This is a genomic window from Bradyrhizobium sp. CCBAU 21365 (assembly GCF_015291305.1).
GTDB lineage: Bacteria > Pseudomonadota > Alphaproteobacteria > Rhizobiales > Xanthobacteraceae > Bradyrhizobium > Bradyrhizobium elkanii.
The window spans coordinates 9411896-9468732 of record NZ_CP030036.1 but is presented as its reverse complement, the minus strand read 5'-3'; the positions used below and the strand labels follow the sequence as shown (position 1 = coordinate 9468732).

General features: G+C 64.4%; 49 protein-coding genes, 1 tRNA gene and 2 pseudogenes. 38 read left to right on the top strand and 14 right to left on the bottom strand.

What is annotated here, in order from left to right; translation table 11 throughout:
• Positions 1–168: 168 nt before the first annotated feature.
• Positions 169–588: a VOC family protein gene (locus XI02_RS44730; protein WP_016843620.1), complete on the bottom strand. Its 420-nt coding sequence runs from the start codon at positions 586–588 to the stop codon at positions 169–171.
• A gap of 204 nt (positions 589–792) precedes the next feature.
• On the opposite strand from XI02_RS44730, the gene XI02_RS44725 reads away from it, so the two are divergent.
• The 13 genes and pseudogenes from XI02_RS44725 to XI02_RS44665 all read left to right on the top strand — a co-directional run bounded on the left by XI02_RS44725 (position 793) and on the right by XI02_RS44665 (position 10459).
• Entirely contained in the window at positions 793–1764 is a 972-nt protein-coding gene (locus tag XI02_RS44725; protein ID WP_016843619.1) for a tripartite tricarboxylate transporter substrate binding protein, read from the top strand.
• 154 nt (positions 1765–1918) lie between these two features.
• The gene (locus XI02_RS44720; protein WP_026192015.1) at positions 1919–2206 is read left to right on the top strand and encodes a DUF3551 domain-containing protein; all 288 of its coding nucleotides are present in this window, start codon (positions 1919–1921) and stop codon (positions 2204–2206) included.
• 129 nt (positions 2207–2335) lie between these two features.
• The gene (locus XI02_RS44715; RefSeq protein WP_075969198.1) at positions 2336–2791 is read left to right on the top strand and encodes a helix-turn-helix transcriptional regulator; all 456 of its coding nucleotides are present in this window, start codon (positions 2336–2338) and stop codon (positions 2789–2791) included.
• Between the two features lie 11 nt (positions 2792–2802).
• Positions 2803–3138: pseudogene (locus XI02_RS44710) on the top strand (SRPBCC domain-containing protein); the annotation flags it as partial.
• An 18-nt stretch (positions 3139–3156) separates the two neighbouring features.
• A complete protein-coding gene (locus tag XI02_RS44705; protein ID WP_172646298.1) occupies positions 3157–3894 on the top strand; it encodes a thioredoxin family protein in 738 nt (245 codons plus the stop codon).
• Positions 3895–4036: 142 nt separating this feature from the next.
• Entirely contained in the window at positions 4037–4393 is a 357-nt protein-coding gene (locus tag XI02_RS44700; protein ID WP_028341411.1) for a DUF1428 domain-containing protein, read from the top strand.
• A gap of 128 nt (positions 4394–4521) precedes the next feature.
• Positions 4522–5139 carry a hypothetical protein gene (locus XI02_RS44695; RefSeq protein ID WP_016843613.1) on the top strand — a complete coding sequence of 206 codons (618 nt, stop codon included), beginning with the start codon at positions 4522–4524 and terminating at the stop codon, positions 5137–5139.
• Entirely contained in the window at positions 5126–5548 is a 423-nt protein-coding gene (locus XI02_RS44690) for a transcriptional regulator (protein ID WP_172648994.1), read from the top strand. The genes XI02_RS44695 and XI02_RS44690 overlap by 14 nt, the downstream gene beginning before the upstream one ends.
• 30 nt (positions 5549–5578) lie before the next feature.
• Positions 5579–6319: a di-trans,poly-cis-decaprenylcistransferase gene (locus tag XI02_RS44685; RefSeq protein WP_018269238.1), complete on the top strand. Its 741-nt coding sequence runs from the start codon at positions 5579–5581 to the stop codon at positions 6317–6319.
• A gap of 212 nt (positions 6320–6531) precedes the next feature.
• A complete protein-coding gene (gene bchE, locus XI02_RS44680) occupies positions 6532–8058 on the top strand; it encodes a magnesium-protoporphyrin IX monomethyl ester anaerobic oxidative cyclase (protein ID WP_172646299.1) in 1527 nt (508 codons plus the stop codon).
• Between the two features lie 124 nt (positions 8059–8182).
• Entirely contained in the window at positions 8183–8593 is a 411-nt protein-coding gene (locus XI02_RS44675; protein WP_244980883.1) for an aminoacyl-tRNA deacylase, read from the top strand.
• A 54-nt stretch (positions 8594–8647) separates the two neighbouring features.
• Positions 8648–8803 carry a response regulator gene (locus XI02_RS44670; RefSeq protein ID WP_370143875.1) on the top strand — a complete coding sequence of 52 codons (156 nt, stop codon included), beginning with the start codon at positions 8648–8650 and terminating at the stop codon, positions 8801–8803.
• Positions 8804–9235: 432 nt separating this feature from the next.
• On the top strand, positions 9236–10459 hold the full coding sequence (locus tag XI02_RS44665; RefSeq protein WP_069278956.1) for a threonine ammonia-lyase: 1224 nt from the start codon (positions 9236–9238) through the stop codon (positions 10457–10459).
• A 145-nt stretch (positions 10460–10604) separates the two neighbouring features.
• Here XI02_RS44665 and XI02_RS44660 read toward each other — a convergent pair whose 3' ends face one another.
• The 3 genes from XI02_RS44660 to XI02_RS44650 all read right to left on the bottom strand — a co-directional run bounded on the left by XI02_RS44660 (position 10605) and on the right by XI02_RS44650 (position 12703).
• A complete protein-coding gene (locus XI02_RS44660; RefSeq protein WP_172646300.1) occupies positions 10605–11126 on the bottom strand; it encodes a DUF1697 domain-containing protein in 522 nt (173 codons plus the stop codon).
• 3 nt (positions 11127–11129) lie between these two features.
• Positions 11130–11435 carry a hypothetical protein gene (locus tag XI02_RS44655; protein WP_069278954.1) on the bottom strand — a complete coding sequence of 102 codons (306 nt, stop codon included), beginning with the start codon at positions 11433–11435 and terminating at the stop codon, positions 11130–11132.
• A gap of 155 nt (positions 11436–11590) precedes the next feature.
• Positions 11591–12703 carry a helix-turn-helix transcriptional regulator gene (locus XI02_RS44650; RefSeq protein WP_172646301.1) on the bottom strand — a complete coding sequence of 371 codons (1113 nt, stop codon included), beginning with the start codon at positions 12701–12703 and terminating at the stop codon, positions 11591–11593.
• Positions 12704–13341: 638 nt separating this feature from the next.
• On the opposite strand from XI02_RS44650, the gene XI02_RS44645 reads away from it, so the two are divergent.
• From XI02_RS44645 to greA, 4 genes are all read left to right on the top strand, one after another.
• Positions 13342–14478 carry a hypothetical protein gene (locus XI02_RS44645; RefSeq protein WP_172646302.1) on the top strand — a complete coding sequence of 379 codons (1137 nt, stop codon included), beginning with the start codon at positions 13342–13344 and terminating at the stop codon, positions 14476–14478.
• Positions 14479–14945: 467 nt separating this feature from the next.
• The gene (locus XI02_RS44640) at positions 14946–16064 is read left to right on the top strand and encodes an efflux RND transporter periplasmic adaptor subunit (RefSeq protein ID WP_172646303.1); all 1119 of its coding nucleotides are present in this window, start codon (positions 14946–14948) and stop codon (positions 16062–16064) included.
• Positions 16061–19207: an efflux RND transporter permease subunit gene (locus XI02_RS44635; RefSeq protein WP_172646304.1), complete on the top strand. Its 3147-nt coding sequence runs from the start codon at positions 16061–16063 to the stop codon at positions 19205–19207. Before XI02_RS44640 ends, XI02_RS44635 begins: the two co-directional genes overlap by 4 nt.
• Positions 19208–19281: 74 nt before the next feature.
• The gene (gene greA, locus XI02_RS44630) at positions 19282–19764 is read left to right on the top strand and encodes a transcription elongation factor GreA (protein ID WP_016843599.1); all 483 of its coding nucleotides are present in this window, start codon (positions 19282–19284) and stop codon (positions 19762–19764) included.
• A gap of 226 nt (positions 19765–19990) precedes the next feature.
• On the opposite strand, the gene XI02_RS44625 is transcribed toward greA, so the two are convergent.
• Entirely contained in the window at positions 19991–20629 is a 639-nt protein-coding gene (locus XI02_RS44625) for a GntR family transcriptional regulator (protein WP_172646305.1), read from the bottom strand.
• A gap of 124 nt (positions 20630–20753) precedes the next feature.
• On the opposite strand from XI02_RS44625, the gene bioB reads away from it, so the two are divergent.
• The 4 genes from bioB (at position 20754) to XI02_RS44605 (ending at position 24855) form a co-directional block, all read left to right on the top strand.
• Positions 20754–21749: a biotin synthase BioB gene (gene bioB / locus XI02_RS44620; RefSeq protein ID WP_172646306.1), complete on the top strand. Its 996-nt coding sequence runs from the start codon at positions 20754–20756 to the stop codon at positions 21747–21749.
• A gap of 66 nt (positions 21750–21815) precedes the next feature.
• Positions 21816–22970 (top strand): 8-amino-7-oxononanoate synthase, encoded by a 1155-nt coding sequence (locus XI02_RS44615; protein WP_172646307.1) that lies wholly within the window; start codon positions 21816–21818, stop codon positions 22968–22970.
• Entirely contained in the window at positions 22967–23596 is a 630-nt protein-coding gene (gene bioD, locus XI02_RS44610) for a dethiobiotin synthase (RefSeq protein WP_172646308.1), read from the top strand. The genes XI02_RS44615 and bioD overlap by 4 nt, the downstream gene beginning before the upstream one ends.
• Complete coding sequence (locus tag XI02_RS44605; RefSeq protein WP_172646309.1) at positions 23593–24855, top strand: adenosylmethionine--8-amino-7-oxononanoate transaminase; 1263 nt, start codon at positions 23593–23595, stop codon at positions 24853–24855. The genes bioD and XI02_RS44605 overlap by 4 nt, the downstream gene beginning before the upstream one ends.
• Positions 24856–24970: 115 nt before the next feature.
• Here XI02_RS44605 and XI02_RS44600 read toward each other — a convergent pair whose 3' ends face one another.
• Positions 24971–26260 (bottom strand): hypothetical protein, encoded by a 1290-nt coding sequence (locus XI02_RS44600; protein WP_244981105.1) that lies wholly within the window; start codon positions 26258–26260, stop codon positions 24971–24973.
• Positions 26261–26553: 293 nt separating this feature from the next.
• Between XI02_RS44600 and XI02_RS44595 the strand changes: the two genes are divergently transcribed.
• Positions 26554–27963 carry an MFS transporter gene (locus XI02_RS44595; protein WP_172646311.1) on the top strand — a complete coding sequence of 470 codons (1410 nt, stop codon included), beginning with the start codon at positions 26554–26556 and terminating at the stop codon, positions 27961–27963.
• Here XI02_RS44595 and XI02_RS44590 read toward each other — a convergent pair.
• Complete coding sequence (locus tag XI02_RS44590; RefSeq protein WP_172646312.1) at positions 27960–28862, bottom strand: LysR family transcriptional regulator; 903 nt, start codon at positions 28860–28862, stop codon at positions 27960–27962. The genes XI02_RS44595 and XI02_RS44590 overlap by 4 nt on opposite strands.
• 94 nt (positions 28863–28956) lie before the next feature.
• Here XI02_RS44590 and XI02_RS44585 point away from each other — a divergent pair, with 94 nt between their 5' ends.
• Positions 28957–29658, top strand: a complete 702-nt coding sequence (locus tag XI02_RS44585) for a haloacid dehalogenase type II (RefSeq protein WP_016843589.1) — start codon at positions 28957–28959, stop codon at positions 29656–29658.
• On the top strand, positions 29645–30883 hold the full coding sequence (locus XI02_RS44580; protein WP_172646313.1) for a CaiB/BaiF CoA-transferase family protein: 1239 nt from the start codon (positions 29645–29647) through the stop codon (positions 30881–30883). Before XI02_RS44585 ends, XI02_RS44580 begins: the two co-directional genes overlap by 14 nt.
• A gap of 301 nt (positions 30884–31184) precedes the next feature.
• Here the strand turns inward: XI02_RS44580 and XI02_RS44575 are convergent, their stop codons facing one another.
• On the bottom strand, positions 31185–32537 hold the full coding sequence (locus XI02_RS44575) for an ISNCY family transposase (protein WP_085967264.1): 1353 nt from the start codon (positions 32535–32537) through the stop codon (positions 31185–31187).
• 222 nt (positions 32538–32759) lie between these two features.
• On the opposite strand from XI02_RS44575, the gene XI02_RS44570 reads away from it, so the two are divergent.
• The 3 genes from XI02_RS44570 to XI02_RS44560 all read left to right on the top strand — a co-directional run bounded on the left by XI02_RS44570 (position 32760) and on the right by XI02_RS44560 (position 34834).
• Positions 32760–33572 (top strand): pentapeptide repeat-containing protein, encoded by an 813-nt coding sequence (locus XI02_RS44570; RefSeq protein ID WP_172646315.1) that lies wholly within the window; start codon positions 32760–32762, stop codon positions 33570–33572.
• Positions 33573–33692: 120 nt separating this feature from the next.
• A complete protein-coding gene (locus XI02_RS44565) occupies positions 33693–34163 on the top strand; it encodes an aminoacyl-tRNA deacylase (RefSeq protein WP_026192014.1) in 471 nt (156 codons plus the stop codon).
• Positions 34164–34414: 251 nt separating this feature from the next.
• Complete coding sequence (locus tag XI02_RS44560) at positions 34415–34834, top strand: CBS domain-containing protein (RefSeq protein ID WP_026192013.1); 420 nt, start codon at positions 34415–34417, stop codon at positions 34832–34834.
• Between the two features lie 96 nt (positions 34835–34930).
• Here XI02_RS44560 and XI02_RS44555 read toward each other — a convergent pair whose 3' ends face one another.
• Complete coding sequence (locus XI02_RS44555) at positions 34931–36739, bottom strand: NAD(P)/FAD-dependent oxidoreductase (RefSeq protein WP_172646316.1); 1809 nt, start codon at positions 36737–36739, stop codon at positions 34931–34933.
• Positions 36740–37023: 284 nt separating this feature from the next.
• On the opposite strand from XI02_RS44555, the gene XI02_RS44550 reads away from it, so the two are divergent.
• The 3 genes from XI02_RS44550 (at position 37024) to XI02_RS44540 (ending at position 44557) form a co-directional block, all read left to right on the top strand.
• Complete coding sequence (locus tag XI02_RS44550) at positions 37024–38967, top strand: sigma-54-dependent Fis family transcriptional regulator (RefSeq protein ID WP_172646317.1); 1944 nt, start codon at positions 37024–37026, stop codon at positions 38965–38967.
• Positions 38968–39341: 374 nt separating this feature from the next.
• Positions 39342–44165 carry an NAD-glutamate dehydrogenase gene (locus XI02_RS44545; RefSeq protein WP_194483347.1) on the top strand — a complete coding sequence of 1608 codons (4824 nt, stop codon included), beginning with the start codon at positions 39342–39344 and terminating at the stop codon, positions 44163–44165.
• 71 nt (positions 44166–44236) lie between these two features.
• Entirely contained in the window at positions 44237–44557 is a 321-nt protein-coding gene (locus XI02_RS44540) for a hypothetical protein (RefSeq protein ID WP_172646319.1), read from the top strand.
• Between the two features lie 97 nt (positions 44558–44654).
• Here XI02_RS44540 and XI02_RS45925 read toward each other — a convergent pair.
• Positions 44655–44864 (bottom strand): annotated as a pseudogene (locus XI02_RS45925) (ArsR/SmtB family transcription factor); the annotation flags it as partial.
• A gap of 116 nt (positions 44865–44980) precedes the next feature.
• On the opposite strand from XI02_RS45925, the gene XI02_RS44535 reads away from it, so the two are divergent.
• The 4 genes from XI02_RS44535 to XI02_RS44520 are packed head-to-tail and all read left to right on the top strand — an operon-like array spanning position 44981 to position 49091.
• Positions 44981–45298 (top strand): helix-turn-helix transcriptional regulator, encoded by a 318-nt coding sequence (locus XI02_RS44535; RefSeq protein WP_016843578.1) that lies wholly within the window; start codon positions 44981–44983, stop codon positions 45296–45298.
• 50 nt (positions 45299–45348) lie between these two features.
• Positions 45349–46710 carry an NAD(P)-binding domain-containing protein gene (locus tag XI02_RS44530; RefSeq protein ID WP_172648997.1) on the top strand — a complete coding sequence of 454 codons (1362 nt, stop codon included), beginning with the start codon at positions 45349–45351 and terminating at the stop codon, positions 46708–46710.
• A 51-nt stretch (positions 46711–46761) separates the two neighbouring features.
• Positions 46762–47931 carry an MFS transporter gene (locus XI02_RS44525; RefSeq protein ID WP_026192011.1) on the top strand — a complete coding sequence of 390 codons (1170 nt, stop codon included), beginning with the start codon at positions 46762–46764 and terminating at the stop codon, positions 47929–47931.
• The gene (locus XI02_RS44520) at positions 47928–49091 is read left to right on the top strand and encodes an MFS transporter (RefSeq protein WP_172646320.1); all 1164 of its coding nucleotides are present in this window, start codon (positions 47928–47930) and stop codon (positions 49089–49091) included. The genes XI02_RS44525 and XI02_RS44520 overlap by 4 nt, the downstream gene beginning before the upstream one ends.
• A gap of 164 nt (positions 49092–49255) precedes the next feature.
• Here XI02_RS44520 and XI02_RS44515 read toward each other — a convergent pair.
• Positions 49256–49332: transfer RNA gene (locus XI02_RS44515), tRNA-Arg, on the bottom strand.
• 130 nt (positions 49333–49462) lie between these two features.
• Between XI02_RS44515 and XI02_RS44510 the strand changes: the two genes are divergently transcribed.
• From XI02_RS44510 to XI02_RS44500, 3 genes are all read left to right on the top strand, one after another.
• On the top strand, positions 49463–50542 hold the full coding sequence (locus XI02_RS44510; protein WP_069278934.1) for an LLM class flavin-dependent oxidoreductase: 1080 nt from the start codon (positions 49463–49465) through the stop codon (positions 50540–50542).
• 94 nt (positions 50543–50636) lie between these two features.
• Complete coding sequence (locus tag XI02_RS44505) at positions 50637–51677, top strand: alpha/beta fold hydrolase (RefSeq protein WP_172646321.1); 1041 nt, start codon at positions 50637–50639, stop codon at positions 51675–51677.
• A 110-nt stretch (positions 51678–51787) separates the two neighbouring features.
• Positions 51788–52045 (top strand): GCG_CRPN prefix-to-repeats domain-containing protein, encoded by a 258-nt coding sequence (locus XI02_RS44500; protein WP_240536778.1) that lies wholly within the window; start codon positions 51788–51790, stop codon positions 52043–52045.
• 21 nt (positions 52046–52066) lie between these two features.
• Here XI02_RS44500 and XI02_RS44495 read toward each other — a convergent pair whose 3' ends face one another.
• From XI02_RS44495 to XI02_RS44485, 3 genes are all read right to left on the bottom strand, one after another.
• Positions 52067–52471: a YccF domain-containing protein gene (locus XI02_RS44495; RefSeq protein ID WP_016843571.1), complete on the bottom strand. Its 405-nt coding sequence runs from the start codon at positions 52469–52471 to the stop codon at positions 52067–52069.
• Between the two features lie 315 nt (positions 52472–52786).
• On the bottom strand, positions 52787–54517 hold the full coding sequence (locus XI02_RS44490) for a bifunctional diguanylate cyclase/phosphodiesterase (RefSeq protein ID WP_018269226.1): 1731 nt from the start codon (positions 54515–54517) through the stop codon (positions 52787–52789).
• Positions 54518–54763: 246 nt separating this feature from the next.
• Positions 54764–55726: a sensor histidine kinase gene (locus XI02_RS44485; protein WP_172646322.1), complete on the bottom strand. Its 963-nt coding sequence runs from the start codon at positions 55724–55726 to the stop codon at positions 54764–54766.
• A gap of 178 nt (positions 55727–55904) precedes the next feature.
• On the opposite strand from XI02_RS44485, the gene XI02_RS44480 reads away from it, so the two are divergent.
• Positions 55905–56747 (top strand): SDR family NAD(P)-dependent oxidoreductase, encoded by an 843-nt coding sequence (locus XI02_RS44480; protein ID WP_038387664.1) that lies wholly within the window; start codon positions 55905–55907, stop codon positions 56745–56747.
• Positions 56748–56837 lie beyond the last annotated feature (90 nt).

Sequence of the window (56837 nt, the reverse complement as noted above, 5' to 3'; positions counted from 1 at the left end):
TTGGGAGCAGTTCTGCCATCGGTGTGCGCCGAGAGCAAATCGCGATTTGCAAAGCGGTTTTGCGCCGAAGCAATCTGTTCCGCCGCGCGGAAGAGATCGACTTGTTCGCGGCATCCGTCATCGGGCGCGCATTCGCACGCCACGCCGGCTCGCAATGACGATCGAAAGCTAGGTCGCGTCCTTCTCGTACGACGAGATCTCGATCAGGCTGCCGTCGGGGTCGCGGCAATAGACCGAGCGCAGCGTGCCGCGCGCGCCTTGCTTGGCCACCGGGCCTTCCTCGATCCTGACACCATTGGCCTTCAGATGCGCGACCACTTCCTCGGGCGTGCTCGAGGTGAGGAAGCAGAGATCGTCGCTGCCGGCCGCCTCGTGATCGGCGGTGAACCAGTCCACCTTGTCGGCATCGCGCGGCCGCACATTGATCTTCTGGTTGCCGAACACCAGCGAGGTGCGCGGCGTCTTGCCCTTGCCGGCGTCGAACACCTTCACCTCCATGCCGAGGATCCTGCTGTACCAGGCAACCGAGCGCACGACATCGGTGACGTTGATCACGAGATGGTCGAGCCCATTCACCTTGACGGACATGATCGATCCTTTTCGGTCCAGAGTGCTTTCGAGCGATGTGGTCGCCGGTTCTGGTGCGATCAGAGCCGCAGCTTAGTCTTTCGTCGCGGTCAGCGGCGCTCGTGTCGCACTGGCCGCTTCAGGCATTGTTTGTTAAAACCGCGCCGCACGCAACGCAACAGAAACGGGCAGGGCGCCAAACCCTGCTGGATTGGGAGAAACTTCATGATTTCACGCCGTACCGCGCTGGGCCTGATCGGGTCGGGGATTTCGACATTCGCGATCGGCCGCGCTTCCGCTGCCGACTATCCGGCGCGGCCGGTGCGCTGGATCGTGGGTTATCCGCCGGGCGGCGCCACCGACATCATCGCGCGCCTGGTCGGGCAGCGGCTGTCGGAGAGGCTCGGGCAGCAATTCGTGATCGAGAACAAGCCGGGCGCCGGCAACAATATCGGCACCGAGGCGGCGATCAACGCCGAGCCGGACGGCTACACCGTGCTGCTGGTCAATCCGGCCAATTACATCAACGCTTCGCTCTACGCCAACCTGAAGTTCAACTTCGTGCGCGACGTCGCGCCGGTTGCTTCCTTCAATCGCGTGCCGAACGTGATGACCGTCAACAAGGACGTGCCGGCCAAGACCGTCGCCGAGTTCATCGAATATGTGAAGGCCAATCCCGGCAAGGTGAACATGGCCTCTTCCGGTAACGGCACCTCGGTGCATCTCTCCGGCGAGATGTTCATGGCGATGACCGGCTGCAAGATGCAGCACGTGCCGTATCGCGGCGCCGCGCCCGCGATCACCGACATGCTCGGCGGCCAGGTGCAAGTGATCTTCGACAACATGCCCTCGATCATCCAGCACATCCGCTCCGGCGCGCTGCGCGCGCTGGCGGTGACGTCAACCGAGCGATCCTCGCAACTGCCGGACGTTCCGTCGGTCGCCGAGACCGTGAAGGGCTACGAAGCGAGTGCGCTGTTTGGCATGGGCGCGCCGAAGAACATGCCGAAGGAAGTTATCGCCAAGCTCAACACCGAGATCAACGCCGTGCTCGCCGAACCCGACATGAAGAAGCGTCTGGTCGAGCTCGGCGGCGATCCGCTGATCCAGACGCCGGAAGCCTTCGGCAACGATATCAAGGCCGAAACCGACAAGTGGAAGAAGGTCGTCGAGTTCGCCGGCCTCAAGGTCGAGTAGACGTCGCAAGAGGCGCGATGCTGGATCGCGCGGGACAAATGTGGCCCGCGTGGTGCAGCCAAGTTCGTCGGCCTTGACGCGGAATAAATTGACGTTCAGGAACCTTATCAAAGATGCCGCACCTGACTGACTGCGGCATCCGAGGAGCCGGATCATGCGCGCATCGGGATTGGCAATGCTTGTTCTGGGAACGATGACGCTCGCCGGCGCGGCGAGTATCACGCCCGCTTCCGCCGATCCGTATGACTACCCATGGTGTGCGCAGGGCCCGAGCCTGGGCTACCCCGGCGAATGCGCCTACCGAACCTACGAGCAGTGTCTCGCGAGCGTGTCGGGCCGCTATCTCTATTGCGGCGAAAATCCGCGCTTCCTGTTCAGCGAACCGCCGCCGCCACCACCGCGCCGCTATCAGCGCCGGCACCGGACCGTTTATCCCGACTAGTGTTGCCGCATCACCGCAAGGCAGTCTTTCCCCACCATTCCTGACCTTCGTCCCCGCGCCGGGTCCATTCTGACGCGATCGTGAAGCTGCGCGCTTGACGTCGCGCCGTTTGCGCCTATACTAAACCACATGGTTAAGTATCAAGACGAGACGCTGGACCGCACCTTTGCGGCGCTTTCCGATCCCACCCGCCGCGCCCTGCTGGCGCGGCTCGGCGAGCAGGACAGCCTGTCGGTGAGCGAGCTGGCGCAGCCGTTCGCGATATCGTTGCCGGCGATCATGAAGCATCTCGACGTGCTCACCGATGCGGGTCTCGTCGCGCGCGAAAAGACCGGCCGCACGGTGGCGTGCCGGCTCACCGCGCGGCCGATGGAGCAGGCGATGAACTGGCTCAATCGCTATGCGCAATTCTGGTCCGACAACCTCGACCGCCTTGCCGCTTTTGTGGAGGAAGACCCATGGCAAACAAATCCGCAGTCGCCGCCGATGCCGGCCTCGCCGCGCGCCCAAGCCTCACCCTCACGCGGCGGCTCCGCGCGCGGCCGGAAAAAGTCTACGCCGCGTGGACCGAGCCGGAAAATCTAGCGCAGTGGTTCGGACCGGGTGGAGTCAAGCCGGCCACGACGCGCGCGGAGCTCGATGTCCGCGTCGGCGGACGCTATCGTATCGGATTCATCGGCACGAACGGCGAATATCACGAGGTCGGCGGCGTCTATCGTGAGGTGGTACCGAACGAGAAGCTGGTGTTCAGCTGGGCCTGGCATTCGACGCCCGAACGCGAATCCGAGGTGATGATATCGATCAAGCCCGATGCCGGCGGCACGCTGCTCACCTTCCATCACGCGCAGTTCGTCGATGAGACCGCCCGCGACAACCACCAGCGCGGCTGGACCGCATTCCTCGGCAATCTGGAAAGCTTCGTCGACGCCTGATCTGCAAAGGAGCATCCCATGCAACAGCACAAGATCGTCTCGCGCGAAGAATGGATCACAGCCCGCAAGGCGCTGATGATCGGCGAGAAGGAGTTGACCCAGGCCCGCGAAGCGCTGAGCCGGCAGCGCCGCGAACTGCCCTGGGTCAAGGTCGACAAGGACTATGTGTTCGACGGGCCGGGCGGCAAAATGACGCTCGGCGATCTCTTCAAGGGCAGACCGCAACTCGTGGTGCAGCATGTGATGTTCGCGCCGGAATGGGACGCAGCGTGCAAGAGTTGCTCGTTCTGGGCCGACGGTTTCGAGCGCATGGTTCCGCATCTGGCTGCGCGCGACACCACGATGATCGCGGTCTCGCGGGCGCCGCTCGCCAAGCTCGACGCATTCAAGGCGCGGATGGGCTGGACCTTCGACTGGGTCTCCTCGGGAGAGAGCGACTTCAACTACGATTACGGCGTCTCGTTCACGCAAGCGCAGATCGATGCGGGGACCGCGAAGTACAATTATGGAACGACCCCGCTCTACGGTCCCGAACTGCCCGGCATCAGCGTGTTCTGTCGCGACGAGCAGGGAAGCGTGTTCCACACTTACTCGACCTTCGCGCGCGGCCTCGACATGATGAATGCCGCCTATCACTATCTCGACCTGACGCCGCTCGGCCGCCACGAGGACGGATTGCCCTATCCGATGGACTGGGTGCGGCTACGTGACCAGTACCAACCGGCGCCGGTTCAGGCATCCTGCTGTCACTCCTGATCGTCATTGCGAGGGGTTCGCGACAAGATTGCAGAGCAATTTTGCGCGGAAGCGACGAAGCAATCCATTCCTCGGCGTTTGGAGAGATGGATTGCTTTGCTGACGCGCGCAATGACGGGGAATCAGACAACAGGAATCGCCCATGCCCTACGTCGATGGATTCATCGTGGCCGTGCCGAAGAAGAAACTCAAAGCCTATGCGCAGCTCTCGAAGAAGGCCGGCAAGGTCTGGCGCGAATATGGCGCGCTGGATTACCGCGAATGGGTCGCCGACGACGTCAAGCCGGGCAAGCTGACCTCATTTCCGCAGAGCGTGAAACTGAAGGCCGGCGAAACCGTCGTGTTCGCCTGGATCACCTACAAGTCGCGCGCCCAGCGCGACAGGATCAATGCCAAGGTGATGGCCGATCCGCGCCTGGCGTCGATGGGCACGGGCGATGTGCCGTTCGACGCCAAGCGGATGATCTATGGCGGCTTTGCCAGCCTCGTGAAGGTTTGACGCGGCACGGTTTCGCCGCAATCTGCGCAGTAACCGGCTGTTAAACATCACGCTTGGCAGGCGGCGCGATGCCGCTTGCGTTTGCTTGGTGATCCCGTATACTTTGCAATACAAAGTTCGGGCGAATCATGCGTGACCTCGACAAGGCGTTGGCCGATATCCTCGCGATCCGCAGCCAGATTGCGGCCGGAACGGCGTTTCGCGGCTACGGTCCGGCGACCGTCGCCGCCACCAGTGGCATCGCGCTCGTCACGGCGCTTGCGCAATATCTCTGGCTTGCCGATCCCACCGCTCATCCGATCGCATTCCTCGCAGGCTGGGCGGCGGCCGCGTTGGTCTCCGCCGTGCTGATCTGGATCGAGATGCAGGCGCGCTCGCGGCGGCATCATTCCGGCCTTGCGGACGCGATGGTCCAGCAGGCGATCGAGCAGTTCGTTCCGGCTGTTATCGCCGGCGTGCTGCTCGCTGTCCTGCAATGGAAGTTCGCGCCCGAGACGCTGTGGATGTTGCCGGGCCTGTGGCAGGTGCTGGTCAGTCTCGGCGTGTTCGCCTCGGTCCGCCTGCTGCCGCGCACGATCGCGCTCGGCGGCGCCTGGTATTTCCTGTCGGGATTCACGGTGCTGCTGATCGCAAGCCAGAGCCACGCGCTGTCGCCCTGGACCATGGGATTGCCATTCGCGATCGGCCAGTTGCTGCTCGCAGCGCTGCTCTATTTCGCTTCCGGAGGCCATGATGCCGAAGACTGACCTGACCACCGCGCCGTTCGCCTATGACGGCCTCGACCGCGTCATCCACGAGAAGGCGCGGCTCGGCCTGTTGACCTCGCTGATGGCGCATCCGAAGGGGCTCGCCTTTGCCGATCTCAAGCAGCTCTGCGGCCTGACCGACGGCAATCTCAGCCGGCACCTGCAGGTGCTGCAGGAGGCCGGTCTCGTCGACGTCATCAAGGGCTATGAAGGAAATCGTCCGCACACCACCTGCCGCCTGACCAGGAGCGGCCGCCGCCGCTTCCTCGACTATCTCGCCGTGCTCGAGCAACTGGTGCGTGACGCGGCCAGGGCTGCCGGCACGGCCGAGAGGGCTGCCGGCACAGCAGAAAAAGCCGCCGGCAAGGACGACGGCGCAACTGGCCGCCTCGGTATCCAGCCGGTTTGAACCATTCCATTTTTGTCCGGAGACTTTGTGATGCAAAGTAACGTCGCGCTCAAGCCGGAAGCCGCCATCAGGCTCCATGTCGGCATCATCATGGACGGCAACGGCCGCTGGGCGACGCGACGCGGCCTGTCGCGCCTGCGCGGACACGAGGCCGGCGTCGAGGCGATCCGCCGCATCGTCGAGGCCGCACCCGACCAGGGCGTCGGCACGCTGACGCTCTACGCCTTCTCGAGCGACAATTGGCGCCGTCCGAAGGCCGAGGTCGCGGCACTGATGGGGCTGCTGCGGTTCTATCTCGCCAACGAGATCGCCGCGCTGGTGCGCAACGGCGTTCGCCTCACCGTGATCGGCCGCCGCGACCGGCTGCCCGACGGCATCGCAGCCGCGATCACGCGCGCGGAGGCCGAGACCGCCGGCGGCACCACGCTGCATCTGCGCATCGCGATCGATTACTCGGCGCGCGACGCCATCCTGAACGCGGCCGCGCGCGCGGCCGGCGCCGGCGAGCTGAGCCGCGAGACTTTCGCCGATCTCATCACCGGCGAGGCCGGGCTGCGCGACGTCGATCTGATCATCCGCACCTCGGGCGAGAAGCGGCTGTCGGACTTCCTGCTCTGGGAGGGCGCCTATGCCGAGCTGCACTTCACCGAGCGGATGTGGCCCGAATTCGATGCCGATGATCTCGCCGACGCACTCGGCTCCTTCCATCGCCGCGAGCGCCGCTTCGGCGGACTGACCGCGATCGCGCCGGCGGAGGTACCGAACCTCTAAAGCATGATCCGGAAAAGTGCGAAGCGGTTTTCCGAAAAGATCATGCTCAAACAAGGAGCTAAAGCGCGATGGTGATTCAACCTAAGCTCATCGCGCTTTAGCGCGGCAGGCCGCGCCAACTGCTCTCTTCCTAAAGCCCGGCCGGGGGGTTGGGCTCTCTCTCAAGATGCGGGGACGAACGATCACGCCAACCAAAGCGGGAGCGATCATCCATGCGCATTCTTCTCATCAACGTGCCGCATCCGGCGATCGGCAGCCGGATCCCCGACGAGCATCTGCCGCCACTCGGCCTGTTGTCGATCGGCGGGCCGCTGATCGATGACGGCCACGACGTCGGTCTCATCGATGCCGAGTTCGGGCCGATGCCGGTCGAAGCCATCGTGGCGGAGGCATCGAGATTTGCACCGGATGCGGTGCTGTTCGGTCATTCCGGCTCGACGTCGGGCCATCCGGTCATCGCGGAGGCGGCGCAGGCCATCGTCAAGGCCGTGCCCGGTGTGCGGATCGTCTATGGCGGCGTGTTTCCGACCTATCACTGGCGCGACATCCTGCGTGAGGAGCGCTACGTCACCGCGATCGTGCGCGGCGAGGGCGAAGAGACCGCACGGCGTCTGATGCGGGCGCTGGAGGCCGGCGAGGATCTCAGCATCATCAACGGCATCGCATTTCGCGACGATTATGGGCCGCGCGTCACGCCGCCTGCGCCTGTCATCCGTGACCTCGATGCCTATCGCGTCGGCTGGGAATTGATCGATCACGCGCGCTACAGCTATTGGGGCGGGCTGCGCGCCGTCGTCGTGCAGTTCTCGCGCGGCTGTCCGCATCTGTGCAATTACTGCGGCCAGCGCGGCTTCTGGACGCGATGGCGGCACCGCGATCCCGTGCGCTTCGCGAAGGAGCTGGCGCGGCTCCATCGCGAGCACGGCGTCAAAGTGATCAATTTCGCCGACGAGAATCCGACCGCCTCGAAGAAGGCGTGGCGGACCTTTCTCGAGGCCTTGATCGCGGAGGATGTCGATCTGATCCTGGTCGGCTCGACCCGCGCCGACGACATCGTGCGCGACGCCGACATCCTGCATCTCTACAAGAAAGCGGGCTGGCAGCGCTTCCTGCTCGGCATGGAGAATACCGACGAGAAGACGCTGGAGCTGATCCGGAAGGGTGCGACCACCACGATCGATCGCGAGGCCATCCGCTTGATGCGCCGGCACGGCATCCTGTCGATGGCGACCTGGGTGGTCGGCTTCGAGGAGGAGACCGATCGCGATCATTGGCGCGGCCTCAGGCAGCTGTTGTCCTATGATCCCGACCAGATCCAGATGCTGTACGTCACGCCGCATCGCTGGACGCCGTATTTCCGTCTCGCGGCGGAGCGACGCGTCATCCAGACCGATCGCAGGCTCTGGGACTACAAGCATCAGGTGCTGGCGACCCGGCACATGCCGCCATGGCGCGTGCTGCTCTGGTTCAAGTTCACCGAGATGGTGCTGCAATGCCGCCCGAAGGCGCTGCTCCGCGTGCTGCTTCACCGCGACGCCGGACTTCGTCACGCGATGCGCTGGTACACGCAGATGGGCCGCCGGGTCTGGCCGCATGAAATTCTCGGCTTCCTGCGCGACAAAAGACTGACGCACGGGCCGACCGTGCAGGAATTTTGGGGCGCGCCGCAGGATATGGAGGAGGAATCGATGTCGTCGCACCGGCCCGAGCGCCGCGTCGGCACATCACGCGCAGCGTAAGTCGATACCGTCTTGCCGGGTTCTGGATAACTGGCGCTGATGACTGGACGCCTGAGTCATCAGCGCGATAATTTCCAGGTCGGCTGCGCAGATCAAAAAGAACCGTGGCGGTCGAGGCGTCGAGTTGAGCATACAGGTTGCGATCTTAAAAATATTGGTCAGTCACGTCGGCGGCAAAGCCACACTCGATTCACTCAAGCACGATCTCGCAATCCTCTCATCGAGCGGCGACGATTGGCATGCGCGGATCAAACGTCTGGCGTCGCGGGTCCCCGAACTCGACATCTTTAGCAATCGCTATGTGGTGCGTGACGTCGAAGGCTGGGAGGTCACATCGGCCGGTCGCGAGTTCCTGCGTGCACTGGAAGCGGTCACGCAGGACAATCTGCGGTCCGCGCCAGCGGCCGAGACCGCGATCCGCGCCGAGGGCAAGCTGATCGTGGTCGGTCACCGCTTCAAAAGCCGGGTGCGGCCACAGCGTGATCCCGAACAGAGCACATTGGCGCGCCGCCGGCCGATCCGCGAGCCGCATTGAACCTCACTGCGCGGCACGCGACCTACCTTCGGGACGTGGCTCCGGAGGTCGCAGATGACTGCTTTGGCTCAATCGATCGCACGCGCGTTTCCGGCCAATTCGCTTCGGAGCAGCATCGCCCGGCATGTCCTGCTGTTCGCCTTGGCGGTCCTGCTTGTCGCGGCGCTCAGGGCAAGCTACGGCCTCGATCTCAGCGCCGGCTTCTTCTGAGGCATGCTCAAAAGGTCGCGTCACACTTCTTTCCCCGCTTCAAGCATATTGGGTTAACCGGACCGAGGTAGCTAGGCGCACGCTTTCCTTGCATCTCGAACCCGGGCCGGTTTTCCATGGACAAGCCGATGCGCTGCCAGTGCGGCCGGACGCGAACCATTGTGCTCGACAAGCATTTCCGCACCGCGCTGATATGCCCGAAATGCGATGAGGGTCAGCTGGCCGGGCCGGCGAGGCCGGAGGAACGGGTGTTGACCGTACGCTGAAGCGCGATGAGATCAGGTTGAATCGTCATCGCGCTCTAGCTCGTTGTTTAGGCATGATCTTTCCGGAAAACCGCTTCGCACTGTTCCGGATCATGCTCTGCGCGGTCGTTTTCGGCGTCGAAACCCGCTAGGTTCCGTCTGACGAAACGGACCAAAGCGAAACCCGATGCCGCAGCCTTCCGACACCGCCGCCATCACCCTTGCCGACATACGCCGTGCCGCGGATGTGATCCGGGATGCGGTCATGGTCACGGCCTGCAACGAGAGCCGCACGCTGGGCGAGATCTGCGGCTGCCGCCTGTTCCTCAAATTCGAGAACCTGCAATTCACCGCGACCTTCAAGGAGCGCGGCGCGCTGAATCGCCTGCAGGCGCTGTCGCCCGCGGAACGCAAGCGCGGCGTGATCGCGATGTCGGCCGGCAATCACGCCCAGGGCGTGGCCTATCACGCCAAGCGGCTCGGCATCCCCGCCACCATCGTGATGCCGATCGGCACGCCGATGGTGAAGATCGAGAACACCAGGCGGCACGGCGCCGAGGTCATCATCACTGGGCAGACGCTGGAAGAATGCTTCGCGTTCGTCGGCTCGCATGCCGCGCAGAAGGGCCTGATCCTGATCCATCCCTATGACGATCCGCTGATCATCGCCGGCCAGGGTACGATCGGACTTGAAATGCTCGCGGCGGTGCCGGAGCTCGATATCCTGGTGGTGCCGATCGGCGGCGGCGGGCTGATCTCGGGCATTGCCACCGCCGCGAAGGCGCTGAAGCCGTCGATCCAGGTCGTCGGCGTGCAGGCCCAGCTCTATCCGTCAATGTACAATGCGGTCAAAGGCGAGCAGCTGCCGATGCGCGGCGACACGCTCGCCGAGGGCATTGCGGTCAAGGCGCCCGGGCAGATCACCACGAAAATCGTCCGCCAGCTCGTCGACGACATCATCCTGGTCAGCGAGGACCAGATCGAGCGCGCGGTCGCGACCCTGATCTCGATCGAGAAGACGGTGGTCGAAGGCGCCGGCGCCGCCGGCCTCGCCGCCGTGCTGGCGGCACCGGCGCGTTTTGCCGGCCACAATGTCGGCCTAGTGCTGACCGGCGGCAATATCGACACCAGGCTGATCGCCTCGGTCCTGACCCGCGAGCTCGCGCGCGAGGGGCGGCTGACGCAACTGGCGCTCGACATCGTCGACCGGCCCGGACAGCTCGCGGCGGTGTCGATCCTGCTTGCCGATGCCGGCGCCAATATCATCGAGGTCTCGCATCAGCGCACCTTCTCCGATCTTCCGGCAAAGGCGACGCTGCTCGAGCTCGTGATCGAAACCCGCGACCGCGCGCATCTGGAAGAGGTGCTGGCAAGACTCGGCGCTGAAGGATTCGCGGTGCGGGAAACTTAGCAGCGTGATCCGCACCTGGTCCGTCATCTTGAGGAGGCCGCAACGCGGCCGTCTCGAAGGATGAATCGGCCACCAGCCGGGCCGTCGATCCTTCGAGACGCGCGCAGGGGCGCGCTCCTCAGGATGACGGATTTCAACGGGCGAACTAACCTTCGTCATCGCCCGCCGCCAGCTCGGTGAGCTTCGCGATGGTGTTGATGTTGCGCGCGGTGCCCGTGGCGGCGGCGGGGATCTTCAGCTTCGAGCGGCCCATGCCGCTGCCATAGGCGACATAGATCTCGCGCTTGCCGAGCCGCACCTGTTCGTCCTGCTGGCCCTTGATGTCCTTCAAGGCGTCCTTCGGCGGCGGCTCGTCGAGGAAGATCGCGACAGTATAGTTCGGCGGCGCCTTCGGAAACGGATTGGCCTTCAGCACTGCGGCGATCTCGTCCGCGCTGCGGACGACGACGCCGACCGGCTTGCCGGCATAGGCCTGCAGCCGCCGCTCCAGCGCGGCCTTGACCTTGGCCGCGCCGAGCTTCGAGGAGAACACGACATTGCCGCTGGCGATATAGGTCTGCGCGTCGGCAAATCCCTCGTCGATGCACATCGCCTTCAACTCGGTCATCGGCAGCTTGCCGGTACCGCCGACATTGACCGCGCGCAGCAGGGCGACGTAACGCGGCATCGACTAGCCGTCGGCTTTCTTCTTCGCGGGCTTCCTGGCCGGCGGCGGCTCTTCCATCGCCTTCTTCATGGCGCGGGCATAGGCGTCGGCGGCGTTCTCGGCCGAATTCTGCAACCGCTTGGCGGTCGCGGTTGCGTTCAGCATCGTGCTCTTGGCCAGGAAGCGGAAGCGCGCCTTGGCCTCCTTGTCCTTGGCCTTGCCCGCGCGCGCGACCCAGACGGCCTGACGTTTCCTGGCAGCCGCCATCACGGCCTTGGTCTGCGCTTTTGCGGTTTGCCGGATGACGGCGTCGAGGTCGGCTTCGGCCATTCAGATGCACTCATTGGACTGGGACGTGCGCCGGGGTGGGCGCACCGAGGGAGGGGAGCTACCCCTAGCGTAACCGGTGCCGTTTGAACATGCGATCCTTTTACGATGTCCCTGAGGATCGGATCGACCCTGTATCGAGGATCGCGCCGCGTGCGCTAGTCTCCTGACGACCCCGGCGGCACCTTCGCGCCGGCGAGCAGTCCGGCCAGCTCCACTTGCCGGCCGAGTCCGGTCTTGGCCAGCACCGCCTTGAGCTGGTTGCGCACCGTTTCGCGGGAGATGCCGAATGCGCCGGCGATTGCCTCGACGGTGCGTCCTTCGCCAATGCCGCGCGCAACGCGCGCCTCCGCCGGCGTCAGGTCGAACAGACCCTGCAGCACTTCCGCGGTCGGCACCTCGGCCGGCACCACCGGCGTCACGATCACGATCGCCGCCGCGCGGTCGAACAGGTCACGCGCCGCGCCGTGGATCGGGACGAGATGCACGATGAGCGGTGGGCGATCCTCCTGCGCCGCGATCGGCACCGAGCGCACCTCCACGCCGACCAGTCCCTGATCAAGCGCGGCCAGCGCCTGGGCGAACAGCGCGTCGGCGGTGGTCGCCGCCAACGTCAGGCGCTCGCCGCGATCCTGCATCACGTCGGGCACGAGGCGGTCGAACAGCGTGTTGGCCGCCATCAGACGGCCGCCGCGCCGCAGCACTGCCGCGGGCAGGCCGAGCATCGCCAGCGATTCGGTTGCCGCCCTGGCGCGCTCCATCCCGAGCCGCGCCGACAGCAGAGCGGCACGCGCCAGATGCGGCCGCAGCGCGTCGAGCTGCTCGATTGCTTCCCGCTCGATCGGTCCGTGCTGGTATTCGCGCTCGACGCTGTAGATCAGCACGTCGCCGCTCGGCACCGGGATCGCAGTACCGGCGCCCCATCCGAGCCCGCGCGGGCGGAAGAATTCGCGGATCTGGAAATCCTGCTGCACCTCCTCGGGCGTATCGAACACGTCGATGTCGCGCAGGAAGCCGGCATGGTTGGCCGCGAGCAGGCGCGGCAATCGCCCGTTGCGCTCGTGCCAGCCGCCTTCGACATAGGCCACCGTGTCGTCATGCATGTCGGGGGACGCGACCCAGCGGACGTCGTGCGGGGCCGCCGTCAGCAGCACGATACCGCGCGCACGCGCGATGGCACCGACCTGATGCAGGACATTCGGCCACAATTCGGGGACGACCGCGGCCTCATAGGCCAGTTCAATCAGATGCTCGTGCAGGTCGTTCGCCATCGGTCATCCCAAAAACCGTTGTTGCCCAATAGATAAACCCGGCGACCCCGGAAATATTGCGTAAAGCAATTCAGCCCGAGCCACGAGTCCGGGTTATTCCGGTGCGCGTTCACGCGCATCAGGGGGAATTACGACGTTTTCGCCGCTCTTCTTCGCGATTTTCGTGCGGGCGCGTGGGGCCTCGCTCGGTCGGCTGCGACCCGGCGCGCGGCCGCCGGCGCCCGGACGACGAATTCGAAGGCCGATGCCAGGTCAGCGGGTCAAGCCCAAGGCTTGATAGAGACGCGATAATCAGGGCCCGACGATCATCGCCGCGTGTGGCGAAATCGAAGCTCCGTGACAGGCGGAAATATTCCGAAGCATCCCGAAACCTGAGAGGCGCTGCGCCAGACCAGCCGGCGTCACCCATTTGCAACGCTGCACGCGATCGTTCGCGCATGAACATCCTTTAATTTGTATCCGCGCAATCCGTAGCGCCAGCTAGGGCATGATCCGGAGAAGTGCGAAGCGGTTTTCCGAAGAAGATCATGCCGAAGGGGCGGTCCAAAGCGCGATGACGATTCAAACCTGATCTCATCGCGCCTTGAGCAGCCACCTCTGACATTCATGCGAGCCTATCGTCGGCTCGGGGAGAGCTGATGATCAGCCGCAGGGCTCTTTCCGGATTGTTGATGACGCTGGTCGGCCCCTCGTCGCGGGCCGGCAACGACCGGCTGGCGCTGGACCATTGCCAGGGATCATGCGCGAATGTCGACTTGCCGACCCTCGGCTACGATCAGTTCTGCCGGTCGTTGTTCGATATCGCGGCAAGCGGCAGACTGCATGCGGTCGCAACCGGTTCGGAGATTCGCGGAGAGATGCGATCTTTGTTCCGGGCGCGGCGGCTTTATCGGCCGTCGCACGACGAGATCCGGGTTCACTGGCGCGCGCCTGCGGATGGATTCTCGATCGTGAAGGTCGAGTTCGATCTGGAATGCGGCGTGCCGGTGCGCGGATGTCTCGGAATTCCCGACGGAGAATTCAAGGGATTGATCCTGCTCGGCCACGGCATGGCGAGCACGCCGGAGCGCTGCTTCGACGATGCCGACAAGGACTACATGAACGCGCTCGGCCAACGGCTATGTCGGGACGGTTATGTCGTCTGGTGTCCTTACATCGTCCAGATCGGAAATCAGGAGAGCCAGAACAACATCGCCGCGATGCTGGCATCCCAAGGGGTCTCCGCGCACAACGTGTCGTGCGCATCGCTCGACGCCGGCGAAATCGTCTGCCGCAAGCTCACCGGCGCGTCAGGGCTGAACGTCGGCGTGTACGGCGTGTCGTGGGGCGCCTTTCTCGCGCTCCATCTGGAAGCCGCGACGGGGCGGATGCGGCCGACCGTCGTCTCCGGATATATGCGCGACGAGAAGAGGTTTCTGACCTCGCCCGTCATCAGCAAGAATCTCGGCATCGAACTTGCGGCCTACATTCATTTCAGCAGCGGCCGCGCCAAGTACACCGGCGCGGCGCTGACGTACCTGCTCTGCCCGTGCCCGCTGTTCGTCGAGATCGGGAGCCGTGACGGTGCAAACGCCGTGGAACTTGGGCGCGACGAGAAGTTTTCGCAAATGCAGTCGATCTACGCATCGTCAGGCCATTCACATTTGATCGACATGGACATCTTCGACGGTGTGCAGGAGGTCAGCGGCAAGCGCGCGCGACCATGGCTATCCGAACATCTGGCGTCGCCAGCCTATCAAGACACCGCTCGCCTGAAGAACGCCGTCGCGCTGTGAGCGCATGGTCCGCGGCCGCGTCCGATCCGTCGTCGACCTCGCGCAGAGCTGACCTCGACCATACCGAGGTAGCGCTCACCTGCATCACATTGCTGGGAGTTTTCGGTGTCCGCGTCATGCCCCGCGCTGGACGGCGGTCGCAATCGCGGTGCGATTGCAGCGCCGCGACGTTTCTTAAAACTGTCTTCAGCCGAGATCGCTGGAACAAGGTCGATCAGGTTACAGGATTGTCGGATTGGCCGCGTTATGATCTGCTGCAATGCACCTGCCCATCCTGACCTTCGGGTCTGAGGGAACTCGACGTCATATCCGTCTCGTAGCGTCTGTTGGTAGCCGAAGGGTTGGACTGCATGAGTGGTACGGAACGCGTGCGCGGTGGCTTGGCAGGGGTTCTCGTATCGGCGGGGTTGGCGGCGGCAGGAGTATCGGCAGCTCATGCCCAGGCGGGGCCGCCTGGGCCTCCTGCCGTGGGCGTGTTCGAGGCGGTGAAGCGGCCGGTCACTGAAACCAATGAATTTCTTGGGCGCATCGAGGCCCCCAACCGCGTCAACGTGGTGGCGCGCGTCACGGCCTTCCTGGATAAGCGGAACTTCGTCGAGGGTGCCGAGGTCAAGGCCGGCGATCTCCTGTATCAACTCGAGCGCGGCCCGTTCGAGGCTGACCTTGCATCGAAGAAGGCGCAGGTCGCCCAGTTGCAGGCGACGCTGGTCAACGCCAAGCTGACCACCGATCGCGCCAAGGCCCTGATGGGCGGCCCAGCCGGCCAGCAATCCAACGTTGATGCGGCGGTTGCCAACCAGCAGAGCCTCGAGGCGCAGGTGCAGGCCGCGCAGGCGCAGGTCGACCTGTCCCAGATCAATCTCGACTACACCATGATCCACTCGCCGATTGACGGCAGGATCGGACGCACCGCGGTTACCGAGGGCAACGTCGTGACGCCGAGCTCGGGAATCCTGACGACCATCGTCAGCCAGGACCCGATGTACGTCACCTTTCCCGTGCCGGTGCGCGAGGCGCTCGATCTGCGCGACCGTTATGCGACGCGCGGCGGCTTCAAGGCCGTCGTCATCCGCCTGCGGTTGCCGGACGGCCGGCTCTTCGACAAGACCGGCGAGCTGAATTTCGTCAACAACACGATCGCGCAGAACACCGATACCATCTCGCTGCGCGGCACCATCCCCAATCCGCCGACATATACCTCCGTCGCGGCCGGCGGCTCGCTCCGCGAACTCACCGACAATGAGTTCGTGACCGTGCTGCTGGAAGGCGTGCAGCCGGTCGAGGTGCTGGCGATCCCGCGTTCGGCGGTGCTGTCGGACCAGCAGGGCGAATATGTCTATGTCGTCGGCGTGGAGAACAAGGCCGAGCAAAGGCGGATCCAGCTTGGGCAATCGACCGCAACGATCGCGGCGGTGACTAGCGGCATCTCGCTCGGCGACAAGGTGGTCGTCGAGGGATTGCAGAAGGTCAAGCCGGGCGAGGTGGTGGCGCCGGGGCCTGTTAGCGCGCTGATCCAGTCGAGCATGAAGGTTTCGGCGGACGGCGGCGCCAGCAGCACGCCGAAATCGACGGGCAATAACCCATGATTTCCGCTGTCTTCGTCGATCGTCCGCGGCTTGCGATCGTCATCGCATTCGTGATCACGATCGCGGGCGCGCTGGCGCTGATGCAGATTCCGGTCGCCCAGTTTCCGGACATCGTGCCGCCGCAGGTCACGGTCTCCGCCGTATTCCCCGGCGCATCGGCTGAAGTGGTGGAATCGAGCGTCGCCCAGCCGCTGGAAGCGCAGGTCGTGGGCGTCGACAAGATGCTCTACATGAAGTCGACCAGCGGCAATGACGGCAGCTACACGCTGACGGTCTCCTTCGCGCTCGGCACCGACCCTGATATCAACACCGTCAACGTCAACAACCGCGTACAGAGCGCGCTCGCGCAATTGCCGACCGAGGTGCAGGCGCAGGGCCTGACCGTGCAGAAGAAATCCTCGGCGGTGCTGCAATTCATCGTGCTGTACAGCAAGAGCGGCGAGCAGGACCCGCTGTTCATCACCAACTACGCCATCATCAACGTGCTGGATGCGATCTCGCGCACGCCGGGCGTCGGACAGGCCTCGCTGTTCGCGAAGCTGAACTACTCGATGCGGATCTGGTTCGACACCCAGCGCCTGACCAGCCTCAACCTGGCGCCGTCGGACGTGATCGCCGCGATCCGGGCGCAAAGCGTGCAGGCGCCGGTCGGCCGCATCGGCGCCCGTCCGATCAGCAATGACCAGCAGTTCCAGTTCAACGTGCAGACCCAGGGCCGCCTGACGACATCCAAGCAGTTCGGCGACATCGTGCTGCGGGCCAATCCGGATGGCTCGGTGCTGCGGATCAGGGACGTCGCCCGCGTCGAGATCGGCGCACAGAACATGGATTCGGAGTCGCGGATCGACGGCAATCCCGGCGTGCCGATGGGCATTTATCTTGCGCCCGGCGCCAATGCCGTGACCACGGCCAAGGCGGTGCAGGCCACGCTTGCGCGGCTGTCGGAGCGGTTTCCGCCGGGGCTGACCTACCTCGTGCAGTACGACTCCACCACCTTCGTGTCCGACACGATCAAGGAAGTGATGAAGACGCTCGGCGAGGCCTTCGTGCTCGTCGTGATCGTGGTGTTCCTGTTCCTCGGCAATCTGCGCGCCACGGTGATCCCGGCGGTCGCGGTTCCGGTCAGTCTGATCGGCGCCTTCGCGGTGCTGCTGGCGCTCGGCTATTCCGCCAATACGGTCTCGCTGTTGGCGATGGTGCTTGCGATCGGCATCGTGGTCGACGACGCCATCGTCGTGGTCGAGAACGTCGAGCGCGTCATGGAGGAGGAGCCGGAGCTGTCGCCAGCCGACGCCACCAAGAAGGCGATGGCGCAGATCACGGCGCCGATCATCGCGATCTCGCTGGTGCTGCTCTCGGTGTTCGTGCCGATCGCGTTCATCCCGGGCATTTCCGGCACGCTGTTCCGCCAGTTCGCGGTGACGATCAGCGCCGCGATGGTGATCTCGGCGCTGAATGCGCTGACCCTGTCGCCGGCACTGTGCGCCGTGTTCCTGCGCCATGGCGGGCCGCGCCGCGGCATCATGGGACGGGTGCTCGGCAGCATCGACTGGGTCCGCGACCGCTACGCCGGCGTGGTGCAACGGCTGGTTCGCGTGGCGGTGCTGTCGCTGGTCGCGGTGCTGGTGTTTGCCGGCGCGGTGTTCGGCGTGTCGAAGATCACGCCGACCGGCTTCCTGCCCGAGGAGGATCAGGGCGCCTTTTTCATCGCGGTGCAATTGCCCGACGGCGCGTCGGTGGCACGCACCAGCGAGGTCACCAATCAGGTCGAGGCGCTCTTGAAGAAGAATCCGGCGATCGACCATGTGCTGTCGATCATCGGTTTCTCGCTGCTCGACGGTGCCAGCGAGCCGAATTCGGCATTCATGGTGGCGCGCATGAAGGCGTTCGCCGACCGCAAGGCCGTCACCGACTCGGTGCAGGCGGCGATCGGGCAGACCTTCGTCGGGGGATCGCAGATCCGTCAGGCCTCGGTGCTGCCGTTCAACCTGCCGCCGATCATCGGGCTTTCGACCTCCGGCGGCTTCGAATATCAGCTCGAGGCGCTGGAAGGGCAGGATCCGGCTTCGCTCAGCAGCGTGATGGGCGGGCTGATCGGTGCGGCGAACCGCAATCCGAATCTGGCCCGCGTGTTCTCGACCTTCACCGCGACCAACCCGTCGGTCTATCTCGATATCGATCGCGCCAAGGCGCAGGCGCTCGGCCTCAATATGGCCGACGTCTTCACCGCGCTGCAGGCCACGCTCGGCGGCATCTACGTCAACAACTTCAACCTGTTTGGTCGCACCTGGCAGGTCAATGTCCAGGGCGACGCGGCCGACCGGCGCGACATTCCCGACATCTGGCAGATCTATGTGCGCAACAGCGGCGGCGAGATGGTGCCGATCCGCTCGATCGCGTCCTTGCGGATCGTGACCGGACCGCAGGTGATCACGCGCTACAACAATTATCGTTCGGTCACCGTGAACGGCAGCCCGGCCGCAGGCGTGTCCTCGGGCACCGCGATCGCGACGATGGCCGACCTCTCCAAGTCGACGCTGCCTTCGGGCTATTCCTACGAATGGACCGGCACCGCCTATCAGGAGCAGGCCGCCTCCGGCCAGACCGGCATCATCCTCGGGCTCGCGGTGCTGTTCGCCTATCTGTTCCTGGTTGCGCTGTATGAGAGCTGGACAATCCCGATTCCCGTGCTGCTGTCGGTCACGGTCGGCGTGTTCGGTTCCTATCTTGCGATCAAGCTCGCGGGTCTGAACCTCGATCTCTACGGCCAGATCGGCCTCGTGGTGCTGATCGCGCTCGCCGCCAAGAACGGCATCCTGATCGTGGAATTCGCCAAGGAGCAGCGCGAGGCCGGCAGGCCGATCGCCGAAGCCGCGACGATGGGCGCGCAAATGCGCTTCCGCGCGGTCATGATGACCTCGATCGCCTTCATCCTCGGCCTGGTGCCGCTGGTGGTCGCGACCGGCGCTGCGGAAATCAGCCGCCGCGCGGTCGGCACCGCAGTGTTCGGCGGCATGCTCGCCGCAAGCTCGGTCGGCATCTTCCTGGTGCCGATGCTCTTTGTCACCTTCCAGGGCTGGCGCGAGGCTGCCAAGAACCGGTTCGGTCGTCGGGGCAAGGCGGAACAGCCGGCGTCGCATTGAGCTTAATCCCATCGCGCATTAGCGGGGCGCGTGAGGCGGGGCTATACTGCCTGCCTGATCGATGGAGTTCTGGATTGAGCGTTGCGTTCACCAAGGAAGAAAGTGCCGAGACCGCGTCTGAAACGCTGTTGCCGGATCGTCCCATTTCGCCGCATCCCAACCTGGTGACCGAAGCAGGACGCAAGGCGCTGGAGCATGAGTTCCAGGCGGCGCGCGAGGCCTTTGAGGCCGCGCAACAGCTGGACGACGTCAACGAACGGCGGCGGCAGTCGGCGGTTCCGTTGCGCGACGTGCGCTATCTCACGGAGCGGCTCCGCACCGCGCAGGTCGTGCCTGACCCTGCTTCCACCGAAACCGTTGCCTTCGGCAGCACGGTGACGTTCAGTCGCGCCGATGGGCGGGTGCAGACCTATCGCATTGTCGGCGAGGACGAAGCCGATCCAAAGGCAGGCTCGATTTCCTTTGTCTCGCCGGTGGCGAGGTCGCTGATGGGCAAGGCCGTGGGCGACCTCGCAGGCGCCGGCGATCAGGAACTGGAGATCGTCGCGATCGCTTAGAGAGTGATGGGATTAGATTGAATGGCGGTCGCAAGGGCGGTGCGCCCCCTCGCCCCGTACTTACGGGGAGAGGGTTGGGGTGAGGGGCTGCCTCCGCACACACGGAGACAGATACTCTCGCGGAGACGCCCCCTCGCCCGGAACGCATCTGCCGATGCGTTCCGACCTCTCCCCGCACGCGGGGCGAGGTGAACCGGAGTCCGCCGCTCGATTCGGAGCAAAGTGATCACGCCGCCGGCAGGGCGAGCCGCTCGATGGTTTGAATATGCCGCGCCAGCAGGCTGCAGGCCTGTTCGATGTTGCGTGCGCGCAGCGCCTGCAGGATCACGCGGTGATCCTGGCTCGGCCGCGGCCGCCAGCCGGCGTTGCGCGCCATCGCGAACACCAGTCGCGAATTCGCAAGCTGCAGGCCGTCGAGGCTGGCAAGCAGTCGCGGCATCGCGCACGGCGCCACCAGCGCGTGATGAAAGGCGCGATTGGCCATCTCGAAATCCTGCACCGTCTCGGCATTGTCGCCTTCGATCATGGCGAGTTCGATCCGTGCCAGATGCGCCGATGTGAGCCTGGGGGCGGCATTGCGCAACGCGACCACTTCGAGCGCGGCGCGCATCTCGGCGATCTCCTTCACCGACCTGGTGTCGAGCGGCGCGACCCGCACCCCGCGACGGGGCACCGCAACGACGAGGTGCTGCGCCTCCAATTGCCTGAAGGCCTCGCGCACCGGGACGTGGCTCGAATGGAATTCACGCGCGACATGGTCCTGCCGCAGCGGCGCGTCCGGCAGCAATTCGCCGCTGATGATGCGCTCGCCGATCGCCTCGGCGATGCGCCCCGCGGTGGTCGTGTTCTCACCTTCGGTCATCATAGATTATCTATCATAAAAACGGGTGCGCGTTCGTTCGGGCTCGGCTAGCATCGTTCTAAGCCCAAGTATTATAGATAATATACAAGATTATCTATGATCCATAGCAAACGAGAAGGCAAGCCCTATGGTTGATGTTGTGGAGATCGAACGGACCGACAGCCGCACCAGCGCAGCGCCCCGCAAGACCTGGGAGCGTGCCGAGGCTGAAGCACTCTATAACCTGCCGTTCGCGGACCTGATGTTTCAGGCGCAAGGCGTTCATCGCGCCAACTTCAATCCGAACCACGTCGAAACCGCGAGCCTGCTCAGCATCAAGACCGGCGGCTGCCCGGAAGACTGCGGCTACTGCTCGCAAAGCGCGCATTACGACACCGGCCTGAAGGCCACCCGCCTGATGCCGCGGGACGAAGTGGTCGTGGTCGCGCAGCGCGCCAAGGACGCCGGCGCCACCCGCTTCTGCATGGCCGCGGCCTGGCGCAGCCCGAAGGACCGCGATCTCGATCAGGTCTGCGACATGGTCAGCGCGGTGAAGGGCCTCGGCATGGAAACCTGCGTCACGCTCGGCATGCTGACGCCAAAGCAGGCCGAGCGTCTCTCCGACGCCGGGCTCGACTTCTACAACCACAACGTCGACACCTCGCCCGAGTTCTACGACAAGATCATCACCACCCGCACCCTGCAGGATCGCATCGATACGCTCGCGCACGTGCGCGACGCTGGCATCAAGGTCTGCTGCGGCGGCATTATCGGCATGGGTGAACAGGTCGATGACCGGCTCGGCATGCTGATGCTGCTTGCCAATCTCCCCAGCCATCCGGAGAGCGTGCCGATCAATCTGTGGAACGAGGTCAAGGGCGTGCCGGTCAACGACAGCGCGGAACGGCCCGATCCGATCGCGCTGGTGCGTCTGGTCGCCACCGCGCGGATCATGATGCCGAAGAGCGTGGTGCGGCTGTCGGCCGGACGGCAATACATGACCGACGAGCTGCAGGCGATGTGCTTCCTCGCCGGCGCGAATTCGATCTTCATCGGCGATGTGCTGCTGACCACCAGGAACCCGCAGCGCGATCGCGACGCCGATCTGCTGGACCGGCTCGGCATCAACTCCGCCCTCGCCTGAGCGCGCCTCCGGTACGCGCGCGGCGGGTTTCGCCGCGCGACCAACGGCAAAATCTGAGAGAGTAGCATGAGCGCAATCCATGCGGCCAAGGTCGCTGATTACGCCGCGGCCTTGCACGCCCTGAGCGAGGACGATCGGCTGCGCGGCCTCAAGCCGCGCGCGGGCATCGATTTCGTCTCGAACGACTATCTGGCGCTCGCGAGCGCGCCGCGTATCAAGAATGCGGTCGCGGCCGCGCTCGAGGCCGGCACGCCGATCGGCGCCGGCGGCTCGCGGCTGTTGCGCGGCAATTGCGAGGAGCACGAACAGCTGGAGGCCGAAGCCGCCGCGTTCTTCAATGCCGAGACGGCGCTGTTCTTCGGCGGCGGCTACGTCGCCAATTTCGCCGTACTGACGACGTTGCCGCAGCGCGGCGACCTCCTGGTGCTCGATGCTCTCGTGCACGCCAGCATCCATGAAGGCGCGCGGGCCGGCCGGGCCGAATTCCGGATCAGCGCGCACAATGATCCCGGGTCGGTCGAAGACACCATTCGCTGCTGGCGCGCCGAAGGCGGCACGGGCCGGGTCTGGATCGTGGCCGAAAGCGTCTACAGCATGGATGGCGACGTCGCGCCGCTCGACGACCTCGTCGCCATTGCCGACCGGCACGACGCGTTCCTGATGGTGGACGAGGCGCACGGCACCGGCGTCTATGGCGAGCAAGGGCGCGGGCTGACGGCGACCTATGAGGGGCGCGAGAACCTCGTGATCGTTCACACCTGCGGCAAGGCGCTGGGCGCCGCCGGCGCGCTGGTCACGGCCTCGACGGTGCTGCGCGACTTCATGGTCAATCGCTGCCGCCCGTTCATCTTCGCCACCGCGCCGTCGCCGCTTGTGGCGGTTGCCGTGCGTGAGGCACTGCTGATCCTGCAACAGGAGCCCGAGCATCAGCAGCGCCTGGCAAAACTGGTCGCGTTCACGCATCGCGAGCTCGACCGGCGCGGTTGGCGCAGCCCGTCGCGCTCGCAGATCGTGCCCTATATCGTCGGCGACAATGCGCGCGCGATGCAGCTGGCGTCTGCGCTGCAGGCGCGCGGCTTCGATATCAGAGGCATCAGGCCGCCGACCGTGCCGGCGGGCACCGCGCGGTTGCGGATTGCGCTGACCCTCAATGTCGGCGAGGACGACGTGCGCGCGTTGCTCGATGCGCTGGTCGAGGAGACGAAAGGCTGGTCGCAATGAAGAGCCGGATCGTGGTGACCGGCACCGATACCGGGATCGGCAAGACGGTGTTCTCCGCGGGCCTCGCCGGTTTCCTCGGCGCGCGTTACTGGAAGCCGGTTCAGGCCGGCATCGAGGAGGAAACCGATGCCCAACTGGTCGCACGGCTTGGCGGGCTCCCGGCGGATCGCATCGTGCCGGAGCGCTATCGGCTGCGAACGCCGGCGTCGCCGCATCAGTCCGCCGCACGCGACGGCGTGCGCATCGATCCTGCCGCGCTCGATGTGCCTGATACTGATCGGCCGCTGGTGATCGAGGGCGCCGGCGGGCTGATGGTGCCGCTCGACGGCAGCACGCTCTATATCGACGTCTTCGCGCGATGGCAGCTTCCGGTCGTGCTCTGCGCCCGCACCGCGCTCGGCACCATCAATCACTCGCTGTTGTCGGTCGAGGCGCTGCGCAAGCGCGGGATCGACATGCTCGGGATCGCATTCATCGGCGACAGCAATCCCGAGAGCGAGCGCGCGATCTGCGAGATCGGGCAGGTGCGCCGGTTGGGCCGGTTGCCCTGGCTTGCTCCGCTTGCCGCAGACACGCTGCAGGCAGCGTTCAAGGCGTCGTTCCGGCGAGAAGATTTCAATTCATGACATCCGCGCGGAAGTCGCCGATCTGGCACCCGTTCACCCAGCATGCGCTGCACGGCGAGATGACGAGGATCGTGCGCGGCGAGGGCGCCTATCTCTACACTGCGGACGATCGCCGCATCATCGATGCGATCGCATCCTGGTGGGTCGTGACCCATGGCCATTGTCATCCGCACATCGTGCGCGCGATCCAGGACCAGGCGGAGCAACTCAACCAGATCATCTTCGCGGGCCATACCCACGATCCGGCCGAACAGGTTGCCGCGCAACTGCTGAAGCTTGCGCCCGACGGGCTCGATTACGTGTTCTTTTCCGATTCTGGGTCGACCAGCGTGGAAGTGGCGCTGAAGATGGCGCTCGGCTACTGGCACAATATCGGCGCGCCGCGCACGCAGATCATCGTGATGGAGCATTCCTACCATGGCGACACGGTCGGGACGATGTCGGTCGGCGCACGCGGCGTCTTCAACAAGGCCTACGAGCCGCTGTTGTTCGACGTCGCGTCGATCCCGTTTCCGGCGCCCGGCCGTGAACAGGCGACGCTCGACGCGCTCGAAGCCGCGTGCAGGACGGAATCCGCGGCAGCGTTCATTGTCGAACCGCTGATTCTGGGCGCGGGCGGGATGCTGATGTATCCGCCCTGGGTCCTGAAGGAAATGAAACGCGTCTGCGCAGCCTCAAACGTGCTCTTCATCGCCGACGAGGTCATGACCGGCTGGGGCCGCACCGGCACATTGTTCGCGTGCGAGCAGGCCGACATCACGCCGGATATCGCCTGCTATTCAAAGGGCCTCACCGGCGGTTCGCTGCCGCTCGCGGTGACGCTGTGCGGGGCCGAGATCTACGACGCGCATTATTCCAGCGATCGTTCGCGCACCTTCTTCCATTCCAGTTCCTACACGGCGAACCCGATCGCCTGCGCCGCCGCAAAAGCAAACCTCGAGCTCTGGCAACACGGCGCGGGCGCGCGCACAGCCTCCGTGGCTGCGATGCAGGAGCGCCTGATCGCACCGTTCCGCGCCGACGCGCGCTTTGAGAACGTCCGTCGCACCGGGACCATCACCGCACTTGATCTGAAGGCAAGTGATGCGGGCTATCTCGCCGGCATCGGCCCAAAGCTTCAGGCCTTCTTCGAACGCCGCAATCTGCTGCTGCGGCCGCTCGGCAACACGATCTACGTCATGCCGCCCTACTGCGTCACGGAGGCGGATCTCGACGAGATCTACGACGGGATCAGGTGTGCGGCCGACGAACTGGCTTGACGACGCGCTTCGCGCCCGAAAGTCCAGGATTGATGATTGCACCGCGTGCTGTTGTGCCCGCGACGGGGTCTCATACGACATCGGCGTGCCCTTGCAGGCACGCCGATGAACTCGATCATGAGTGTTGGTGCGGCGCCGGCCGCGGCCTCGCAGCAGGATGCGGCCGTGGTGCCGGATGAGGCCGCGGCGCCGGCCGTGACACCTGCGGCGGCGCGGGCCGATGCACAACCGCTTGCGCGACGTGCGGCGCCGACGGATGCGCGGCCGGGCGTGGCGCGGGTGGTGCGTGCGGTGCGATCTGCGGTCTCGGCGCATGCACGGCCGGCGCTGCGACGTGCGGTGCCGGAGCGGGATGGTTGACGGCGACAGGCGGAGCGTGTCCCGTCGGCAGTGCGTGCGCAGCCGGCGAAGCGCTTGCCGCAGGCAAGGCGTGTCCCGTTGTCGACGCGTGTGCCGGCGGTAGCGCATTTCCAGTGGGCAAGGCGTGTCCCGTCGTCGTTGTCTGTGCCGGCGGCAGAGCGTTTCCGGCAGGCAGGGCGTGCCCCGCCTGCGGTGCGTGGGTTGGCGGCAAAGCGTTTCCGCTCGGCAGAGCATGTCCTGGCGGCAGGGCATTTCCCGTCTGCGGAGCATGTCCTGTCGCGGGTTGCGCATGCCGGGGCGGCGGCGCCGCGATCGGCTTGCCCGGGCGCGCGGCCACCACGCCGGCGCCGCTGAACCGTGCTGCGTGCGCGGTCGCGGCGACCGCAGGATGACCGTGGTTGCTGGCGAGCGTCAGCGCCGGATTCTTCATCGCCGCTTCCGCGTGTCGCGTCTGCTCGCCGGTCGCGGCCACGTGGTGCGCGCCCTGGGCAGCAAGCTGCTGCGGCGTCGGCTTCACCGTGGTGCCGCCGGTGCCGCCGTTGTAGCTGACGTTGGTCGTGTTGTTGACGACGATCTTGTTGTAGACGTTGGTGACCGAGACGTTCGAGATGTTGTTGACGGAGCTGTTGTAGAAGAAGCTGCCGCCGCGCCAGTAGCCGCCCTCATAGCCGACGCCGGTGTAGCCGAAGCCATACGAGATGCCGCCGTAGAAGCCGACCGTCGCGCCCCAATATCCGGCGTGGAAGGCGTAGGCGCCATCGCTCCAGCCCCAATAGCCGGGCGTCCACAGCAATTCAGGCGCCGGCGGAAGCACCCATGTGCCGGGCACCCAGTAGTAGCCGGTGTCGTCGCTCCATGCCCAATAGCCCGGAGTCCAGATGTAGCCGGGCGCGGGGATCGGCGGCTGGACATAGACCGGCAATGGCGGCGGCGCCGCATTGACGGTGATGCCGATGGCAAGCTGCGCGCGCTGGCGCGGGCGGTGAGAGACAGCAGAGGCTGAGAGCCAAGGCGAAAGGCAGTCCGGCGATGCGGCGCATGGCACATACTCCAATCTTCTTCCCCCAGCGTTGGAGTCGAATAGTGGCGGCGACATGAACCCGTTGTGAATGTTTGTGCTGACACCGTGATTTCGAGATCGCGCGACGGCGGGATCGTTAACGACGGCGAATGCAAGTCAGCTCGGTGTCAGGATGGAACGCGATCGTGCGGTCTCGTCAGCTTCATCACTGCGCCAAATAGTCGAATTTTCGATTTGAATTGGACGACGGCCCCCTGCGCGTCATCAATCGGTGCCCGGAGCATCCGGCTGCCAAAGGCCGGGCAGGGAGGTTTGGCATGGCGCGATCCGCCGACATCGACATCAACGCGGGCGCGCGTCTCGACAGGCTGCCGATCTGCGGATTCCACTGGCGCATCCTGGCCCTGATCGGGGCCGGCATGTTCCTCGACGCGTTCGATATCTATCTGGCCGGCGGCGTGCTGGGCGCCGTGCTCAAGGAAGGCTGGTCGACGCTCGAGCTCAACGCCGCATTCGTCTCCGCGACCTTCGTCGGGATGACGATCGGCGCGTGGTGTTCCGGCATCCTCGGCGACCGCTTCGGTCGCCGCTTCTCCTACCAGATGAACCTCGCAATCTTTGGCCTCGCCTCGATCGCCGCGGCCTTCGCGCCGAACATGATCGTCCTGATCGGCCTGCGTTTCATCATCGGCATTGGCCTCGGTGCGGAGATCGTGGTCGGCTATGCGACCTTGACGGAATTCGTGCCGGCGTCCTCGCGTGGGCGCTGGATCGGGCTGCTCGCCGTGATCACCAATTTCTCGCTGTTCGTATCCTCCATGGTCGGCCTGTGGGTGATCCCGACGCTTGGATGGCGCTACATGTTCGGCCTTGTCGGCTGCCTTGCGATGGTCGTCTGGTTTCTGCGCAAGTCGATGCCGGAATCGCCGCGCTGGCTCGCCGCCAACGGACGTGCCGATGAAGCCGAGAAGATCCTGTCGGCGATCGAAGCGGAGGCCGCGCGCAAGGCGGTACTGCCTGCCGTTGCCGCCCGCGCGCCTGCGCAGGAGTCTCCCGGCGCGGTCTGGCGTCTGTTCCAGCCGCCCTATCTCGCGCGCACGCTGCTCGGCAGCCTGTTGCACATCGTCGTCGGCTTCAGCCTCTACGGGTTCATCGGCTGGCTGCCGACCTTCATGGTCAAGGGTGGCTACAGCGTGGTTTCCTCGCTGGGCTACACCACGGTGATGGCGCTGGGCGGCCCGGTCGGATCGCTGATCGGGCTCGTGCTGGCCGACCGGCTCGGACGCAGGCTCTCGATCGTCTGCTCGTCGATTGCGGCAGCGGTGCTCGGGATCGCCTATCCGTACATGCCGGATGGTGTTGCGCTCGCGGCCGTGGGCTTCCTGCTCATCACCGCGATCTACGTGATGCTGGCGACCGGGTTCGCGATGCACGTCCCCGAACTGTTCCCGACGCGGTATCGGCTTCGCGGCACGGCGATCTGCGCCACGTCGGGACGCATCGCGACCGCGCTGGTTCAATACGTCGTGGTTGCGATCTTCGCCTGGCAAGGACTGACCGGCGTGCTGACGACCCTAGCCGGCATCCTCGTCTTCCAGGCCGTGGTCTTCCTCGTGTTCGGTTTCGAGACCAAGGGACGATCTCTGGAGGACGCGTCGGCGGTTGCGGACGTCGAGGCGGGAGGGCGGTCGTCGATGGCGCGGAGGCCGGCGGACCTCGGCGCCTAGTTCAGATCGGAGCAGGCCGCCCGGATCCGGTCGCGGAGCCAGCCATTGGCATTGCTCCGATCGTATCTGCGGTGCCAGTACAACATCCAGTCGAACGGCGCGGACTCGAACGGCAGTTCCTCCATCCTCAGATCGTCGTCCATCAGCACGGTCGCGAGGTGCCTCGGCATCACCGCGAGCAGATCGGACTTCTTCAAGACGTGGGGTACGACCAGCCAATGCGGCACGTTCAGGGCAATGCGTCTCCGATGGCCGCGTTCGGCGAGCACGTCGTCGACGAAGCGAAGATCGGTCGGGCTCATCGAGACCTTCATGTGCTCATGCGCGATGAAGCGCTCGAAGGTCAGCCGTGCGCGCTTGATCTGGTGTCCGTGTCGCATCAGGCAGACCATGCGGTCGCGCAGCAGTGTCTCGGAACGGATCGATGCGGAATGTTCGAGCCCCATGCTCACCGCGACGTCGATCTCGTCCCGCTCCAGCGCATCGATCGTAAGCGAAGGCGGCAGATGGATCGTGTTGTAGGAAATTCGGCCCTCCGGCGGCCGCGCTGCGGCGAGCCGCGGCAGCAGCAGGCACGCGAGAATGTCCGACATCCTGATCGTGAAGGTGCGTTCGGTCCGATCTGGATCGAAGCCGGCGTCGCTCGCCATCACGCGCTCGACCTGGCGCAGGACCTGGCGCAGCGGCTCCGCCAGTTCGGTGGCGCGGGGCGTCGGCTTCATCCCGGTCGTGGTCCGCACCAGGAGTTCGTCCTTGAACATCGCGCGCAACCGGTTGAGCGCATTGCTCATCGCCGGTTGACTGAGGCCGACGCGATCCGCCGCCTTGGTGACGTGACGCTCGGTCAGCAGTGCGTCCAGCGCGACGAGCAGATTGAGGTCGATGGATCGAAGGTTCATTCACCATTCATATGGTGAATGACGAAAGATCACAAATCCATTTCATCTATGATGGTGCAGGGCGTATCAATCGATCAGAACCAAGGAGGCATCAATGAGCTTCGAGACGATCAAGCGCGACGTGAAGATCTGCATGTTCGACCAGTACGGCACGGTCGTCGACATGCAGGGGGGCCTGACCAGGATCGCGGCGCCGTTCCTCGAGAAGAAGGGCTGGAAGGGCGATCCGAATTCCTTCGTCACGTGGTGGCGTCGCACGCATTTCGAGAATTCGATGATCGATGCGTTGCTGCATCGCGAGCACACGCCCTATCGCGAGATCGGGCACCGCGCGGTTGCCCACGTCATGGACCGCGCGAAGATCGACTACACGATGGACGATGTACGCACCCTCGTGGGCGAGATCGAGAAGCTGGTGCCGTTTCCGGAGGTGCCGGACGCGCTGGCGCGGCTGCAACGCAAGTACAAGCTCGTGGTGCTCTCGAACGGCGATCCGGACATGCTCGAGACCGCGAAGCAGTATCACAAGGTCCCGTTCGATCGCGTGATCTCGGTGACTGAGGCCAATTCGTTCAAGCCGCATGTCGCGACCTATACGAAAGCGGCCGAGATCATGGGCGTGAAGCCGGCGCAGGTGCTGTTCGTGGCCAATCATGCCTTCGATTGCATCGGCGCCAAGTCCGCCGGCATGCGGACGGCCTTCATCGACCGGCGCAGCCGCCCGTTCGGCATCACGCCGCATCAGCCCGACATCCTGGTGCCATCGATGAAGGACCTCGCCGATGCGATCGTCTGATCGCGAGCCGCTGTCGGGCATCAGGGTTCTCGATCTCTGCCGGGTGGTCTCCGGCCCGTTTGCCACGATGCAGCTCGGCGATCTCGGCGCCGACATCATCAAGATCGAGGATCCCGGGCAAGGCGACGAAAGCCGCCGCTACGGCCCGCCGTTCATCGGCGGCGAGAGTGCGTATTTCCTGTCGGTGAACCGCAACAAGCGAAGTTGCGCCATCGATCTGAAATCGCCGGCGGGGCGCGATGCGGCGCTCGATCTTGCATCCGTCGCCGATGTCGTCATCGAGAACTTCCGTCCCGGTACCCTGGACAAATGGGGGCTCGGATTCGACGCGCTGACGGCCCGCAAGGGCGACATCATCCTGTGCAGCATCTCGGGGTTCGGCCGCACCGGCGCCGACGCGGCGCGTCCCGGCTACGATCTGATCCTGCAGGGCGAATCCGGCGTGATGGACATTACCGGCGATCCGGACGGACCGCCGACCAAGGTCGGCACGTCGATCGCCGACCTCGTCACGGGCCTCTATGCGTCGCATTCGGTGCTGGCTGCCCTGATGCGGAAGAGCCGCACCGGGGAGGGCGGCCGGGTCGACGTCTCCATGCTCGACGCCATGGCATCGCTGCTGACATTCAACGCCGGCATGTACTTCGCCTCGGGACAAAGTCCGAAGCGCCGCGGCAATGTCCATCCGACCATCAGCCCGTATGAACCGTTCGAAACCAGCGATGGCTGGATCAATGTCGGGGTCGCGAACGACAAGTTCTGGGCGGCGTTTTGCGGCGTCGTCGGCCGTCCGGAGTTGCGCGAGGACGTCCGCTTCGCAAGCGCTCCGAAGCGCGCGGCAAGCCGCAACGAGCTCGTCGCGATCCTTTCGCCGATCTTCGCCCGGCGGAGCCGCGCCGACTGGCTGCAGGCGCTCGGTGCGGCGGGCATTCCGTGCGGCGCGATCAAGTCGGTCGGCGAGGTCTGCGAAACGCCGCAGCTCACGCAGCGGGGAATGGTGCAGACGGTCCGCCATCGAGCCGCGGGGGACGTGCGGTTCATCGCGAGGCCGACGCGGTTCGGCGACGAACCGCCGGCACCTTCGACGCCGCCGCCAATGCTCGGCGAACACACGAGCGAAGTGTTTGCGGAATGGCTCGGCTGGAGCGACTCTCGGCTGGAGAGGTCAGCGGTCGAAGGCGCGTTCGGCGACTTTGGGCGGACGTTCGTGCGACCGCTCCTGTGAGTCTCGTTATGTAGGCATCGTCGTGAGAGCTATCGCCGAGCAGATGCCGCGTCGCGCCGTCGACGACGAGCGGCAGATCGTTCTTCCTGTCGCGCCTCTTCGGGCTTGAGATCGCCTACCGGGACGAGACGTGCATCGGACCGAAATCTGGCACTTTGCGCTCGGGGGCAGCGCTCCCTCGGAGGGATCACTGGCCTGTCCGTAGCGGGTGAAGATGTCGTGTTTTTGTAGCTCGTGATCTGTCGCCTTCGTTTCAGATTTGCAGGGGAGCCGGAAGGCGGGGACGGCTTTCCCTGATTGATCATGCCACGGCTGTTGCGGCGGTTTTAGCCCTGCGGGTGTGTTTCTTTGTTCGACTTGAAGCCCGTTTCTCCGCCCCGACCCGCGCGATCTTGCCGGCGGCGCGCGCAGGAGCGGTCAAGGACGCGCGCTTGCGCGCCCGCAAGGGCTTGTCCTTGACGGCTCCGAGCACGCTGCCAGGCTGGGGCGCGTCGGGGCTGATCTGCTGTCCGTTGGCGCTAAACATTGCCAACCGATGCGGTCCGAGGAACACGCTGACGGTGCCATCGGGATACTCATGTACCCGCACCACAGCCTTGACGAAGTGAGGCCGGAGCCGGCTCTGCGGCAGCTGCAGCCGTCGACCGTTCCATGCAACGGTATTATCGTTGGCGACGGTTCGCTCCTCGATCACGCACAGCGCCTCGCGCCAGGCCTCATGCCGGTCGGCCACGAATGCCGTGCCTTCCTGTTCGGGCTTGATCGCAAACGCGGCGTTGTGCCCGGCGATGTAATGCGCCTTCAGCCACGCGTTGGCAGCTTCGAGCGTCGTGATCCCGGCCAGCCGCAGCTCCTTCGGCAGCCGATCCTGCAACGTGCCGAACAGCCGCTCGGAGCGCCCGCGCGCCTGCGGCGAATAGGCTGCGATATGCTCGATCCCAAGATGCGACAAAGCCCGTCCCACCTGGGTTTGTTGCGTCTTCGAGACCTTCTCGCCAGCTTTTGGGGTAAGGAAATAATGGCTGCCGCGGTCGGTGTAGAGCGCGCAGAACAGGCCATGCTCGCCAATCACTTCGCGCAAGGCCTGGAAGGTCGAGGCCGTTCCTTCTTCCTCGACCAGGACCATCGAGTAGACCTCGCTGGTCGCATCGTCCATCGTGACGATCAGGTCCCTCGCGGGAAGACCTTCGATCCAGACGTGGCGCGATCCGTCCTGGTGCAGCAGCATGCCCCGAAGCGGCCGGCGTGGGCGCTTCTTGCGGTGCGCCGAACGCTTCGGCGCCTTCCGCACCAACCCCGCCGCGTGCAAGGCTAGCTTGGTCACCGTATAGCCCAGCATATAGCCATGCCGCTTTTGCAGCTGCTCGTGGAAATGCTTCACCGTGAAGTCCGCGTACTTGTCCCGGAACAGCCCCAGCATCCGCTCAAGTTCTTCCTGCGGCGCTCGCCGTGGCGAGCGCCGACCCATCCGCCGGTCGACAAGCCCGTCATCGCCCTCTGCCTCGTAGCGTTCTGCCCAACGTTGAAATGTCCGCACGCTGATCCCCAGAACCTCTGCAGCCGCCTCCTGCGTCAGCTCCTTGGCCTCCGTCCGCTCCAACAAACTTGAAAACCGCATCCGTCGTACTCCCTCGTGAATGGATGCCGTGCCCATCGTGCCCCCTTTGTTCCGGGGCACCGAAAACACGACACTTCACGAGCTACAAACAGGCGACAGATCACGAGCTACTGACAGGAGGGATCACTGGCATTGCCAGGATCGATATCCGGTTTCATACTCTGGCAGAGGCCGGAGCCGGCCAGCTCACCTGACGGCGCGGCCAACCCGGGGAATGCAGGAGACGATACCGGGTTACTGAGCGGCGGAGAGACGGCGATGTCGTTTCGTCTCGCATTTGCCTTTGTGTCGATAGCGGCGCTGCTGGTTGATCCGACTGAGGCCGTGTCGCAGGACATGCTGCGGAGTGTCGACCTCAACAGTCCGGAAATGACGACGTCGGAGATGACGCGCGCCGAGGTCGACGCGCTCCTCAAGTCGATCCCTCAAGGGGATGGACGCGCTGCAGATTTGGATGGAAAGCGACTGTCGCAGCTCGATCTCTCGGGCCTCGACTTCTCCGGCGGCAACCTCCATCTCGTAAAGCTCAACCGGACCAATCTGAAAGGCGCCCGCTTCGATCGGGCTATCTTGAACCAGGGCTGGCTGATCGACGCAGACTTGACGGGGGCGTCCCTCGTCAAGGCATCGCTGCTCGGCACGCAGATGCAACGCGCCAGGCTTGGCGGCGCCGATTTGAGCGGCGCCCGGATAACCGCCGATCTGTCCGGCGCCAGCCTGATCGGGGCCAGGCTTGCGGGCGCCGATCTGAGCGCCGATATGCGCAACCAATCGATGGGCCTGATGCGTGGCATGCTCAAATCCGCCGATCTGCGGAATGCGGATCTCAGCGGCGCCAATCTCTCGCGCGCCGATCTCGAATTCGCGCAACTGCAGAACGCCAATCTGGCGAACTGCAGCCTCTACAGAGCTGACCTTGCGGGAGCCGACCTGTCCGACGCCAATGTCGCCGGCGCAGATTTCACCGAGGCCGACCTTGCGTCGGCCCTCTTGCCGGGCGCTGCCGCGCTGGCCGAGGCCCGCAATCTGGACAAGGCCCGGAACTTGAACCTGGCGCGGCGTCCCCGTTAGGGATCGAATTGCAGTGTCCTGCGACAAGACCTATGTTCTGTCTTGAGAACCACGCAGCCGCTCATCGTGCGGCGGGCAGGACCACGGTGGATGGTTGCATGTCGCACCGGAGGTGACGTCATGACCATTTCTCCCAAATTGCACAACTATCTCGCTGCAGAAAACATCGAGTACGACGAAATCCCGCACGTACTGACGATGTCGTCCGCCCTTACCGCCCAGGCTTGTCACGTCTCGGGCGATCGTTTGGCCAAGGCCATCGTGCTGCGCCGCAACGACGGGTACCTGCTCGCCGTGTTGCCGGCATCGCATCACCTCAGGCTGGCGGATCTCAGGGCGAGATTCGGTGACGATATCGCCATGGCCGCCGAAAGCGAGATCGATCGGCTGTTCACGGACTGTGCGCATGGGGCGGTTCCCGCCGCCGGCAGCTGCTACGGGCTCGACGTCATCGTTGATGACAGCATCCGGATGCAGCCCGAGATCTATATCGAAGCTGGCGATCATGAGACGTTGCTTCATCTCGGTCGTGCGCAATTCGCACGCCTGACCGCCGGTTCCCTGCATGGCTGCTTCAGTGCGCACGACTGAGGCGGCATGACAGCGGACCATCTGTCGGTGCGTCCCGAGCAGAGCATGATCCGGATGGGTGCGAAGCGGCTCTCTCGCGCGGCGAAGGCGGCATGCGTTTGCGCGGAGATCATGCTCAAGCAGGGGGCTGATGCGCGATGACGATTCGACCCGGTTTCATCGCGCCCTAAGGCGCAGCACGGATGCAGCTTCGCCAGCTCTGTTGTATAATTGCGAGCAAGGGGGCTGCTGCCTTGGACGGGAGGTCCTCCATGAAAGTCAAGGACGTAATGCACAAGGGCGTCGATTGGGTAAGCCCCGACACTCCAATCACCGAAATCGCGAAATTGATGCAAGGCCACGACATCGGCTGCATTCCGATCGGGCAAGACGATCGTCTGATCGGGATGGTGACGGATCGCGACCTCGTCTGCAAAGGTCTTGCGAGCAAGGACTTCAACTCTGCGCGGACCACGGCGCGGGATGTGATGACCGAAGGCATCCACTGCTGCCGGGAAGACGACGATCTGACGAAAGCGGTGCACCACATGGAAACGCTGAAGGTCCGCAGGCTGCCTGTCATCAACAAGAGCAAACGGATGGTCGGCATGGTCAGCCTGGGGGATATAGGCCACTTTGCCGGTGCCGATCTCGTGTCCCAATGTATGAAGAGCGTGTCTGCTCATCATTGAAGCGAGGCCGGTCTGCGGGAATCCGGCAGACCGGCCAATCTGTCGAGCGGCGGATCGCCCGACGATCCGCCCGACGTCGCGATATCGCCCGGGCAATCAACCCAGGTGATGAACCTTCTGCAAGCCGTAGACCGGCGTCGCGATGCCCTCCATCCGCGCCTTCAGCTGCAGCGCCAGATATTGGGAGTAATGCCGCGACTGGTGCAGGTTGCCGCCGTGGAACCAAAGCGCTTGCTGCTGGGTCGGCTTCCACATGTTGCGCTGCTCGCCCTCCCACGGGCCGGGATCCTTGGTGGTCTCGGATCCGAGGCCCCAGACCTTGCCGACCTTGTCGGCGACGTCCCTCGAGATCAGGTCGGCGGCCCAGCCGTTCATCGAGCCATAGCCGGTGGCATAGACGATGAGATCGGCGGGGAGTTCGCTGCCGTCCACGAACCTGACGCCGGTTTCGGTCAGCTCCTGCACCGCGGCGCCCTTGCCGCTCTTGAGCTTGATCGAACCGTCGATCACGAGATCGCAGGCGCCGACGTCGATGTAATAGCCCGAACCGCGGCGCAGGTACTTCATGAACAGGCCGGAGCCGTCGTCGCCCCAATCATGCATGAAGCCGACCTTGTCCAGCGCGGCGTAGAAATCCCTGTCGCGCTCGCGCATCTGTTCATAGAGCGGGATCTGGAATTCGTGCATGATCTTGTAGGGTAGCGAGGCGAAGATCAGGTCGGCCTTGCGCGTGGTCATCCCGCTCGCCACCGCCTGCTCCGAATAGAGCGCGCCGAGCCCGATATCCATCAGCGTGTCGGACTTCACGATGTGCGTGGATGAGCGCTGCACCATGGTGACGTCGGCACCGCCTTCCCACAGCGCCGCGCAAATGTCGTGGGCGGAGTTGTTCGAACCGATCACCACCACCTTCTTGCCGCGATATTTCTCCGGCCCCGGGTGGGTCGAGGAATGCTGCTGCTCACCCTTGAAGATGTCCTGCCCCTTGTAGGTGGGCCAGTTCGCCTTGCCCGACATGCCGGTCGCCAGCACGAGCTGCTTCGGCTTCAGCGTGATCTCCTTGCCGTCGCGCTCGACCACGACAGTCCATTCCCCGGCCTTCTCGTCATACTTGGCCGACTTCGCCGTGGTCGAGCTCCAGTAGTTGAGCTCCATCACCTTCGTGTACATCTCCAGCCAGTCGCCGATCTTGTCCTTCGGCGCGAACACCGGCCAGTTCTTCGGGAAGTCGATATAGGGCAGATGGTCGTACCAGACCGGATCGTGCAGGCAGAGCGACTTGTATCGCTTGCGCCAGGAATCGCCGGCGCGTTCGTTCTTCTCGATGATAATGGTCGGCACGTTCAGTTGCCGCAGGCGCGCGCCAAGCGCGATGCCGCCCTGGCCACCGCCGATGATCAGCGCATAGGGTTGTTTTGCATGACCCAGCTCGGTGATTTCCTGGTCGCGTTCCTCGCGCCAGCTCTTGCGGTCCTTGCCATGGCCGTGCTTGGCGCCGAGCGGACGGGTGAAGCCGGATTTCTCCTCATGTCCCTTGAGTTCGGCCATGGTGGTGAGCAAGGTCCAGATGCGTCCATCCTTCATGCGCAGGTGACCATAGCCGCGCGCGACATCGGTCTCGAACTCGATCCAGCTCTCGATGATGCCGCCGGCCTCGCTGGCAACTTCGCCATCGGCAATGCGCCATCCCGATGGTTTGCTGTCCGCAAGCCGCGCCTTCAGCATGTCGCGGATCTGATCCTTGCCTTCCATGGTTTTGATGTTCCAGGTGAACGTGACCAGATCGCGCCAGTAGCAATCGGTCTGGAACAGCGCGACCGCGCGTTCGATGTCACCCGACGACAATGCGGCGTTGAACTCGTCGAGCAGCGCGGTGATCTTTCCGTCCGGGGCCTTCGTGAGCATGGTTTCATTCTCCCATATGCCGGCGTCGATCGCCTGTGCGTCGTGGGTCCGGCGCGTTCGTTAGCGAGGTCGAATCTTGCCTCGACCACCATGTCAGCAAGCCTCGTGCCACTGCGGCGCATCTCGAAAAACGCTCGGCATTTCCTCGCGTTAACTGCCGGCGCCAGGCCGCCTCACTTGTTGCGCCATGCAACAGGTGTTGCACGCAACAAACTTGATCGGCGGCACAATCCGAGTGACACTCGACGCAACAACGTGCGGGGAAACATCCAGGAGCATCAGCCGTGACGACGGAGCGGGCTGCGCACATCGACGAGCTGGTTCGCGTTGCGGTCGGCCAGACCAGCGCGCGTGATGCAATCATCCATCAGTCGTGGGTACGATGCGTCTCCGAACACAAGCTCGATCCGTTGGTGCTGCGCGACGCTCATATCGTGACATCCGGGCGGCTGCGCGAGCACCGCGACGCCATGGACGAATTCCTCCACACGGCGCGCTTCGGCGTCGAGATGCTGTATCGTCAGATCGCCGGGCTAGGCTATGTGCTGCTGCTCACCGATGCCAGGGGCATCACGGTGGATTTCATCGGCGACCCGACATTCAACAACACGCTTCGCAAGGCGGGCCTCTATCTCGGCGCCGACTGGAACGAGCCGCATGCCGGCACTTGCGCCGTCGGCACCTGCATCGCGACCGAAGAAGCCCTGACGGTGCATCAATCCGACCATTTCGACGCCACCCATATTCCGCTGACCTGCACGGCCGCGCCGGTCTTCGATCCCAGCGGCAAGCTCGCTGCGGTCTTGGACATCTCTGCGCTGCGCTCGCCGGAACCGAAGGCCAGCCAGTTCCTTGCGCTGCAACTGGTCAAGTCGTTCGCTCACAAGATCGAGAATGCGAACCTGCTGAACCGTTTCCGGCAGGAATGGATCATCAAGCTGTCCGGCTCCGCGGAATTCGCCGATGTCGATCCGGATTATGTGATGGCCGTCGACAGCGGCGGCCGCATCATCGGCTTCAACAATCGCGCAAGGCAGCTGCTCGCCCGCGAACTGGCTAGGCGTCCGGACCTTCGCCTGCGGGCCGACGGCTTCGGCGTGTCCGACATCTTCGAATGCTCCATCGACGATCTGCCGCGCTTCGCCCATTCGCGCCCCACCGGTCAGCGCACGCTGCGGCTTGCCAACAGCGGCGCGACGCTGTTCGCGCAAACCCTGCCGCCCCCGAACAAGCTGGCGGCGCCGGCCTCCTCCCGCAGCGAGTCGGCGCTTCCGGCGCCGCTGCGCAACCTGTTCCGCGGCGATCCCGCCATGCATCACGTGGTGACGCGCGCCGCCAAGCTCATCAATACCCAGATGGGCTTGCTGATCACCGGCGAAACCGGCACCGGCAAGGAGCACCTGACGAAGGCGCTGCATTCGGTCAGTGCGCGGGCAGGCAGACCTTTCGTCGCGGTCAACTGTGCCGCGCTGCCGGAAAGCCTGATCGAAAGCGAGCTGTTTGGCCACGAGGCGGGCGCCTTCACCGGTGCGGCGGCCAAGGGCAAGAAGGGTCTCGTGCTCGAAGCCGACGGCGGCACCCTGTTCCTTGACGAGATCGGCGACATGCCGATCTCGTCGCAGACGCGCCTGTTGCGCGTGCTTGCCGAACGCGAGGTGACACCGGTCGGTCGCACCCGGCCGGTCCCGCTCAATGTCCGCGTCATCGCTGCCACCCATCGCGACCTTGTCGCGCTGGTGAAGGCGGGGCAGTTCCGCGAGGATCTCTATTTCCGCCTCAACGGCGCGGTGCTTGCGCTGCCTCCGCTGCGTCAGCGCACCGATATCGAGTGGCTGATCGATCAATCCCTGCATCGGCTTTCGACGGAGCACAAGGCCAACTATGCGCTGACGGCAAGCGCGCGCAGCGCGCTGCTCAAGTACCAATGGCCTGGCAACATCCGCGAGCTGATCAATGCGCTCGATCATGGCTGCGCGCTGTCGAACGACGGCACGATCGATCTTGCCGATCTGCCGGACCGGATCGCTCAGCCTTTGCGTGAGGACAGCTCCGGAAAGCCGGTACGAGGCGGAGCGGCGACCTCGCGGCAAGCCGATGCGCTACTGACGGCCTTGCGCAACAATCGCTGGAACGTCTCGCGGGTGGCGCGCGAACGCGGCGTCGATCGCTCGACCATCCATCGCCAGATTCTCCGCTTCGGCATCACGATGCCGAAAGACCTGAGCTGAGCGCAGTCGCTGCCCGCCGTCGCTGACCGCCCTGGTCAGATAGGACATCGCTGCCGAACGGTGGCTTGCCGAATGGTGGAAAAATGGCGCGCCATTCAGAACAAAACCACGAACCCGTACATAATTGAAATTGCATGCGATTTTTCCCGCCCAGGCGTTCGACCGCCGTCGCCGCTGGCTTCGGCTCAACCGCTGTCGCAAGCGAAATTCGACACGCCTCACGACAGCGTGCGCCCCCCTTCGCTGCGGGATCGTAGTATTGTCGTCGGCAGCCGTCGAAGCTAGGATTTTGCGTAGCATTCGATCGCGACGCACGAAGAGATGCACTCCAGAATCAAGCGGATGGTCGCGGCTGCGATCGGACGGCACGGCAAATGGAGGACATTATGGCGTGGCGTGACGACAAGGCCCGGGCAGCCCTGATCCGCGATGCAGCGGGCAGCGTGCCAGCGGGCAAGAGCCCTCGGGCCTTTGCCGAGCCCTTGTTCGGCTACACCAATATCGAGGATCTCGCCAATTACGATGCCGCCTCGCTTGCCCTCCTGGCTGAGCAGGCCTGGGAGCACGTGCAGCGGCGCACGGCCGGCAGCGCCGATATCCGCGTCGTCAATCCGACATTGCCGAACGGGCGCGAGGTTTCCGTGCTCGAAATTCTCAACGACAACATGCCTTTCCTGTTCGACTCCACCATGGCGGAGCTCGCCGAGCAGGGCCTTGAGGTCACCCTGGTCGCTCACCCGATCATCGCCGTGGAGCGCGATGATGGGGGCAAGCTGCTGCGATTCTACGGGGAAGCACTGCCGGAGGGAGCAAAGGGCGCGCGCGAAAGCCTGATTCATCTCCACATCACCCGCCTGGACGCGGATTCCGATCGCCAGAAGCTGATCGACGGCCTGACCAGGACGTTGAACAATGTCCGCGCCTGCGTTGCCGACTGGCGCGTCATGCGTGACAGTGTCGAGGAAGCGATCAAGACGTTCTCTTCAAATCCGCCGCCGCTGCCGATCGACGAACTCGCCGAAGCCAATCAGTTCCTGCAATGGCTCTGCGCGGACAATTTCACTTTCCTCGGCGTGCGCAAATATCGCTTCTCGCCCGACAGCGACGCGTCGGACGACATTACAACCGGCGAAGGCCTCGGCATCCTGCGCGATCCGGACGTGAAGGTCCTGCGCCGCGGCAGCGAAATGGTGGTGATGACGCCGGAAATCCGCGAATTCATGCACGAGCCGACCCTGCTGATCGTCATCAAGGCCAATGTCTCCAGCCGCGTCCATCGCCGCACCCGGATGGATTATGTGGGCATCAAACTCTACTCGCCCGACGGCCGGCTCGAAGGCGAATTGCGCGTCGTCGGCCTTTTCACCTCGGGCGCCTATACTCGCTCGGTACGGCAGATCCCTTATGTCCGCCACAAGGTTTCGCGGGTGCTGCAGCGCGCGGGCTTCGACCCGAACGGCCATTCCGGCAAGGCGCTGATGCATATTCTCGAAGATTATCCGCGCGACGAGCTGTTCCAGATCGACGTCGACACGCTCTACAACTTCGTCATCGAGATCCTGATCCTCTACGAGCGTCCGCGCGTCCGGGCGCTGCCGCGGGTCGACAAGTTCGATCGCTTTGTCTCCATCCTCACCTTCATTCCGCGCGACAAATACGACACCGACGTCCGCACGCGCGTCGGAAGCTTCTTGGCGCAGTCCTACAAAGGGAAGCTGTCCGCCTCCTACGTATCATTCCCTGAAGGGGCGCTTGCGCGCGTCCACTTCATCATCGGGCGCTATGAAGGCAAAACGCCCGTCGTCGACCGCGCCCTGCTCGAAGCCGGGATCAGCGCCATTGCCGCGACCTGGGCCGACAAGCTGAAGGCCGCGCTCACCGCGTCGACCGATGGCATGCGGGCGCGCATGCTCACCAACCGATATGCCCAGGCCTTCAGCGGCGGCTATACCGAGGTGTTCGGTGCGGAACAGGCGATCGCCGATATCACGACCGTCGAAAAGCTGACGCCGGCCCGCCCGGTAACGATCTCGGTTTACCGCATCGAAGGCGACGATCCGAGGCGCTTCGGCCTCAAGGTGTTTTCGGACGCCGTACCGCTGTCGTTGTCCTACCGCGTGCCCGTGATCGAAAATCACGGCCTGCGCGTGGTCAACGAACGCACCTATCAGATCGTGCCCGGTAACAGGCCGGAGCCGGTCTGGCTGCACGACATGACGATCGAGACCAGTGACGGCCAGCCCATCGAGATCAACCCGGAATTCAGCCATCGCCTGGAAGCCTCGATCATGGCGGTGGTGACCGATCGCGCCGAATCCGACGGATATAACGGCCTGATCCTGCGTACCGCCCTAAGCTGGCGGGAAGTCTCGACCATCCGGGCGCTGTCGCGTTATTTGCACCAGATCCGCGCTCCGTTCACCCAGGACTACATGTGGGAGACCTTGCGCAAGAACGCCGCGATCACGGCCAGCCTGGTCGCGATGTTCCAGACCCGCCTCGATCCGCGCCTCGTCCTTACCGATCGCGAGCGCACGGCGCGCGAGGCGGCTTTGCTTGCGGAGATCGAGGAACAGCTCAAATCCGTCGCCTCGCTCGATGAAGACCGCATCCTGCGCCGCTTCACCAATCTGGTGCAGGCGACCGTTCGCACCAATCTGTGGCAGATCGGCGAGGATGGACATCCGCGCCCGGTGATCTCCTTCAAGTTCGACGCGCGCCGGATCGACGACTTGCCCGCTCCACGACCGCTCTACGAGATCTTCGTCTATTCCCCTCGTGTCGAAGGTATCCACCTGCGCTTCGGCAAGGTTGCGCGCGGTGGCTTGCGCTGGTCCGACCGGCCGCAGGATTTCCGCACCGAGATCCTCGGCCTGGTGAAAGCGCAGCAGGTCAAGAACGCCGTGATCGTGCCGGTCGGTGCCAAGGGCGGCTTCGTGCCCAAGCGTCTGCCGCCGCCTTCCAGGCGCGACGCCTGGCTCGCGGAGGGCACCGAAAGCTATCGCATCTTCGTTCGCTCGCTGCTCGAACTCACCGATAATCTCGACGGCGACATCGTCGTGCCGCCCGAATCCACCGTGCGCCACGATGGCGACGACCCCTACCTCGTCGTTGCCGCCGACAAGGGCACCGCCACCTTCTCCGACGTCGCGAACGCGATCTCGGCCGAGAAGAACCATTGGCTCGGCGATGCCTTCGCATCCGGCGGCAGCCAGGGTTACGACCACAAGAAGATGGGGATCACGGCGCGCGGCGCCTGGACGGCGGTCAAGCGCCACTTCCGCGAGCTCGGCACCGACATTCAGACCATGCCGTTCACCGCGGTCGGCGTCGGCGACATGTCGGGCGACGTTTTCGGCAATGGCATGCTGCTCTCGCCGGCGACAAGGCTTGTGGCGGCTTTCGATCATCGCGACATCTTCATCGATCCTTCGCCCGATCCATCGACCAGCTTCGCCGAGCGCAAGCGCCTGTTCGATCTGCCGCGATCGAGCTGGCAGGACTACGACAAGTCGCTGATCTCGCAGGGCGGCGGCGTGTTCTCGCGCTCGCTCAAGGCGATCCCGCTTGCGCCGGAAGTGCGCACGCTGCTCGATCTCGACAAGCCGCAAGCCACGCCTTTCGAGGTGATGACGGCGATCCTGAAGGCTCGCGCGGACCTGTTGTGGTTTGGCGGCATCGGCACCTATGTCCGCTCCTCCGGGGAAAGCGACGATCAGGTCGGAGACCGCGCCAACGATCCGATCCGCATCGCGGGTGGCGACGTGCGCGCCCGGGTGATCGGCGAAGGGGCCAACCTCGGCGTTACCCAGCGCGGCCGCATCGAAGCGGCGCAGAAGGGCGTCAAGCTCAACACCGACGCCATCGACAATTCGGCCGGCGTGAACACGTCCGACGTCGAGGTCAACATCAAGATCGCGCTGGCGCGCCCCGAGCGCGAGGGACGGCTCAGTCCCGCCGACCGCAACAGCCTGCTTGCCGCGATGACCGACGAGGTCGGCGCGCTGGTGCTGCGCAACAACTATCTGCAGACGCTGGCGCTCTCGCTGGCAGAGCGCAAGGGTGTGGCCGAGACCGGCTTCCTCACCCGCCTGATGCAGTCGCTCGAACAGCGCGGCTTGCTCAGCCGCGCCGTGGAGTTCTTGCCCGACGACGCCGCGCTCACCGAGCGCACACGGCGCGGCCAGTCGCTGGCGCGGCCCGAGCTTGCCGTGCTGCTGGCCTACGCCAAGCTGACCCTCTACGATGACCTGCTCGTCACCAGCGTGCCCGATGACCCCTATCTCGCCCGCGAGCTATCCCAGTATTTTCCGCGCGAGGTTCAGGACAAATTTCCGACCGCGGCCGGATTGCATCGCCTGCGGCGGGAGATCATCGCGACCAGTCTCGCCAATGCGGTAATCAATCGCGGCGGCCCGGCCTGCGTCGTGCGCCTGATCGACGAGACCGACGCCGATATTCCGACCATTGTCATGGCCTATGTGGCGGTCGATGAATGCTTCGGCCTGAAGTGGCTCAATGACGCGATCGACGCGCTCGACGCCTGCATCGACGGGCAGCTGCAGCTGTCCCTCTACCTTTCGGTGCAGGACCTCCTGCTCTCCCGCATGGTCTGGTACGTGCGCAATGTCGATTTCAAGGACGGGCTGGAGGCCGTCGTCGCGCGCTTCGGCCCGGCGATCCGCCAGATCGTCGCCGGGCTCGACACTGCCTTGCCGCCGGACTTGCAAGCCGCGCGCGTCAAGCGGCGGCAGGAACTCGCCGACGCCGGTGTCCCGGCCGGCCTCGCCGGCGAGCTCGCCGATCTTGACGCTTTGGTCTCGGCTCCCGACATCGTGACGGTCGCCGAGCGCACCACCCGCCCCATCGGCGATGCCGCCGCGACCTTCTACGCCGCCGAGGCGAATTTCCGCCTCGACCGCATCATCGCCGCCGCTCGCAATGTGCCGGCCAACGATTATTTCGAACGCATGGCCATCGATCGCGCCGTCGAGCAGATCGCCGGCGCCGAGAGGAGACTGGCCGCCGATATGCTGGCAACCGGCCAGTCTGGCCAGCAGGCCGTCGAGACCTGGCTCGCGGCTCACCCCGAGGCGACGCGTATCCGCCGCTCGGTCGAGGAGATCGCTGCCAGCGGCCTGACCCTCGCCAAGCTGACGGTGGCGGCGAACCTGCTGGGGGACTTGGTCAAGGCCTGAAGGCGTGCGAGGCGGCGATGTGAGAAGCGCAATGCTGGCGCAGGTAGTTTGCCGGCAAACGGAGGAATCCAATGATCCACGCCACCTGCCATACCGCCGACAATGTTCGCTGCATCGAGTTCGATGCCACACCGTGGTTCAGCGAAGCTGACGCTCCGAGCATTGTCGATTTGGCCCAACGAGGATGGACCAGCACCGCGATTGCAGATTCCCTCGAGCACAGACAAGGATACGAACGCCTGCACGACCTCGTTGAATATGCGGCGAAGCGACTGCAACTGGAATCTCTGGAGGACCCAACCTGGGAAACCTTCGAGTGTGTCGTCGATGGACCCGAGGCCGTCGCCTGGCTCGAGAAAAACCGTCCCAACGTTGTGGCAAGAATCCCTTAAAGCCGCGGGAAGCCGCAGCAAAGGCTACAATTGATCGGCGGCAAACGAAGCGGAAATGGCGCTCGCAAAAGCGCGACCTCGAGTTCGGCGCGGTATACGAGCGGCCGAAACGCTTAGCCGCCACCAATCCCGCGCGCGACAGGATCGCCAGATGCGATGACATGGTGTTTTGCGGGACCGACGGGGCCTTGGCGATATCGCCAGCCGCCAGTCATTCCGGTTCGTTCTTCACCAGCAGGCGAAAAGCATCGAGCCGGGTCGGCTGGGCCAGTGCGGCGAGTGCCAAGATGGCTTGCTCTGGTTCCATATATCGAGAATTATTGATTATATCAGAAAACCGTTTAGGCGATCGTTCGTCGTCTTTATTTCGATAATACTAGAAATATAGTTGACATTCTGAAGCTGTTGCGACAGATTATGGACATGAAACTGGATGACGCAGCCATGCACCTTGAAGCTTTGGGCAATCCGACCCGGCTCAAGATCTATCGTGCCCTTGTTCGCGCTGGGCAGGCTGGTCTGCCCGTCGGCCGATTGCAGGATAAACTAAAAATCGCGCCATCAACCCTGTCGCACCACGTCAAGACGCTCGTGACCGCCGGCCTCATCACCCAGGTGCGGGAGGCAACGACTCTGACGTGTCACGCCAACTATGACGTGATGCAGGGGCTGGTCGACTTTCTAGTTGCCGAATGCTGCGCCGATGCGACCGAATGCAAGGATACAAGCACTGCGGCCTGATCTTTTCAGGTCGAAAATTTCGATATTTCTAGTTTGATAGGAGAAGCAAAATCGAACAGTCGAAGTCGGTTGCTATCATTGGCGCAGGTCCTGTCGGACTTGCCGCCGCTGCTCATGTTATTGAACGCGGAATGACACCGGCCGTTCTGGAAGCAGGTCCGGAAATTGGTCATGCGATGCGGCAGTGGAGCCACGTGCAGTTGTTCTCGCCGTGGGAATACAACGTCGACAAAGCGGCTGAGCGCTTGCTGGCGCCAACCGGTTGGAATTCGCCGGATCCAAAGCAATATCCGACCGGCGGTGAGTTGCTGTCGCAGTATCTCGAACCGCTGGCTCACCGCACGGTGCTCAAGGATCACATTCATACATCAAGCCGCGTGACCGACATCAGTCGCGTTGGTTTCGACAAGCTCAAGACCAAAGGCCGCGGCGACGCGCCTTTCGAGCTTCGTTACCAAAACGGGCAAGGCCCGAAAAGCATTCGCGCCGATGCGGTGATCGATACGTCAGGTACTTGGTTCTCGCCGAACCCTGGTGGCGCAAACGGTCTTCCGGCCCTCGGCGAGCGGGAGAGCGCTACCAAGATCGCGTACGGGATGCCCGACGTGCTCGGCAAGGATCGCGCCCGGTATGCTGGAAAGGCCATCGCCGTGCTCGGGGCTGGGCATTCTGCGGTTGGCACGCTAATCGAACTCACGAATCTGAAATCTCAGGCTGCAAGCACCGAAGTCATTTGGATCTTGCGCGGTGACAATCCTGCCAAAGCTCTTGGCGGGGGCGTCAATGACAAACTCGTGGCGCGTGGCGAACTGGGAATGGCTCTGGCAGGGCTGGTAACTTCTGGGCAAATCCGAGTGGAAGCCAGCTTCCCTGTGACTCGCATCGACCGTGACGGCGAGCGCCTGAAGCTTGCCACTGCCGGATGCTGCGACCGGAGCATTGTGGCTGACGAACTAATCGTCGCGACGGGGTTCCGTTCCGACCTCGAATTCTTGCGTGAACTTCGGATTCAGCTCGATCCGGCCATCGAATGCCCGATCGCGCTGGCGCCGCTGATCGACCCCAATGAACATAGCTGCGGCACAGTACGCCCACATGGCGCGGCCGAACTCGCGCAGGACGAGCCGGGATTCTACTTCGCCGGCATGAAGTCATATGGGCGTGCGCCAACGTTCCTGATGCTCACCGGCTACGAGCAGGTGCGGTCAATTGCGGCCAAAATTGCCGGTGACAATGAAGCGGCAGCGCGGGTTGAACTCGTATTGCCCGAGACAGGCGTGTGCAGCCGCAGCGCGACACCGGGACAGGTCGAATGCTGTGGCGGGTCGGCCACCGAACGGGCGGACGCCTGTTGCGTCGATGATGCTAAGGCGAAGGGTGCAGGAAAAGCTGGCTGTGGCTGCGCAGCTTAGCGCGGAAAGGTGCGAATGCTGACGCTAGAGGGGCGATCCGTCATCGCGGCGATGTGTGTGGGGCAGCTCGGTAGCTTGCTCCCGCATGTCGTCGTGCCGTCGATACTTGCCGCATTCCTGATTCCGGAATGGCACCTGAGCGGTGCGCAGGCTGGCCTTCTCGCCGGCTCGGGCGCAGCTGGCTACATGTTGACGGTGCCGGTGTTGGCCACGCTGACTGACCGGATCGACGCGCGCAAGATCCTGATTGCGGGCTCGGCGGTCAGTGCACTCGGTACATTGCTGTTCGGCCTGTTTGCGACCGGCCTCTGGTCCGGAGCATTGTTCAACGCCATTGCGGGCATCGGCTTCGCGGGCGCTTATATGCCCGGTCTCAAGGCGCTGACTGACCGGCTGGCACCCGGCGATTCATCCCGCGCGGTCACGCTGTATACGTCGAGCTTTTCGTTCGGCGTCGGGCTGTCGTTCCTGGTCTCGCAACTCGTTGCGGAAGCTTTGGGCTGGCGCTCAGCCTTCCTCGTGACAGCGCTGGGCCCGCTGATGATGCTTTCGGTCTGCTTCCTGCTGCGGCCGGTGGCGCCAAAACCCGCGCAGGGCCGCCTCTTGGACTTCGCGCCGGTGTTCCGCAACAGCAACGCCATGGGCTTTGTTCTCGGCTATGGCGCCCACTGCTTTGAGCTTTACGGCATCCGCACCTGGCTGGTTGGATTCTGGACTTTCGTGGCGGTGAGGAACTCGGAAGGCTCACTCCTGACGCCCGTCGTCGTCAGCGTGCTTTTCTCCTTGCTCGCGATGCCGGCTAGCATCCTCGGCAACGAATGCGCGATCCGGTTCGGTCGACATCGCGCCATCACCGCCGTGATGTTGAGTTCTGCTTGCGTGGCGCTGCTGATCGGCGCGTTCGCCGACAAATCGCCATGGCTGTTGCTGCCGCTGGTGTTGGTCTACGCCATCACGGTGCCCGCCGATTCCGGTGCGTTGACCTCGGGAATGACGATGGCCGCCGATCCCAACTACCGCGGCGCAACGATGGCCGTGCATTCGACCGTTGGCTTTAGTCTGTCGGCTTTGGGCGCGTGGGCCCTTGGCGTCGCGCTGGATGCGGCGGGCGGACCATCGAGTGCCACCGCCTGGGCGGCAGCGTTTGCCGTACTCGCGGCAGGCATTCTGCTCGGCCCCGTCGCGCTCTATTGGTCGAGGGCGAGGGCGCCACAGGGATGAGTCAACGTCAGCTTCCAATCATAATGGCGCTTGGCTCCAGCCAGACGCTGGCGTGGGCCTCCACCTATTATCTGCCGGCGATTCTTGCCAATCCGATCGCCCGCGACCTTGGGATCTCGTCGACTCTCGTTTTCGGCGCGCTTTCGGTCGGCCTGATCATCGCGGGCCTCCTGGGACCGCGTGTTGGGCATTTCATCGATACGTTCGGCGGCCGGGGGCTGCTTGCCGTTTCGAACGTCGTGTTTGCGGCGGGACTGGTCCTTCTTTCTTTCGCGTCCGGAAGCGTTGTGTTGATCGCGTCGTGGCTCATCCTCGGCGTTGGCATGGGGATGGGGCTCTATGAGGCCGCCTTTGCGACACTGACGCGTATGTATGGATACGCCGCCCGCAGGCCGATCACCGGCATCACCCTGATTGCAGGCTTCGCAAGCACGATAGGTTGGCCGATCACCACGTATCTCGATGCGCACTTTGGCTGGCGGATTGCGTGCCAGGTTTGGGCGCTTATTCACATTGCGTTGGCGCTGCCGCTGAACCTGTCGCTGCCGCGCGCTAAACCAATCCAGGCGGCTTTGCCCGATGAGGTAAGCCCCACAGAGCCGGCGCAGCAAAGCGAGACAGTCGCCATGATCCTCGTGGCTTATGTCTTTGCGGCGACCGGGTTTGTGAGTTCGGGACTTTCTGCCTTGATGCCTTCCCTGCTCTTGCAGTTCGGTGCAACACCGGCGGCAGCGCTGCTCGCGGGAACCCTGATCGGCCCGGCACAGGTGGCAGCGCGGATTATCGAAGCGGGCTGGCTTAGCCGCTACCATCCTCTTGCGTCGACTCGGCTTGCGACGGTCATGAATCCACTCGGCATAGTAGTCCTTGCGGCTGGAGGACCGGTGTTTGCCCCTGCCTTCGCCATCTTCTACGGTGCGGGCAATGGCATCTTGACCATAGCGCGCGGCACGCTACCGCTCGCACTGTTTGGGCCGCACGGCTTTGGCCGTCGCGTTGGCGTGCTATCGGTTCCGGCCCGCGCGACCGGTGCCGTCGCGCCGCTCGCCGTTGGCCTGTTTGCTGAATATCTCGGTGCAGGAGCGTTATGGATCACGGCGCTAGCGTCGATCTCCGCATTCATCGCGCTTTTTTTTCTGCGAGCGAGACAAGCGCCATAACGGAGTGGCAACACCTTAGGCGAGGCAAACTTCTGACCGACACTGTCAGTTAGCAACCTATCGACTCTCGGCGACGATTTTATCCAGATTGCTTACTCGCTCGAATGAGACAGAACTGGAATTTCGGTTCGGACGCTCATATCGCGTTGTAAACAAAGAAAAACTGGCGCACCCGACACGATTCGAACGTGTGACCTTTGCCTTCGGAGGGCAACGCTCTATCCAGCTGAGCTACGGGTGCGTGCAGGGGTTCATTTAGCTGATTGGCTCCGCGTCGGCAACGGCGTTGTCCGGCCGGTCAAGGGCTGTAAACTGGCTCCCGACAATATGACAGGCCGCGGAAAAAGGCCGTCTTTGGAGGGAGTTTGCCCATGCGTCCGCTGGAATTCGGCTGGTATCTGCCCACGCATGGCGACACCACCGCCTATGGGCTGATGGAGGCGCAGATCGCCGGCTCGCCGGAACTCTGCGAGCGCGTGGTCGCGGCCGCCGAGCATGCCGGCTTCGAGTATCTGCTGATCCCGGTCGGCTCGGTGTGCTGGGAGGCCTGGATCACGGGCGCCTTCATGGCGGCGCGCTCGAGCCGGATCAAGCCGCTGATCGCAGCAAGGCCCGGCTATATCAACCCGGTGCTGATGGCCAAGATGATCTCGACCTTCGACCAGATGTCGGGCGGGCGAATCTGCATCAATCTGATCGCCGGCCAGAACGAGAGCGAGGTCGAGGCCGAGGGCGTGCGCCAACCCAAGGAAGAGCGCTACGCGCTGATGGAGGAGGAGGTCTCGATCCTCAAGGCGCTATGGACGACGCGCGGTCCGGTGCATTTCCAGGGCAGGTTTCACACCATCTCCGGCGCGCATATCCGGCCGCGGCCGCTGCAGCAGCCATTTCCAAAATTCTATCTCGGCGGCGGCTCGCGGCAGGCCTGGGAGGTGTCGGCGAAGCATTCCGACGTCCATCTGTTCTGGGGCGACCTGCCGGAGCGCATCGCGGAGAATATCGCCGAGATCCGGCGGATGGCGCGGGCGCATGACCGCGAGGATGCGATCGGCTTCGGCATGCGGCTGCAGGTGATCTGCCGCGAGAACGAGGCGGATGCCTGGGAGGCGGCCGACCAGCTGGTGCGCCACGCCACCGAGCGGCAGAAGCAGGAGATGAAGACGCTCTACAATCGTTCCGAGGCCAACCAGCGCGTGCAGCAGCTCGCGCGCGACTACGGCGATCTGTTGATGCCGCATCTGTGGACCGGCATCACCAAGGTACGGCCCGGCGCCGGCATCGCGGTGGTCGGCGATCCCGCGCAATGCGCCGCCACCTTGCAGCAGTTCATCGATGCCGGCTGCCACTCCTTCTGCTTGTCCGGCTATCTGCACGACGAGGAGGCCGAGCGGTTCGGCCGCCTGATCCGCCCGATCCTCGCCGCCAACAATCGCGGGCGGCTCGTCGCCTGAGGTGCGATCCGGAAGCTTTCCGAAAATTCACGGGTGAATCTGCGCCTGACGCGCCATGATCCAGCCGAGCTCGCGGCAGCAACGGAGTCGAACCATGCATCACCGGGCCTGGCTTGCGGCCGCGGCATTGCTCGTCGTGGCGGCGGCGCACGGACCCGCAGCGTCCGCGACCCAGGCACAGACCGAGCGCGACCTGAAGCCGGTCAAGGAGATCGCCAACGCGCGGCTTGCCGTCGGCAATGCGAGCTTTCCGCTCTACCTCTCGGCCGACTGGTCCAGTCCGCTGCCGGATGTCACGCGCGCCGTGCTCGTGCTGCACGGGGTGCTGCGCAATGCCGACGACTATTTTCGCGCGGCGCTGAGCGCGCAGGCCGCGGCCGGCGATGCCGGCGAGCATGCGCTGATGATCGCGCCGCAATTCCTGATCGAGTCCGACGTCGAGGCATTCAAGCTGCCGGCGGAGACGCTGCGCTGGAGCCTCTATGGCTGGCAGGGCGGCGAGCCCGCGCTCGCGCCGAGCCCGGCGAGCTCATTCGAGGCGCTCGACGCCATCCTGGCGAAGCTCGGCGACCGCAAGTTGTTTCCAAACCTGCAGCAGGTCGTCGTGTTCGGCCATTCCGGCGGCGGCCAGGTGGTGCAGCGCTATGCGATCGCGGTGAGGGGCGACCAGGTGCTGCTGCGCCAGGGCATCGGCGTGCGCTATGTGGTCGCCAATCCGTCCTCCTACGCCTATTTCACCAAAGAGCGGCCGGAGGCCGCGATCGCGGCGAACTGCCACGGCTATAACAGCTGGAAATTCGGCATGGACAGCCGCCCGCCCTATCTTGCCGAGCCTTCGCCGGCCGCGCTGGAGCAGGCCTATGTCGCGCGCCGCGTGATCTATCTGCTCGGAACGCTCGACACCAACCCCAATCATCCCGCGCTCGACAAATCCTGCATGGCGGAGGCCGAAGGGCCGTACCGTTACGCGCGCGGGCATTCCTATGCCGCCGCGATGCAGGCCCGCGACGAGGGCACGCCGAACCACCGCGTATGGGATGTGCCCGGCGTCGGTCATGCGGGCGGCAAGATGCTCAACTCGCCCTGCGGCCTGACCGCGGTGTTCGACATCCCCGGCTGCGAAGCGGCGCGCTGAGCCCCCCGACACCAGAATTTGTGCGCGGATTCGGTGGCAAGCGGCACCGAGATCGCCTACGCTCGTGTCGCGAATGGAGCATCACGACCGACAGCTCGATGGAGAACATCATGAGAGCAGGCTTGATCACGCTTCTGACAGCCGGTGCCTTTCTCGGCTTGACCCCGGCCAATGCCGCAGAGGGATGCGGCGACGGTTGCCACAGGACCTCGCGAGGTGCCTGCGTGATCGACGGCTGGGGCACCGGCGCGCGGGTCAGGAACGAGTGCCCCGCCACCTCGCGCGCTCGCCCCCCGTGTGGCGGCGGTGGCTTCATCTGGCGGCGCGACCTCCAGGCCTGTTCGCAGACGACGAAGGATTGGCTCTAGCCGCCGACGGCCAGGCCAGCGTCACGCCGGCACGATCACCTTTCCGATCGGCCACAGCGCGATGCCGGCAAGCTTGAGATGCGCCCAGGCGAAGGGGATGCCGATGATGGTCACCGCGAGCAGGATCGCGGTGATCACATGGCCGATCGCGAGCCACCAGCCGGCCAGGATGAACCAGATCAGATTGCCGATCACCCCGAGCGGTCCGGTGCCGATGTCGGACGTGCCGGTCACCTCATCTCGGCGCACCGCACGCGAGCCGAACGGCAGCAGCGTGTAGACGGCGATGTTGAAGGCGGCGCGCGCCCAGGGCAGCCCGATAATGGTCACAGCCATGATCACGGCGGCGACCAGCCAGCCGAACGCCATCCACGCGCCGCCGATCAGGATCCAGAGGATGTTCAGGAGGATAGACACAGGCTGCATGGCTGACACCTTCGCGCCGCTTGGGACTATTCTCTATATACGCCGCTGCCCGGCGCTGCGGTAGGTGTGGCCTAACCGCGCGCCTGCCGTGACGAGGCCGCGCTGTACGATCTCGGCATCGCTCTCTATCGCGACAAGAAGGTCAGCGACGCCGTCTACAGGGCCGCGCTGGAGAAGGAGCGCTGCCGCTGCAAAATCCGACGTCGTCATGGCCGGGCTTGTCCCGGCCATCCACGTCCTACTTCAGTTGGAGCCGAAGACGTGGATGCCCGGGTCAAGCCCGGGCCTGACGAATTTGCGAAAGAGGGAAACCTGCTACCGCCTAAAACCGCTGGCGCGCGAATAGGTCTGGCGGCCTTCCAAGGCCGGGCGCGCGGCCATGCTGGCGCGCGCTTCGCTGGCGACGGGCGTCGCCGGCTTCAAATCCTCGAGGAAGATCGGCTTGGCGAAGTAATAGCCCTGGGCGTAGCGGATCTTGGTCGCCGCCTGCAGATAGGTGAGCTCCTCGTAGGACTCGATGCCCTCGGCAATCACCGTCATGCCGAGCGCCTCGCTCAGCGATTCGATCGCGCGCAAAATGCCCTGGCTGCGCGGCCGCTGATGGATGTCGGTGATGAAGGAGCGGTCGATCTTGATCTCGTCGGCGGTGATGTCGGCGAGCGCCGACAGCGACGAATAGCCGATGCCGAAATCGTCGATCGAGATGCCGACGCCGATGCCGCGCAGGATCGGCAGGATCTGGTCCTGGAAGTGCGACCGGGTCACGAACGCGTCCTCGGTCACCTCGATCATGAAGCGCTTCGGGAAGCCGGTCTCATCGAGCGCGCGCGCGAACCGGCGCATGAATTCGAGGTTGGAGGCTTGCTTGGCGGCGACGTTGATGCTGATCGTCGCCGTCGGGCCGAACGTGTCGTTGATCAGGTCGATCGACTTGACGATCTCCGCCAGCACCAGGAACGTCAGCTCGTCGATCAGGCCGAGTTCGACCGCGAGATCGATGAAGGTGCCCGGCGCCTGGATCACGCCCTCGTCGTCGCGCAGCCGCACCAGCGCCTCGATGCCCTTCACCTCCTGGGTGCGGATATCGACCTTGGCCTGGAACGCGCAGCAGAAGCGCTTTTCAAGGATCGCCAGCCGCAGCGACTGCTCGATCTTCATCCGCGCCAGCGCCTCGCGCTCCATGCTGTTGTCGAAGAACGCGGTCGAGCCCTTGCCGTTGTTCTTGACGCGGTACATCGCGATGTCGGCGTTCTGGCGCAGCGCCTCGTAGCTCCGGCCGTGCATGGGATAGAGGCTGACGCCGATCGAGGTCGAGGCGAAGATCTCGGAGTCCTCGATGAAGAACGGCGCCTTCAGCCGCTCCTGCATGACCTGGATGAATTCGGCGACTTCGTCATTGCCGCTGATCGGGTTGAGCAGCAGCAGGAATTCGTCGCCGGAGATGCGCGACAGGATATCGGTTTCGCGCAGCGCGTGGCCGAGCCGCTTCGACAGTTCGACGAGCAGCGCATCGCCGATCGCGTGGCCGTAATAGTCGTTGATGTGCTTGAAGTTGTCGACGTCGAGGAAGGCGAGCGCGAAATGGCTTTGCGAATCGTCGCGGATCAGGCCGCTGACGCGATGCTCGATCACCCGGCGGGTCGGCAGGCCGGTAAGCTCGTCGTAATAGGCCGAGCGGAACAGCTGGTCCTCGAACGCCTTCTGCTCGCTGATGTCGGTCGAGGTCGAGATCAGGAGATTGCGACCGGCGATCCGGACCGGCCGGTGCGAGGTCAGGAACACGTATTTGGACGCGCCGCAGGAGAGCACTTCCTCGAGCACCACCGGATGGCCGCTGCGCAGCAGGTCGAGGTTGGCGGCGTGGCGCTCGTCGACCGAGGACGGCTGGCTCGCGCTGGCCGCCAGCTGCAGCTGGCTCGCGGCTGCTTCATTCACCAAAATGAGCTCGCCCTGCTCGTCCTGAACGGTCACGCCCGCCGGCAGCAGTTGGAGAAGGTCGCGCAGGATCCGTAATTCATTGCTGGAAATATCGTCTTGGCCGGTCACTGCCGCGCCCGTCTGAAAATCGTGTCTGGTGAGACTATGCATGCGCCGACCTTGGCAAAGTCCGTTGTAGTTTTGGTTAAGCGGACCTGCGAAATGCCGTGACAGAATGAGACCGCGACGGCTTTCGCAAGCCGTCGCGGCAATCGTCATTAACAGAGTATCAATGTCGGTTGCGGCCGCTGGTGAAAGCGATTGCGGCGCGCGCGGTTGCACCAACACGTGCGGCTGTGCCGGAATGACGACTTATCAACAGCTCGGAAGCTTGCACTGCATGGTGCAGTGAACACCGGTCTTCAGGTAACTGATTTCGGTCCTGCCGTCGAACGGCCGCAGCGCCGACTTGAGCAGCTTGGTGCCGAAGCCGGCTTCGCCGATCGCCTCGACCACCGGTCCTTCGGTCTCGTCCCAGATCACGTTGAGACGTCCGTCATCGACCGTCCATGACACTTGTAAAAACCCGCGCGGCGAGGAGAAGGCGCCGTATTTTCCGGCGTTGGTTGCGAGCTCATGGAAGATCAGCGCCAGCGAGACGGCGAGCTTGGCGGGCAGGAACAGCTGCTCGCCATTGAGGTTGAACCGCACGTGGCCGTAGGGCCCGAGTTCCGAGCGCAGCAAATCCTTGATATCGCAGCCATAGCCATCGACCCGCGCGATCAGATCGTCGGTCGCCGAGAGCGCGCGGATGCGATGGTCGATGCGCTGCCAGACATCGGGCCGGTCCTGCAGCGCCTGATGCAGCACCGCATGAATGGTCGAGGACTTGTTCTTCAGCCGGTGCTGCAATTCGTCGACCACGACCTTGCGATACTGCTCTTCCTCGATCAGCCGCTTGGAAACTTCGCGCTGCTGCGCGACCAGGGAACGGTAGTGCTCCACGCCCCAGATCGCGATGCCGCACACAACCCAGAAGATCATCAACAGCGCAAAGCGCGCCGGATCGGCGTGCGCGCCGCTGAAATTGAGCACCACGCCGAGCAGGCCGCTCGCCAGCGCGGTTGCGATCCCGATCCGAAAACCGCCAAGGGCGGTGGCAAAGAACACCGCCGGGAAATAGGGCGTGAAGAACACGTCCGGCCGGATCTGGGCCAGCCCGAAGCGCGCGGCCGTGGCCAAAACGAGACAAAGCACCGCGAAGGCGACCGCAAGCCGCACCGACGGCTGGGCATCGCCCCGCCAACACGCCCTGAAATCATCGATCCATTTCGCCATTGCTCGTTCCAGTTCACGTGAACAGGCGACCCAAAATAAGGCCGCTGCGACTGAAAAACCGCAGTTGTGGCCTTCTGGCCACAGGCGGACCTTGCGGGCGTGGCAGCATGCAAGTGCTTGTATTGGCAGCAGGAGCTGGGGAATATCCGCAACATCATAGGTAAGTTGAGGGACCGACATGGGACGGCTGGACGGCAAGGTCGCGGTGATCACAGGGGCGACCAGCGGCATCGGGCTGCGCACGGCGGAGATCTTTGTCGCGGAGGGCGCGAAGGTCGTCATCGCCGGGCGGCGCGCGCCGGAGGGCGAGGCACTGGCGCAACAGCTCGGCGAGGCTTGCGTGTTTCGTCAGACCGACGTCACGGTCGAGGAACAGATGCAGGCGCTGATCGCGCTTGCGGTCGAGAAGTTCGGCCGGATCGACTGCCTGTTCAACAACGCCGGCGGCCCGGCGCAGACCGGGGGCATCGAAGGCCTCGACGTCGAGCGGTTCGATGCCGCGATGGCGACGCTGGTGCGCAGCGTCATGCTCGGCATGAAGCATGCCGCGCCCTACATGCGCAAACAGGGTTCCGGCAGCATCATCAACAATGGCAGCATCGCCGGACGGCTCGCCGGCTTCTCCTCGTCGATGGTCTACGGCGCCGCGAAGGCCGCGGTCATCCATTTCACCAAATGCGTCGCGATGGAGCTCGGCGAGTCCGGCATCCGCGTCAACTCGATCTCGCCGGGTGCGATCGCCACGGGCATTTTCGGCAAGGCGCTCGGATTGTCGACGGAAGCGGCCGAGAAGACCGCAGCCGTGATGCGCGAGGTCTACAAGGCGGCACAGCCGATCCCGCGCGCCGGCCTGCCCGACGACATCGCACATGCCGCGGTGTTTCTGGCGAGCGACGAATCGAGCTTCATCAACGGCCATGACCTCGTGATCGACGGCGCCATCACCGGCGGCCGCAACTGGAGCCAGCAGCAGGCCGGCTACGTCGCGCTGCGCAAGGCGTTCGATCAAGGCGCAGGGTAGCAGCATCCGTCATTGCGAGCGACGCGATTTGTCCGCAGAAGCATTGGCGAAGGCCGGAGTAATCCATAGCGCGCGCTGCCGATTCCTTCA

What these genes read in the sequence shown, in the direction of transcription:
- XI02_RS44595 (WP_172646311.1), top strand. Translation starts at nt 26,554, where the DNA reads ATGGCGCGATCCGCCGACATCGACATCAACGCGGGCGCGCGTCTCGAC.
- XI02_RS44540 (WP_172646319.1), top strand. Translation starts at nt 44,237, where the DNA reads ATGATCCACGCCACCTGCCATACCGCCGACAATGTTCGCTGCATCGAG.
- XI02_RS44615 (WP_172646307.1), top strand. Translation starts at nt 21,816, where the DNA reads ATGAGCGCAATCCATGCGGCCAAGGTCGCTGATTACGCCGCGGCCTTG.
- XI02_RS44705 (WP_172646298.1), top strand. Translation starts at nt 3,157, where the DNA reads ATGCAACAGCACAAGATCGTCTCGCGCGAAGAATGGATCACAGCCCGC.
- bchE (WP_172646299.1), top strand. Translation starts at nt 6,532, where the DNA reads ATGCGCATTCTTCTCATCAACGTGCCGCATCCGGCGATCGGCAGCCGG.
- XI02_RS44650 (WP_172646301.1), bottom strand. Translation starts at nt 12,703, where the DNA reads ATGGCGAACGACCTGCACGAGCATCTGATTGAACTGGCCTATGAGGCC.
- XI02_RS44715 (WP_075969198.1), top strand. Translation starts at nt 2,336, where the DNA reads ATGGTTAAGTATCAAGACGAGACGCTGGACCGCACCTTTGCGGCGCTT.
- bioB (WP_172646306.1), top strand. Translation starts at nt 20,754, where the DNA reads ATGGTTGATGTTGTGGAGATCGAACGGACCGACAGCCGCACCAGCGCA.
- XI02_RS44580 (WP_172646313.1), top strand. Translation starts at nt 29,645, where the DNA reads ATGCGATCGTCTGATCGCGAGCCGCTGTCGGGCATCAGGGTTCTCGAT.
- bioD (WP_172646308.1), top strand. Translation starts at nt 22,967, where the DNA reads ATGAAGAGCCGGATCGTGGTGACCGGCACCGATACCGGGATCGGCAAG.
- XI02_RS44625 (WP_172646305.1), bottom strand. Translation starts at nt 20,629, where the DNA reads ATGATGACCGAAGGTGAGAACACGACCACCGCGGGGCGCATCGCCGAG.
- XI02_RS44505 (WP_172646321.1), top strand. Translation starts at nt 50,637, where the DNA reads ATGCATCACCGGGCCTGGCTTGCGGCCGCGGCATTGCTCGTCGTGGCG.
- XI02_RS44565 (WP_026192014.1), top strand. Translation starts at nt 33,693, where the DNA reads ATGACCATTTCTCCCAAATTGCACAACTATCTCGCTGCAGAAAACATC.
- XI02_RS44535 (WP_016843578.1), top strand. Translation starts at nt 44,981, where the DNA reads ATGAAACTGGATGACGCAGCCATGCACCTTGAAGCTTTGGGCAATCCG.
- XI02_RS44520 (WP_172646320.1), top strand. Translation starts at nt 47,928, where the DNA reads ATGAGTCAACGTCAGCTTCCAATCATAATGGCGCTTGGCTCCAGCCAG.
- XI02_RS44605 (WP_172646309.1), top strand. Translation starts at nt 23,593, where the DNA reads ATGACATCCGCGCGGAAGTCGCCGATCTGGCACCCGTTCACCCAGCAT.
- XI02_RS44525 (WP_026192011.1), top strand. Translation starts at nt 46,762, where the DNA reads ATGTGTGTGGGGCAGCTCGGTAGCTTGCTCCCGCATGTCGTCGTGCCG.
- XI02_RS44545 (WP_194483347.1), top strand. Translation starts at nt 39,342, where the DNA reads ATGGAGGACATTATGGCGTGGCGTGACGACAAGGCCCGGGCAGCCCTG.
- XI02_RS44665 (WP_069278956.1), top strand. Translation starts at nt 9,236, where the DNA reads ATGCCGCAGCCTTCCGACACCGCCGCCATCACCCTTGCCGACATACGC.
- XI02_RS44510 (WP_069278934.1), top strand. Translation starts at nt 49,463, where the DNA reads ATGCGTCCGCTGGAATTCGGCTGGTATCTGCCCACGCATGGCGACACC.
- XI02_RS44700 (WP_028341411.1), top strand. Translation starts at nt 4,037, where the DNA reads ATGCCCTACGTCGATGGATTCATCGTGGCCGTGCCGAAGAAGAAACTC.
- XI02_RS44670 (WP_370143875.1), top strand. Translation starts at nt 8,648, where the DNA reads ATGACTGCTTTGGCTCAATCGATCGCACGCGCGTTTCCGGCCAATTCG.
- XI02_RS44690 (WP_172648994.1), top strand. Translation starts at nt 5,126, where the DNA reads ATGCCGAAGACTGACCTGACCACCGCGCCGTTCGCCTATGACGGCCTC.
- XI02_RS44500 (WP_240536778.1), top strand. Translation starts at nt 51,788, where the DNA reads ATGAGAGCAGGCTTGATCACGCTTCTGACAGCCGGTGCCTTTCTCGGC.
- XI02_RS44555 (WP_172646316.1), bottom strand. Translation starts at nt 36,739, where the DNA reads ATGCTCACGAAGGCCCCGGACGGAAAGATCACCGCGCTGCTCGACGAG.
- XI02_RS44495 (WP_016843571.1), bottom strand. Translation starts at nt 52,471, where the DNA reads ATGCAGCCTGTGTCTATCCTCCTGAACATCCTCTGGATCCTGATCGGC.
- XI02_RS44480 (WP_038387664.1), top strand. Translation starts at nt 55,905, where the DNA reads ATGGGACGGCTGGACGGCAAGGTCGCGGTGATCACAGGGGCGACCAGC.
- XI02_RS44570 (WP_172646315.1), top strand. Translation starts at nt 32,760, where the DNA reads ATGTCGTTTCGTCTCGCATTTGCCTTTGTGTCGATAGCGGCGCTGCTG.
- XI02_RS44575 (WP_085967264.1), bottom strand. Translation starts at nt 32,537, where the DNA reads ATGGGCACGGCATCCATTCACGAGGGAGTACGACGGATGCGGTTTTCA.
- XI02_RS44635 (WP_172646304.1), top strand. Translation starts at nt 16,061, where the DNA reads ATGATTTCCGCTGTCTTCGTCGATCGTCCGCGGCTTGCGATCGTCATC.
- XI02_RS44720 (WP_026192015.1), top strand. Translation starts at nt 1,919, where the DNA reads ATGCGCGCATCGGGATTGGCAATGCTTGTTCTGGGAACGATGACGCTC.
- XI02_RS44485 (WP_172646322.1), bottom strand. Translation starts at nt 55,726, where the DNA reads ATGGCGAAATGGATCGATGATTTCAGGGCGTGTTGGCGGGGCGATGCC.
- XI02_RS44585 (WP_016843589.1), top strand. Translation starts at nt 28,957, where the DNA reads ATGAGCTTCGAGACGATCAAGCGCGACGTGAAGATCTGCATGTTCGAC.
- XI02_RS44725 (WP_016843619.1), top strand. Translation starts at nt 793, where the DNA reads ATGATTTCACGCCGTACCGCGCTGGGCCTGATCGGGTCGGGGATTTCG.
- XI02_RS44655 (WP_069278954.1), bottom strand. Translation starts at nt 11,435, where the DNA reads ATGGCCGAAGCCGACCTCGACGCCGTCATCCGGCAAACCGCAAAAGCG.
- XI02_RS44660 (WP_172646300.1), bottom strand. Translation starts at nt 11,126, where the DNA reads ATGCCGCGTTACGTCGCCCTGCTGCGCGCGGTCAATGTCGGCGGTACC.
- XI02_RS44560 (WP_026192013.1), top strand. Translation starts at nt 34,415, where the DNA reads ATGAAAGTCAAGGACGTAATGCACAAGGGCGTCGATTGGGTAAGCCCC.
- XI02_RS44730 (WP_016843620.1), bottom strand. Translation starts at nt 588, where the DNA reads ATGTCCGTCAAGGTGAATGGGCTCGACCATCTCGTGATCAACGTCACC.
- XI02_RS44695 (WP_016843613.1), top strand. Translation starts at nt 4,522, where the DNA reads ATGCGTGACCTCGACAAGGCGTTGGCCGATATCCTCGCGATCCGCAGC.
- XI02_RS44590 (WP_172646312.1), bottom strand. Translation starts at nt 28,862, where the DNA reads ATGAACCTTCGATCCATCGACCTCAATCTGCTCGTCGCGCTGGACGCA.
- XI02_RS44645 (WP_172646302.1), top strand. Translation starts at nt 13,342, where the DNA reads ATGATCAGCCGCAGGGCTCTTTCCGGATTGTTGATGACGCTGGTCGGC.
- XI02_RS44685 (WP_018269238.1), top strand. Translation starts at nt 5,579, where the DNA reads ATGCAAAGTAACGTCGCGCTCAAGCCGGAAGCCGCCATCAGGCTCCAT.